The 57,671-nt window shown below is 42.2% G+C and carries 53 protein-coding genes (2 of these 53 running past the window's edge); 22 read left to right on the top strand and 31 right to left on the bottom strand.

Translation table 11 applies throughout. The features are described 5' to 3' along the window. The 3 genes in view from H5164_RS20035 to fic are tightly spaced (at most 19 nt apart) and all read right to left on the bottom strand, a layout consistent with a single transcriptional unit that may run on beyond the window. On the bottom strand, nucleotides 1-455 hold the 5' portion of the coding sequence (locus H5164_RS20035) for a restriction endonuclease subunit S (RefSeq protein ID WP_182755785.1). The gene continues 886 nt to the left of window position 1, outside the view; the window shows 455 of its 1,341 coding nt (coding positions 1-455); the start codon lies at nucleotides 453-455; its stop codon lies off the left edge, out of view. Next, nucleotides 452-2,137, bottom strand: coding sequence for an N-6 DNA methylase (locus H5164_RS09420; protein WP_182755783.1), 1,686 nt, complete (start codon nucleotides 2,135-2,137; stop codon nucleotides 452-454). The genes H5164_RS20035 and H5164_RS09420 overlap by 4 nt, the downstream gene beginning before the upstream one ends. A 19-nt stretch (nucleotides 2,138-2,156) precedes the next feature. Beyond that, the gene (fic, locus tag H5164_RS09415) at nucleotides 2,157-3,317 is read right to left on the bottom strand and encodes a protein adenylyltransferase Fic (RefSeq protein ID WP_182755781.1); all 1,161 of its coding nucleotides are present in this window, start codon (nucleotides 3,315-3,317) and stop codon (nucleotides 2,157-2,159) included. A gap of 323 nt (nucleotides 3,318-3,640) precedes the next feature. Between fic and H5164_RS09410 the strand changes: the two genes are divergently transcribed. Together H5164_RS09410 and H5164_RS09405 are read left to right on the top strand one after the other, a co-directional pair. Next, nucleotides 3,641-4,453 (top strand): class I SAM-dependent methyltransferase, encoded by an 813-nt coding sequence (locus tag H5164_RS09410; RefSeq protein ID WP_182755779.1) that lies wholly within the window; start codon nucleotides 3,641-3,643, stop codon nucleotides 4,451-4,453. Continuing rightward, nucleotides 4,450-5,202 (top strand): hypothetical protein, encoded by a 753-nt coding sequence (locus H5164_RS09405; RefSeq protein ID WP_182755777.1) that lies wholly within the window; start codon nucleotides 4,450-4,452, stop codon nucleotides 5,200-5,202. The genes H5164_RS09410 and H5164_RS09405 overlap by 4 nt, the downstream gene beginning before the upstream one ends. Here H5164_RS09405 and H5164_RS09400 read toward each other — a convergent pair. The 3 genes from H5164_RS09400 to hsdR are packed head-to-tail and all read right to left on the bottom strand — an operon-like array spanning nucleotide 5,182 to nucleotide 12,544. Beyond that, nucleotides 5,182-8,190, bottom strand: coding sequence for a glycosyltransferase family 2 protein (locus tag H5164_RS09400; RefSeq protein ID WP_182755775.1), 3,009 nt, complete (start codon nucleotides 8,188-8,190; stop codon nucleotides 5,182-5,184). The two genes, H5164_RS09405 and H5164_RS09400, sit on opposite strands and share 21 nt — an antisense overlap. Continuing rightward, a complete protein-coding gene (locus H5164_RS09395) occupies nucleotides 8,168-8,956 on the bottom strand; it encodes a glycosyltransferase family A protein (protein ID WP_182755773.1) in 789 nt (262 codons plus the stop codon). The genes H5164_RS09400 and H5164_RS09395 overlap by 23 nt, the downstream gene beginning before the upstream one ends. 54 nt (nucleotides 8,957-9,010) lie before the next feature. Beyond that, nucleotides 9,011-12,544 (bottom strand): type I restriction-modification system endonuclease, encoded by a 3,534-nt coding sequence (gene hsdR, locus H5164_RS09390; RefSeq protein WP_182755771.1) that lies wholly within the window; start codon nucleotides 12,542-12,544, stop codon nucleotides 9,011-9,013. 219 nt (nucleotides 12,545-12,763) lie between these two features. Here hsdR and H5164_RS09385 point away from each other — a divergent pair, with 219 nt between their 5' ends. From H5164_RS09385 to H5164_RS09370, 4 genes are all read left to right on the top strand, one after another. Further along, nucleotides 12,764-13,177, top strand: coding sequence for a hypothetical protein (locus H5164_RS09385; protein WP_182755769.1), 414 nt, complete (start codon nucleotides 12,764-12,766; stop codon nucleotides 13,175-13,177). Between the two features lie 259 nt (nucleotides 13,178-13,436). Then, a complete protein-coding gene (locus tag H5164_RS09380; RefSeq protein ID WP_182755767.1) occupies nucleotides 13,437-14,342 on the top strand; it encodes a hypothetical protein in 906 nt (301 codons plus the stop codon). Between the two features lie 37 nt (nucleotides 14,343-14,379). Next, nucleotides 14,380-15,756 (top strand): hypothetical protein, encoded by a 1,377-nt coding sequence (locus H5164_RS09375; protein WP_182755765.1) that lies wholly within the window; start codon nucleotides 14,380-14,382, stop codon nucleotides 15,754-15,756. 38 nt (nucleotides 15,757-15,794) lie between these two features. Next, nucleotides 15,795-16,694, top strand: coding sequence for a hypothetical protein (locus tag H5164_RS09370; RefSeq protein ID WP_182755762.1), 900 nt, complete (start codon nucleotides 15,795-15,797; stop codon nucleotides 16,692-16,694). A 156-nt stretch (nucleotides 16,695-16,850) separates the two neighbouring features. Here the strand turns inward: H5164_RS09370 and fis are convergent, their stop codons facing one another. The 4 genes from fis to H5164_RS09350 all read right to left on the bottom strand — a co-directional run bounded on the left by fis (nucleotide 16,851) and on the right by H5164_RS09350 (nucleotide 20,554). Then, complete coding sequence (gene fis, locus H5164_RS09365) at nucleotides 16,851-17,156, bottom strand: DNA-binding transcriptional regulator Fis (RefSeq protein WP_011635942.1); 306 nt, start codon at nucleotides 17,154-17,156, stop codon at nucleotides 16,851-16,853. 23 nt (nucleotides 17,157-17,179) lie between these two features. Further along, nucleotides 17,180-18,142: a tRNA dihydrouridine synthase DusB gene (gene dusB, locus H5164_RS09360; RefSeq protein WP_124017241.1), complete on the bottom strand. Its 963-nt coding sequence runs from the start codon at nucleotides 18,140-18,142 to the stop codon at nucleotides 17,180-17,182. 297 nt (nucleotides 18,143-18,439) lie between these two features. Then, nucleotides 18,440-19,321: a 50S ribosomal protein L11 methyltransferase gene (gene prmA / locus H5164_RS09355; protein WP_124017242.1), complete on the bottom strand. Its 882-nt coding sequence runs from the start codon at nucleotides 19,319-19,321 to the stop codon at nucleotides 18,440-18,442. A 210-nt stretch (nucleotides 19,322-19,531) separates the two neighbouring features. Then, nucleotides 19,532-20,554: a zinc-binding alcohol dehydrogenase family protein gene (locus H5164_RS09350; protein WP_182755760.1), complete on the bottom strand. Its 1,023-nt coding sequence runs from the start codon at nucleotides 20,552-20,554 to the stop codon at nucleotides 19,532-19,534. A 190-nt stretch (nucleotides 20,555-20,744) separates the two neighbouring features. Between H5164_RS09350 and H5164_RS09345 the strand changes: the two genes are divergently transcribed. The 4 genes from H5164_RS09345 (at nucleotide 20,745) to H5164_RS09330 (ending at nucleotide 25,348) form a co-directional block, all read left to right on the top strand. Continuing rightward, nucleotides 20,745-21,638 (top strand): LysR family transcriptional regulator, encoded by an 894-nt coding sequence (locus tag H5164_RS09345; RefSeq protein WP_182755758.1) that lies wholly within the window; start codon nucleotides 20,745-20,747, stop codon nucleotides 21,636-21,638. Between the two features lie 235 nt (nucleotides 21,639-21,873). Further along, nucleotides 21,874-22,617: a fumarate reductase cytochrome b subunit gene (locus H5164_RS09340; protein WP_182755756.1), complete on the top strand. Its 744-nt coding sequence runs from the start codon at nucleotides 21,874-21,876 to the stop codon at nucleotides 22,615-22,617. A gap of 9 nt (nucleotides 22,618-22,626) precedes the next feature. After that, nucleotides 22,627-24,621 carry a fumarate reductase flavoprotein subunit gene (locus tag H5164_RS09335; RefSeq protein ID WP_182755753.1) on the top strand — a complete coding sequence of 665 codons (1,995 nt, stop codon included), beginning with the start codon at nucleotides 22,627-22,629 and terminating at the stop codon, nucleotides 24,619-24,621. A 1-nt stretch (nucleotide 24,622) separates the two neighbouring features. Beyond that, nucleotides 24,623-25,348 (top strand): fumarate reductase iron-sulfur subunit, encoded by a 726-nt coding sequence (locus H5164_RS09330; protein WP_182698436.1) that lies wholly within the window; start codon nucleotides 24,623-24,625, stop codon nucleotides 25,346-25,348. A 199-nt stretch (nucleotides 25,349-25,547) separates the two neighbouring features. On the opposite strand, the gene rho is transcribed toward H5164_RS09330, so the two are convergent. Both rho and trxA read right to left on the bottom strand, forming a co-directional pair. After that, nucleotides 25,548-26,810, bottom strand: coding sequence for a transcription termination factor Rho (gene rho, locus H5164_RS09325; protein ID WP_124017248.1), 1,263 nt, complete (start codon nucleotides 26,808-26,810; stop codon nucleotides 25,548-25,550). Nucleotides 26,811-27,031: 221 nt separating this feature from the next. Continuing rightward, complete coding sequence (trxA, locus tag H5164_RS09320; protein WP_124017249.1) at nucleotides 27,032-27,358, bottom strand: thioredoxin TrxA; 327 nt, start codon at nucleotides 27,356-27,358, stop codon at nucleotides 27,032-27,034. A 153-nt stretch (nucleotides 27,359-27,511) separates the two neighbouring features. Between trxA and rhlB the strand changes: the two genes are divergently transcribed. Both rhlB and H5164_RS09310 read left to right on the top strand, forming a co-directional pair. Continuing rightward, nucleotides 27,512-28,816, top strand: a complete 1,305-nt coding sequence (gene rhlB / locus H5164_RS09315; RefSeq protein ID WP_124017250.1) for an ATP-dependent RNA helicase RhlB — start codon at nucleotides 27,512-27,514, stop codon at nucleotides 28,814-28,816. Nucleotides 28,817-28,819: 3 nt separating this feature from the next. Then, on the top strand, nucleotides 28,820-29,755 hold the full coding sequence (locus H5164_RS09310) for an exopolyphosphatase (protein WP_182755751.1): 936 nt from the start codon (nucleotides 28,820-28,822) through the stop codon (nucleotides 29,753-29,755). A 99-nt stretch (nucleotides 29,756-29,854) separates the two neighbouring features. Here H5164_RS09310 and H5164_RS09305 read toward each other — a convergent pair whose 3' ends face one another. The 13 genes from H5164_RS09305 to rraA all read right to left on the bottom strand — a co-directional run bounded on the left by H5164_RS09305 (nucleotide 29,855) and on the right by rraA (nucleotide 41,646). Continuing rightward, nucleotides 29,855-30,406, bottom strand: a complete 552-nt coding sequence (locus tag H5164_RS09305; RefSeq protein WP_124017382.1) for a thioredoxin family protein — start codon at nucleotides 30,404-30,406, stop codon at nucleotides 29,855-29,857. A gap of 213 nt (nucleotides 30,407-30,619) precedes the next feature. Beyond that, nucleotides 30,620-31,633: a porphobilinogen synthase gene (gene hemB, locus H5164_RS09300; RefSeq protein ID WP_124017252.1), complete on the bottom strand. Its 1,014-nt coding sequence runs from the start codon at nucleotides 31,631-31,633 to the stop codon at nucleotides 30,620-30,622. Nucleotides 31,634-31,647: 14 nt separating this feature from the next. Next, entirely contained in the window at nucleotides 31,648-33,570 is a 1,923-nt protein-coding gene (locus H5164_RS09295; protein ID WP_124017253.1) for a diguanylate cyclase, read from the bottom strand. Next, nucleotides 33,567-34,388 carry a TatD family hydrolase gene (locus tag H5164_RS09290; RefSeq protein ID WP_182755749.1) on the bottom strand — a complete coding sequence of 274 codons (822 nt, stop codon included), beginning with the start codon at nucleotides 34,386-34,388 and terminating at the stop codon, nucleotides 33,567-33,569. The genes H5164_RS09295 and H5164_RS09290 overlap by 4 nt, the downstream gene beginning before the upstream one ends. 24 nt (nucleotides 34,389-34,412) lie before the next feature. Continuing rightward, nucleotides 34,413-34,931, bottom strand: coding sequence for a hypothetical protein (locus H5164_RS09285; protein ID WP_182723348.1), 519 nt, complete (start codon nucleotides 34,929-34,931; stop codon nucleotides 34,413-34,415). A 53-nt stretch (nucleotides 34,932-34,984) separates the two neighbouring features. After that, nucleotides 34,985-35,734 (bottom strand): twin-arginine translocase subunit TatC, encoded by a 750-nt coding sequence (gene tatC, locus H5164_RS09280; protein ID WP_124017256.1) that lies wholly within the window; start codon nucleotides 35,732-35,734, stop codon nucleotides 34,985-34,987. 12 nt (nucleotides 35,735-35,746) lie between these two features. Then, nucleotides 35,747-36,151 (bottom strand): Sec-independent protein translocase protein TatB, encoded by a 405-nt coding sequence (gene tatB / locus H5164_RS09275; protein ID WP_124017257.1) that lies wholly within the window; start codon nucleotides 36,149-36,151, stop codon nucleotides 35,747-35,749. A 6-nt stretch (nucleotides 36,152-36,157) separates the two neighbouring features. Beyond that, nucleotides 36,158-36,391 (bottom strand): Sec-independent protein translocase subunit TatA, encoded by a 234-nt coding sequence (gene tatA / locus H5164_RS09270; RefSeq protein ID WP_124017258.1) that lies wholly within the window; start codon nucleotides 36,389-36,391, stop codon nucleotides 36,158-36,160. 110 nt (nucleotides 36,392-36,501) lie between these two features. Beyond that, nucleotides 36,502-38,151 (bottom strand): ubiquinone biosynthesis regulatory protein kinase UbiB, encoded by a 1,650-nt coding sequence (gene ubiB, locus H5164_RS09265; RefSeq protein WP_182755747.1) that lies wholly within the window; start codon nucleotides 38,149-38,151, stop codon nucleotides 36,502-36,504. Further along, on the bottom strand, nucleotides 38,148-38,768 hold the full coding sequence (locus tag H5164_RS09260) for an SCP2 domain-containing protein (RefSeq protein WP_182755744.1): 621 nt from the start codon (nucleotides 38,766-38,768) through the stop codon (nucleotides 38,148-38,150). The genes ubiB and H5164_RS09260 overlap by 4 nt, the downstream gene beginning before the upstream one ends. Continuing rightward, entirely contained in the window at nucleotides 38,768-39,523 is a 756-nt protein-coding gene (gene ubiE / locus H5164_RS09255; RefSeq protein ID WP_124017261.1) for a bifunctional demethylmenaquinone methyltransferase/2-methoxy-6-polyprenyl-1,4-benzoquinol methylase UbiE, read from the bottom strand. The genes H5164_RS09260 and ubiE overlap by 1 nt, the downstream gene beginning before the upstream one ends. A 256-nt stretch (nucleotides 39,524-39,779) precedes the next feature. Continuing rightward, complete coding sequence (locus H5164_RS09250; protein ID WP_404948422.1) at nucleotides 39,780-40,814, bottom strand: formimidoylglutamase; 1,035 nt, start codon at nucleotides 40,812-40,814, stop codon at nucleotides 39,780-39,782. A 346-nt stretch (nucleotides 40,815-41,160) separates the two neighbouring features. Continuing rightward, on the bottom strand, nucleotides 41,161-41,646 hold the full coding sequence (gene rraA, locus H5164_RS09245) for a ribonuclease E activity regulator RraA (RefSeq protein WP_124017263.1): 486 nt from the start codon (nucleotides 41,644-41,646) through the stop codon (nucleotides 41,161-41,163). Nucleotides 41,647-42,032: 386 nt separating this feature from the next. On the opposite strand from rraA, the gene H5164_RS09240 reads away from it, so the two are divergent. The 3 genes from H5164_RS09240 (at nucleotide 42,033) to H5164_RS09230 (ending at nucleotide 44,286) form a co-directional block, all read left to right on the top strand. Continuing rightward, entirely contained in the window at nucleotides 42,033-42,281 is a 249-nt protein-coding gene (locus H5164_RS09240) for a YgjV family protein (protein ID WP_124017264.1), read from the top strand. A gap of 339 nt (nucleotides 42,282-42,620) precedes the next feature. Continuing rightward, nucleotides 42,621-43,136: a phosphatase PAP2 family protein gene (locus tag H5164_RS09235; protein WP_182698428.1), complete on the top strand. Its 516-nt coding sequence runs from the start codon at nucleotides 42,621-42,623 to the stop codon at nucleotides 43,134-43,136. A gap of 100 nt (nucleotides 43,137-43,236) precedes the next feature. Next, nucleotides 43,237-44,286 carry an MJ1255/VC2487 family glycosyltransferase gene (locus H5164_RS09230; RefSeq protein ID WP_182723353.1) on the top strand — a complete coding sequence of 350 codons (1,050 nt, stop codon included), beginning with the start codon at nucleotides 43,237-43,239 and terminating at the stop codon, nucleotides 44,284-44,286. Nucleotides 44,287-44,373: 87 nt separating this feature from the next. Here the strand turns inward: H5164_RS09230 and rsd are convergent, their stop codons facing one another. Next, nucleotides 44,374-44,841 (bottom strand): sigma D regulator, encoded by a 468-nt coding sequence (rsd, locus tag H5164_RS09225; RefSeq protein WP_124017266.1) that lies wholly within the window; start codon nucleotides 44,839-44,841, stop codon nucleotides 44,374-44,376. Between the two features lie 454 nt (nucleotides 44,842-45,295). Here rsd and hemE point away from each other — a divergent pair, with 454 nt between their 5' ends. From hemE to H5164_RS09200, 5 genes are all read left to right on the top strand, one after another. After that, nucleotides 45,296-46,360, top strand: a complete 1,065-nt coding sequence (gene hemE / locus H5164_RS09220; protein WP_182698426.1) for a uroporphyrinogen decarboxylase — start codon at nucleotides 45,296-45,298, stop codon at nucleotides 46,358-46,360. Between the two features lie 252 nt (nucleotides 46,361-46,612). Then, on the top strand, nucleotides 46,613-46,873 hold the full coding sequence (locus H5164_RS09215; RefSeq protein ID WP_220492682.1) for a hypothetical protein: 261 nt from the start codon (nucleotides 46,613-46,615) through the stop codon (nucleotides 46,871-46,873). 6 nt (nucleotides 46,874-46,879) lie between these two features. Then, a complete protein-coding gene (locus H5164_RS09210) occupies nucleotides 46,880-47,227 on the top strand; it encodes a hypothetical protein (RefSeq protein WP_182698425.1) in 348 nt (115 codons plus the stop codon). A 646-nt stretch (nucleotides 47,228-47,873) separates the two neighbouring features. Continuing rightward, entirely contained in the window at nucleotides 47,874-48,425 is a 552-nt protein-coding gene (locus H5164_RS09205) for a GNAT family N-acetyltransferase (RefSeq protein WP_371696956.1), read from the top strand. A 40-nt stretch (nucleotides 48,426-48,465) separates the two neighbouring features. After that, on the top strand, nucleotides 48,466-49,806 hold the full coding sequence (locus tag H5164_RS09200; RefSeq protein WP_182755740.1) for an FAD-binding oxidoreductase: 1,341 nt from the start codon (nucleotides 48,466-48,468) through the stop codon (nucleotides 49,804-49,806). On the opposite strand, the gene nhaC is transcribed toward H5164_RS09200, so the two are convergent. The 4 genes from nhaC to purH all read right to left on the bottom strand — a co-directional run bounded on the left by nhaC (nucleotide 49,803) and on the right by purH (nucleotide 55,233). After that, nucleotides 49,803-51,302, bottom strand: coding sequence for a Na+/H+ antiporter NhaC (nhaC, locus tag H5164_RS09195; protein ID WP_182755739.1), 1,500 nt, complete (start codon nucleotides 51,300-51,302; stop codon nucleotides 49,803-49,805). The genes H5164_RS09200 and nhaC overlap by 4 nt on opposite strands. A 352-nt stretch (nucleotides 51,303-51,654) precedes the next feature. After that, nucleotides 51,655-51,873, bottom strand: a complete 219-nt coding sequence (locus H5164_RS09190) for a hypothetical protein (protein WP_182698421.1) — start codon at nucleotides 51,871-51,873, stop codon at nucleotides 51,655-51,657. Nucleotides 51,874-52,129: 256 nt separating this feature from the next. Continuing rightward, nucleotides 52,130-53,431, bottom strand: coding sequence for a phosphoribosylamine--glycine ligase (gene purD, locus H5164_RS09185; protein ID WP_182698420.1), 1,302 nt, complete (start codon nucleotides 53,429-53,431; stop codon nucleotides 52,130-52,132). Between the two features lie 212 nt (nucleotides 53,432-53,643). Then, complete coding sequence (gene purH, locus H5164_RS09180; protein ID WP_124017273.1) at nucleotides 53,644-55,233, bottom strand: bifunctional phosphoribosylaminoimidazolecarboxamide formyltransferase/IMP cyclohydrolase; 1,590 nt, start codon at nucleotides 55,231-55,233, stop codon at nucleotides 53,644-53,646. Between the two features lie 328 nt (nucleotides 55,234-55,561). Here purH and zntR point away from each other — a divergent pair, with 328 nt between their 5' ends. Continuing rightward, nucleotides 55,562-56,023, top strand: coding sequence for a Zn(2+)-responsive transcriptional regulator (gene zntR, locus H5164_RS09175; RefSeq protein ID WP_124017274.1), 462 nt, complete (start codon nucleotides 55,562-55,564; stop codon nucleotides 56,021-56,023). 2 nt (nucleotides 56,024-56,025) lie between these two features. Continuing rightward, entirely contained in the window at nucleotides 56,026-57,531 is a 1,506-nt protein-coding gene (locus H5164_RS09170; protein ID WP_182755737.1) for an SO_0444 family Cu/Zn efflux transporter, read from the top strand. 126 nt (nucleotides 57,532-57,657) lie between these two features. On the opposite strand, the gene H5164_RS09165 is transcribed toward H5164_RS09170, so the two are convergent. Beyond that, nucleotides 57,658-57,671, bottom strand: partial view of a S1/P1 nuclease gene (locus H5164_RS09165; protein ID WP_182755735.1) — the 3' portion only. 793 nt of this gene lie beyond the right edge of the window; 14 of the gene's 807 nt are visible here — the last part of the coding sequence; its start codon lies beyond the right edge, outside the window — the gene reads right to left on this strand; its stop codon occupies nucleotides 57,658-57,660.

Below are 57,671 nucleotides of genomic sequence, written 5' to 3'. Positions count from 1 at the left end.
GGGAGAATAGCCTTTTTGACTAAATCACCACTAATATTTTTAACCACTCCACCAACGGCCAATAGATCGAATTGGTTCTTAACATATGAAGATGAAAGTAAATAATAAAAATAATCTGTATTCATCAACGAAGGTAAGCGAAGCGCAAACCATCCGTCATGAATGTATCCAGATATTTTCATGATATAAGGTCGTCCAAATGACATAGAGTTGGAAAGAATAAAGTCACCAACATCCACAAACCTAGACTTTAATGCACCTTCAGGAGTAATTTTCTCTTTAGTGGAAGTTACATACTTTTGACCTTCTTTAGTATCACCAATTTTGATCCAGTTAACCCCATCAGAGTTATCAGTTTGAAAATTTTTAATTGGTCTAGGTGAGCTCCCTCTTTCAACTATTACAGTATTACCCAATGTTTGTTCAGCCCAACCTTCAGGAATCACTTGGCTCATCCTTTCACCCCACCAGCTAACTCTGCACCTAGGGATTTCATCAAAGCCTCAAGATCGGCTAATGCGCCTTTCAGCTCGGTCATGGCTTCGCCTGCCAATTCTTCCGGTGTGCCTAAGTCGGCGGCATCGACGCTGTTGGCATCTTTTAGCCATGAAATATCTAGCGAGTCTGATTTGGTATCACGGATAAATTCACGGCTAAACACACGCCAGCGGCTCTTTTCTAAGGGCCGCTCAAGGCTGTCGGCTATTCGCTGCGCTTTCTCGGCTCCTTGTTGCGCTTTCTCGCTTCCATCTAAGCCTTGATTAACAACTGAATCATCGACTTCCGCGTCTTCGGCGTTAAACGACCATTCACCTTCTTTTCGGTCGAAAATTGCTCCTGCATTTTCGACACTTCCGCCATCCATGGCGGTCGCGTTCTTATTCTTGCCGTAATAACATTCTTCAAAAGGTGTGAGGTGCTGCTGGCCGAATGGGGTGCGTTTGCCAAAGTTTGGCATGTTGGTACGTAGGTCATAGACCCAAGTATTAGTGGTGCAGTTTTCTTCTTGTAGCTTGTCGGCCTCTGACCCTTTAGTAAAGAACAGCACGTTAGTCTTCACACCAGCGGCGTAGAAGATGCCGGTGGGCAGACGCAATACAGTGTGCAGGTTGCACTTGTTCATCAAGTCGCGGCGCACATCGGTACCGACGCCCGCTTCAAACAACACATTATCTGGCAATACCACGGCGGCGCGGCCACCAGGCTTTAAGTTGCGGTAAATGTGCTGCAAAAATGCCAGCTGTTTGTTGCTGGTGGGATAGGTTAAGTCATCACGGGTGATAGAGGCATCGCCACCCTTGCTGGTACCAAAAGGCGGGTTAGCGAGTATGATATCGGCTTTGGGTAAACTCATGCCGACTTGACCTAATGAGTTTCCTAAATGCACTACGCCTTCATCGTCACCTTCCATGCCATGGAGTAGGCAGTTCATTAGTGCTAGGCGGCGAGTCGATGGCACCAGCTCGACACCGATAAAGGCCTTATTCTTTTGAAACTCGACCTGCTTAGCATCTAAATCAAAATGGTCATCAGTCTTGGCTTTAATAAAGCTGTCGGCGGCGATCAGGAAGCCTGCGGTACCTGCTGCGGGATCTTGAATGACTTCGCCTGCTTGTGGGTTGATGACTCGCACCATGGAATCAATCAAGGCGCGGGGAGTAAAGTATTGGCCCGCACCGGACTTAGTCTCGTTCGCGTTTTTCTCTAATAAGCCTTCATACAAGTCGCCTAAGCCGTCTTTCTGGGCGCTGAACCAGTCGATAGAGTCCAGTGATTTAATTAACTGCTTTAAATGGCGCGGCTCACGCAGGCGAGTTTGTGCATCGGCATAAATCGCTAAAATTAATGGGTCTGCATGTAGGGTGTTACCCTCGCTGTCTTTGCCTGTGGATAAGGTGAGCAACATGCGCTTATAGTCATCGAGCAGGTTTAAGCCGTCTTTGTCGCTTAAGTCGGTCCAGCGGCAACCTGTTGGCAGGGTATGTTTATTAAGTAAGCCCGCCTCGGTGTTCTCGTGCACCATTTTGATAAACAGCAGCAAGACTAGCTCAGTCACGTAGTCGGAATAGTTAATGCCGTCATCACGGAGTACGTCACACAGGTTCCACAGTTTTTGTACAATGTCGTTGTTGCTCATTGGATTTTACTCTTTACGTTTAGGCCTGCTGCGGCGCTGACTGAATAGGGGATTGCTGATTGTCTGATGAATAACGGCTGAACTGATTGCTGTCTTTGGTCATCAGGGTGACAAATTTAGGGTGAACAAATAGCTTCTCTTTGCCCGATTGCACCTCTTCGAGTACCCCAATGTCACATAGCTGCTTTAAATACACAGAGGCGGTTTGACGCTTTGCTAAGCCACTCTCGACTAAGTTGTGAATGCGGCAATAGGGCTGCTCAAAAATCACTTGTACCAGCTCATAGCTGTAGATTTTGGGTAACTGCAGGCGAACGTATTCCGTGGTGTGTTCAATGAGCTCTCGGGCGGCGGCGATTTTGTGGGTGGTCCACCTAGCCGTTTGCTCGACGGCATTAAGCATGAAGATTATCCAAGGTTGCCATTCTTGCTTGGTGGTCACGTTAAGCAAGAGACGATAATAGTCTTGCTTGTTGGCGACGATATAACGGCTTAGGTACAAGATAGGCGCACTTAGCAATTGCTGATCGATAAGATAGAGAATATTCAGCACCCGGCCAGTACGGCCATTACCGTCGATAAAAGGGTGGATGGCTTCAAACTGGTAGTGAGCCATGGCCATCTTGATGAGCGGGTCCACATCATCTTGATTGTGTAAAAAGGCTTCCCAGTTGCTTAGCAAGTCACGAATAATACTCTCGCCTGCTGGTGGAGTGTAGATAACCTCCCCCGTGGCCTGATTGGTTAAGCTGGTGCCAGGTACTTTACGCACATCCATCTGCACCGATTTTATGGTGCTGCAAATTTCTAATGCGGTAGTGACACACAGCGGCCGGTTGCTTAGCTGAGTAAAGCCTTGGTAAAGCGCGGTGCGATAGCGAAGCGCCTCTTTGGTCATAGGGTCGGCTTGACTGTCTTCTTGGGCATATTGAAACAGTTTGTCTGTGGTAGTGACTATGTTTTCAATCTCGCTACTGCCTTGGGCTTCTAGCAGCGGCAGCAAATTGATGAGCAAGCCTTGGTTAGGTAATAGCTCACCGGCTTGTTTTAACTCGGCAAGCGCGGCGCGAGCTGGAATACAAGCCTTGAGTATGGGTAAGGTTTCGGCCAACTCCCCTAGCTTGCTATCTAGGGGTAAGGGTGGCAAATGGTTGTATGCTTGTTCAGCGTGCCATTTCATGTTTAAAAAACCTTCCTTTTTCGACATATAAAGAGATTGTGCTGAGCTTATGTCGATTCAATCGACATGTAAAGATAACATGTTTATAAAATCTTACTTTATCGACATATTGTGAGTGTTTCGAGGTGTTATGTCGATTGTATCAACATTACAGCCACCTATTTAGCTCAGCACTGGGTTATATCTATAGCAATAGCAATAGCAATAGCTAAAAACTATATATGCTCAACTGATGTATAGAAAATAGGCTTATCCATCCGCATAAAGCAAGTTTACGCTAACCCGTTTGCCAAAGGTATTCGTTTACCATTATTGACTGAAAAATGAGTCTAAACATTAATTACAAAAACCGAGATATATTGGTGTATCATACTGATGCAATTGATTTTATAGGTAACTGGACTTTGCGTAAAACACTATATCGATGTTTCTTTGTGGCTATATTGCCTTATTTGCCTAATACAGGCTTTGGCCAATTTGTAAAATGGAAGTTAGCATTGCTTTTAGTTGGCGATGAATTTCATCAACAAAACTTATTAAATAATCGCGATAAATTAGCCCCCCATTTTGCTCACGATACTCCTTTGCAAGCAGATCTAGCCGAGTTACTTACGTGCGGTACAAAAACTGATGTAAAAGTGTTAGACATTGGTGCTGGGCCAGTGAGTAAAGTCGGCAAAATACATAATGGACATGAAGTCGAGTTAGTACCTATAGACCCTATGGCAGATAAATACCGTAAAATACTGACAGCACTTAATTTACAGCCTAAATATTGGACTCGTTACGGTGAGGGAGAACGACTTAGTCAGCAGTTTGAGGAAAACTCATTTGATTTAATTCATGCACGTAACAGCATAGATCACTGCCTTAATCCCATTACCGTTATTGAAGAAGCTATTACGGTATTGAAGCCTAAGTGTTATTTTTATTTGAACCATTATCGTAATGAAGGTAAAGCGGCTAAATACTATGGGTTACATCAATGGAATTTTGATGTTGTTAATGAGGACTTTATCATTAGCAATCGTTTTGGTGAACAAATCAATGTCAATAACACCCTGCGTCATAAAGCATTGATACATCAAATAAAGAAAACCGAAGAACGCTTAATTGTGATAATACAAAAACGATGAACTGGTTAGTACTCGGCAATGGTGCTAAAGATATTGATGTATGTTTATTATCTAACGACACCAATATCATTGTATTTAATCATGGCTTTAATGAGCTTGTTGGCGTTTGCCGAATTCAGAACAAAAAAATATCAGGGCTCAGTTCACCATATACTATTCAAGGGCCACTGCCTTTTGATGGGTTTGAAACACAGCTAAATAGACTGCATAGTTTGCTGCAGACTGAGCTTAATAATGTTCCATCAAGTGGCACGGTTTTACTGACAACATTATCTGCTAGCAATATACAAGCTAGAGTCGTTGGTATGAACTTACTTCCTTCTATAGCCCGCTCAGCGACATTATCGGCCAACATCCCTAATCCATGCCACTTCCATAACTGGCTAGGAGAGAGACGCTATGCGTTAATGCAGAAATTCGACCAGCACTTCGATTGGAAATCACTGGGTTTACACAAACCTAGATCAGGTAAACTCAATATATCAGATCCTTTTTCGTTATTAAAAACACTCGCTGTCACACCGAATGATATTGCCTTGGCTAAGCTCATTGGCAATATTTCGGCAGACTGTTGGCTCAATAACAGTTCCATCGAAAGCTTGAAGCAGGCAGAGAGCTATTTTTACCTACAACGCGGCCAACAGCGAACCAGTAATTGGTGGCTGTATCATAATGAAGCGTCTCAATTTCTGGCAGATACCCACATAAAATTGGCATGGTGCCAGCAATCATTGCAGCTCTGTACTTAAAGGCTCTTTTGCAAAGATAGCTTTTAATAATTGGCTTTGTTCTGCTTTTATATCTAGAGAGTATTCCGCTCGCTGGTGGAAGTATGAATAGCCAATATCAATAAACACAGGGGCTTTAGCGGCCTCAGCCATTGGTAACATAGTGGCATAATCAGTCACCGATGGTATCCAATCATGATCTTTTTTAAAATAAGCGTGTGGAACGCTATCAAATAAAGACTTTTTAAATGCACGCTGATGAGCCCATACATTCCCGCCCCCTTTTTGCCTAATATTACTGTAGCTGGGTTGATACAATTTTAATGGTTTATTAGGGCGGAACATAGGCATGTGGATTAAGTCAGCACCTTGATTAGCCGCATCCACAATATGCTTAACAACGTCATCTCGCATTAAACAGTCATCTTGATCTAGTATCACAATGATACTGTCATCATTAACACAAACATCTGAAATAGCTTGGATAAAATTACATACTCGCCCTTGGTTGTGTTGGTGACGTATCAAGGTTGTTCGATCAAGTAGCTTATCGAGCAATATTGGATAGCCCCAATTATGACTCGCACCACTGGCGTCATCTATTAAGATAATCCCAAATGATTGATTGGATTGCATACGAAGACTATCTAAGCATCTTTCAAGCTTATGTATCGTGGTGAAGCGTCCTTTTAATAGGAAAATCAAAGCTTCTTTGCGCCTTGGATATTGCCAATTAGCATGCGTAATTAAATCAAATTGTTCTTCTTGCTCAACAGGGCAACAACCTTGGGCAACCAAGTCCCTTATCTGATCGAGTGTTGTTGCTTGTTTATCTTCATTGCAAGGATGAATGTAGAAAGTGGCAGGATTTCCCCCTCGTAATGAACTAAACCCTGTTGTCTTTTGATGTGTCTGTAAAGCACGGTGCCAAGTTAATGTGTATTTATCATTAATTATGGGGTTATTGATTGGCAGTATTTGCTTAATTTTAACGAGATCTAACAAGCCCATTCTGACTTCGGGAGCGAATTCTCCATCTTGTCCAAAGTAGGGTAAGAATGCATCTGTAGACTTAGGTATATTAAATCCTACGCTAATCACTTTAGGGTCGATTAATTCTGCTTTCATGTCTGCAATATAATCATGTTGCCAGTTTTTACGCCCCACCAGCACATCACAGTCACACTGTAATACATAACGAGTAGTGACTTGATTAAATGCCCATATCTGTGAAAAAAGCGGAGCCTGTGAAGTGGTATGTGATTGTGTAACCTTTGATGCACCAAACCATTGGCTGTAAGTAGTAGATATTGCATCACTTGAAGTAGGAGCGATAAGAAGTTCATCGACTATGCCATTGTTTACTAGCTCGTTGGCTGATGTGAGCAACTGGTTAAAATCACCTTGCTGATATTGACGTAAAAATGGTCCTTGGTAGCTGTCGAGTAATAGTAATACCTGTTTAAATTTTTTAGGATAATTTAACTGTGTAACGATATGGCTCACTTGAACGAACAGCACATCGGCATCCTGGGCACAGGCTTTAATTAGTAATGTTGTATCCTGATCTACTCCTACACTGGTGCAAATTGGCATATCAGGTTTATTTAATGCCACATTAGGATGTAACGCTTCGATTAAGGCTAAATAGAAGTCTGAGAAGCCTCTTAATTGCTGTAACGCTTTATCTTGAGAGGTCGAAGATGTTCGCCTGACTAATTCTTCATCGGGTAGCTGTAATATGGCAATGGCATATAATCTTGCAGACATATCTAAGAACTTGCTCGCCGTAAGAGGTTGGATATCACTTCCAACGTCAATGTAATGAAGGCTGCCATCTTTGATTTGACGAATATTGTCCCTTTTTATATTTAAGCCACAAATTCCTGCAGCATACATTCCTTGTAAAAATTGGCCAACAACAATGGCTGACGCAGGTAACTGCATCTCAGAGGTATATAAATTAGGGGTGCTGTAACTCCATTGTCCGTTTTGCTTGTGCCAGCTCACTTGGGGGACGATGTTGTTACTAGGTAAAGCTTGTTTTAACCAGCTGACTTGTTCATCATCGATTGCCCAAGGATAAAAAGACTTCTCAATGTTGTTTCCTTTTTGAATAACCACCCCTTCTTGCCCTGAGCCTAGATATTGAAATGGTAATTCTTGTACCTGCATCCATTGTTTTGCAGCAACGGCTAAACGATGCCTCTGTTCTGTCCAAATCGATTTTTGCTTATTGTTTCTCGTATCGACGCCATCCAACGTGTAAACAGAGTAGTAAGGCAAACTTACAATTTCACCTTTATATTCTGGTAACAATAATAAACGTGCAATTAACCAATGGTCTTCTGCACTTCGAATATTTGGGTATCGTTCAATAACCCTAGTGTTAAGTAACAAGTTACATGATGGTAGTTCGTTATCAGACTGCCCATGGCAAAATGCATCAATAAATCCGGTAAGCTTGATTGGATTAAGTAATACTTCTGGTTTCGCAATATTGGTAACGCTTAAAAGCTGGTTATCTTGTTTTAATCTATTACTTCCAATAACAAAGTCAGCATTTGACGCTTCACCTCTTAACCATAAAGACTCAACACTTCTAGCATTATCCAGAACATCATCAGCATCCAGTCGTGCTACCCAGTGAGCAGTAGTTGTAGATGCATAATCTAGCAGTTGGTTACGGGCTCGGGCTGGAGAGCCGCAGAATGCAGTTAAAATTGTCACGCTAGGATGTTCTAACAGAGTTTTACAGTGTGCTTGCCAATTATCAGTCGATTGGTCATCGAGAATGACAATTTGTGCAGTGTTGTTGTCGACTAATGATTGAGATAATGCGCTATGTAAGGCTTGAGCAATAAATTCTGCTTGGTTACATAGATTAATACCGATGATGACTGGGGCATTTTTATAATGTAACCCACATTCTTTTATCATTGTCAGTTTACGTAACGCTAACCCTACTGTTAAGGGCCGCTTATCTTTATGAGAGTGATCCTGCTGCAATTCTAATGTCCTTATTAGTGTTCATCTCATTAACTATTGCTTGCTCTGAAATAGCAAATAATGAAGAAATTCGTTCAAAGTATTGTTCTTTCTGAGGTCGAGTCATTCGGTGGCCATGCAATAAGATAAACTGAGCACAACCCAATAATTTTTGTCTGGAACCTCTAGCGGATAAGGCTGTTGAGTGCATTCCTAAATTCCAACAAACCGTTACTGCTAGTGTGTACTCAATCTTGATATTAGTAATAGCTAACACTCTTATGGCCAAATCTTTATCGTTACTACTCACAAGGCCATCACTAAAGCCGCCAGCATCTATTAACAACTGACACTGTGCAAATGTGTTTGAGCCCTGCCAGCCAGGATTGCCGACTAAAAAATCACTTTGCTTGAGGTTGTTAGGAATATTACTAGCTACTGCGTGCCCTTCTTTTATGACAGATATCCCCGATAACACCAAGCTTGCAGCCCCTCGCTGCGAATGTGTTAAACACAGTTCTAAATGATTTGTAAGCCAATAATCATCATCATCAAGAATGGCCACGTAGCACTTAGAGTGACACTCATTAATATAGGCTAGGCCTGTATTCCAGGAGCCCGCCGCACCTTGGCAACGTTCATTAATTAAGAATGTAACAGGTATGGGGGAGACTGCCGTCGTGATACCAGATTGCTCTGACTCAGTTAAAGCAACTCTATCGGTGACCAATACTATTCGTTCAGGAGGGCGAGTTTGATTCGCTATTGAAGGTAACGATACATTCATAAGCGAATCAAACCGAGGCATTGAAGCCATTAATGCAACAACTTCCATCAGTGACTAACCAATCTGCCACAGGTATTCATTTAGCTCATCGAGGATAGTGTCGAGCTGATCATCAAGCACGCTGTCAAAACGCTTTGCCCCTCCTTGATCGGCAAAACGTTGATTAACAAATTCTTTATCAATCACCGCCTCATGAACTAACTGCTTAGCTAAGCGTTCCAGCCACTTACGTTGGTTAGGATTCCAATCGTGTTGACTGAAAATGCGTTGCATGGCGTGATCAACCCGCTGTGAAAAAGGGATTAATGCTTCATCGAGCGCCGCTTGGCGGATATAACCGATAATGCTGGCCGCAATATCTTGGTTGGTATTTTTACGCCATGCACTTTGCAAATGCGCTTCACTAAAGCCCGCCTCATCTAGCAAGAGTTTGACCTCTTTAAGTTCTGCACGGGTGAGATCTTTAGGACGATTCACCACCACAGACAAGGCCGCTGATTGGTTGATATTCTGCTTAATAAAATGGTTAAAGCTTTCAAGATAGTCAGCGGGCTTTTCGTGTATACCATAGTTTTGATGGCGCTCTATGAACTCATCTCGCCCTTCATAGATGATTGGCATACTTTCACTGCCAACAAGATAACGAACTTCGGCTAGCTGATTAATCAAACTTTGATGCTGCTTAAAAAATTGTGCCGCCTCTTTAGGGCCAATTTGATGTAAATGCTGGTGGAGCTTATCGGGCGCTACGCCCCATAGCTCCTGAAGTTGGTCTAGCTTAGCTTTAAGCTCAGGCTTATCTTCGGCTTTTTTGGCCGCTTTACGCATCACCCGCATCACTTTCTGCCCAAGTTGATTTAGCACATCATGGGCATGACTAGTGCCAACCTGCTCACCTGGGGTATTAAGCGCACGCTCTAAAAAGGTATCGTCACTTAACTCGTCCACCAGCTGCTCAAGTGTGATGTTAGGGTCTTTGACTATCGGCTTCATGGTATTGACGGCTTCAAGGGCACTATAGATATCAACCGGATCATAAATTTTGAATACGGTTTTACCTATATCGTCACAGCGACGGGTAGCACGGCCCATCATCTGCTCATACAAAATACGCGACTTAACTCGGCGCAAGAACACGATATGACAAATCTTAGGTACGTCTATACCCGTAGATAACAGATCCACTGTAATGGCTATATTAGGATAACGCTCATTTTTGTATTTGCGGATAAGCTGACTGACCTTGTCGCTTTGACCGGTAATTTTAGACACTGCGGCTTGGTTATAATCATCGCCGTACATGTCAATGAAGGCTTTATCTAATAAGCGTTTGACCATGTCTGCATGCACGTCTGTGGCACAAAAAATTAGGGTTTTCTCATCGCCAAAAGGGTCTAACTCTTTGGTTAACTCTTGGCAGATGACCTCATTAAACGACTCGGTAATCACTCTTCTATTAAAGGATTCAACATCGAACTGTAATTCATCTTCTAAATCAGCTGTTTCAACTTCACCGGTTTGGGTATTAATAGACGTGACGGTTTCGCCTTTTTCAAACTTGATACCGTGCTTATTTAATAGGGTTTCATAACGGATAGGTGGCTCGTGGTCGATAAGCCAATCATCAGCAACTGCCTCACGGTAACTATAGGTGTAAACCGGTTTACCAAAATTTTCGCTGGTATGCTTGGCTGGGGTTGCCGTTAAGCCGATGCGTACCGCATCAAAGTAATCCAATACCCGCCGGTAGCTAGACAAATATTGACTGGCATCGCGAGTAACAAGCTCACCTTCTGTCATTTGTTGATCTAGGGCATAACCCCGATGGGCTTCATCGACAATGATGCAGTCGAATTCATCCAGTGGCGGCGGTGTGTCGGACATAAAGATACGCTTTACCATCGCTTGCACTGTTGCCACTTGAATACGAGTTTCGGCTTCACTGCTCATATCGCCAAGCTCGGCAATATTGTAGATAGACGACAGCACTTTGTTTTGCTCAAGCTTAGCTTCATCAAAGGAGTCACACGCTTGCTCACCCAGGGCGGTTCTATCGACGAGGAACAAAATACGCCTAAAACGCTCGGCCTTTAAAAATCGATACATCAAACCAATAATAGTGCGGGTTTTGCCTGTACCTGTTGCCATTGCCAGCAGACATTCAGTTTTATCTTGCTCTAAAGCCGATTCAACCGCAGCGATGGCTTTTTGCTGGTAATCACGCAAGCCGAGGTAATCAAATCCTTCCTGTTGAAGAGATTTCTCTGCATCTTCACGGCTACGTTTTAACTTGTCGAGCAGGCCATCTGGGGAGTGAAACTGTTGCAATGCTTTCTTTGCATTGCTGGGTTTGCGCGTATCCCGAAACCAAGTGCCCGATAACTCGGCCAGTTGCTTATTAAATTCGCGGCCATTGCAGGAATAGACAAAGGGAATGTGATAGTGGCCATCGTCTTCATCCGCCCAAGCAACGGTGCGACCTTCTAACTCCCAAGCGCTTTGTTGGAAGGGAGTTACTTTGTATCCTTTTGAATAACGCTCGGCTTGAGTAATTTTACCAGCAACATTGGCGTTTTCTTTTTTCGCTTCAACAACGGCAATAGGCGTTAAGCCACAAAATAATACATAGTCGGCGCGACCTCTTTGACCTTTATGTAGTGTTGGCCATTCCGCAATGGCTAGATTTTTGCCTTTTTCTGGTCGAGTACCCTTATTAAACGTTAGCCTTTGGGTATCTGCAAGCCAGCCAAAAGCCTGGAGTTGCTGGTCAATAAGCACACGGGTTAACTCTTCATTTAATTCAACTTGAATACCGGCGTTACTAGCCCGTTTACTTAAATCAGATTTATGTTTACTTGCTGCTTTAGTATCAGTCTTAGCTTGCTCGACAAGTTCAATTTGAAGTGCTTTGATGCGAGCTTCAAATTGACATTTTTGCTCTGCTAGTGCCTTTTCATGCATTGATGCTTGTTGAGAAAACTCACGCGCTTCGGCATCCATTTGTTCAGCTAATACTGCGTACTCTTCTTTTTCACGCGTTAGTAAATCAGTTAGCTGGTGGTTATCTGCTAATTGCTGGTGGTTTTCATTAAGTTCACTGCGCAGCTGATCTATCTGGGTTTGTAAATCTTGTAGGTGTTGACTTGGATCTTGAGGCGCCACAAATGGACCAGCTTTAAATACGGTCTTTTGATCGCCAAATGTATGATGAAACCAAATCGCTAGGCTACGAGCTAACTTTAAACCTTCTAAAGCCTCTTTATGCTGGGTTTTGAATTGATGAGTCGCTTTATTACCTTCAATACGTAATGAGTGAAATAACTGGCGTACAACAGGCTCTAAATTCAGTTCTCGATGGATTTTATACAGCAGGTCTGCTTGAGTAGTTTTATCGTCGAATTCTATACCACATCTGGCAGCAATATCTTGTGCCATCGCCTCACCTAACTGACGTAGCTTAATTAAAGTGGTGTTGGGATCGCTGGTAAAAGCACGTTCAGCACTGATGGCTAAATCGATAAAAATAGGATCGTAGGATTCGAGAAAACTGAAGTTTTCCGATTTTTTACACTTTATATCCAATGCCATCATTCCTTCGTAGCGTTAAATTTTTATCGAATCTAATCATACCTTTTGCCAAGCTGAGAATCACGATTTTAGTTTGTAATCAATCAATTTTGTTACTTAATCACTTGGCTTTACTCTGAAGTATTTAGCAAAATTAATGCAGTTTAAAAACAAAAAGACACCAATTAATTACTATGTAATTATAGCTACTCTGACTTATAACCCAGCGGCTTACTCAATATGACAATATTTGCATTTAGAGTTTTCGATATATTTCCACAACCATTCTATACATTACCAAGTGCGCTAGAAGCACTTCGTAGCGATAGTTCAGGCATGGAGCACACTGCGCAAATAGTTGCATATTACACAAATGGTAAGCAGTTAATCGTGCCTAGTGAACTGTATGTTTATCAGAAATCAAGATTCAAAAGTACTGATGAAGCTAGCGCTTGGCTTAAAAATAGAAATGAAAAAGCAGTTAATGGCAGACCGCTTGGGATCCTTGTCGCAAACCCAAATGATACATTTGAAAAACAACTTGATGATGCGATGAGCGTAAAAGATGTGAGCTTAATAGACGATAAGCCAGTTGCGTCAATTGTGAGTAATATCGAAAATTGGTTAGCGGAGCATCATTACCTAGCTAATTAATGACATGCTAATAAAGAATTTTATAAATATAAAGATCCAATGCCGAATTGGATTTTAGTCTGAAATTTAGTTCTTTTATCATCGCCCATTCTACCTTGACCTGTGTTGTTTCTAGATGTAAAGTTGCATTTGGTAGACGCAGACTAGCCAGCCCACAGGCAAAGTATGTTACCGCGTATTATTAATACTATTTATCAACAAACCTTAATGTTAGCTATGTGTTTGTGGGCCTTATAGCTTTTATTTTTAAGGCAAGTTTATGAATACTTCAAACATAACACCTGAATCACATCACTATCCTCCTCTATATAAAATTAAACAACATGCTAATTTTTTGTCGAAAAACTTACCTGTGACATTATGCCAAGCTCAAGAAATGATAGCTTATTATCAACATTGTAATAGTTGGAGTGAATTAAAATATTCAGTCGAACATGGCCTTAGTCTTAGCACTTCGAATGAAGGAAGGGGGGCAGGGATGTGTCATTTCGAAGCATCGAAAATGAGGCATAAACTTGCCACTTTACTCGATTCCGATTGGGATAGTGGTATCGAAGCCTTATATCACAGCAATCTTGTTAAACAAACCATATCTCACTCAATTTATAACAATCGATTAGATTGGTTGATAGATGAAGAGGTTCGTCAATTGTATGAAAGGCTGTATGAAGATGACGACAAACTTGGGTCTAATCTATTCAATTTAATATCTAGTTTTGATAACAACTTTTTAAATCTATTTAATAATTCTAGTCCCAAGTTTATAGGACAGCATTTTTATGATTATAAATATGGATTGAAAATGTATTGTAATCAAAGAGAAATGGATGGTCACTTGATCTACATCATCAGAGAGTTTGATAGTTATTTGTATCCGCCAGGTCACAACTATGGTGATACATTTTTGTATAATCGCCCTTGGTTTGTGAATTACGTAGTGGGTTACATCAATAACCTACTAAAAATACTTAATAAAAATGGTTTAAAAGGTGAATTGATTCTGCATCGAGTAAATAACTATGACTGCATTACTGATGGTGATGTCAGCAATGTTACAGGAATCATGCAAATCGCTCAAAGGTTGATAGAGCAAGGGGCTATTATGCGCAAGTTATTTGGTAATCGCGACTCACGCATAGGGTTAGCTTTGCCGTTTGGTAAATGAAATCGATAGTGTCAGTTTCTATAGTAAGAGGTTAAAAGTGGACAATAATCAAATTAAGCTACAGCCCGAAGTTAGTCATCTCTCTTCGGAACAAATTGAGGAGCTTTATGCTAAATATATATCTGGTGTTAAAAATTCTGATTTGTTGGTTGAATTTAATATCAAGACAAATCCAAATAAGCTAATAAACTTGATTCCTCCATTTATACTTGATGATTGTCTGTGTCCTCGCTGTGAAGTTTCGATGCTTCGAAAGCGTAACAGCAAAAGTCATACTAGTAATAATCCTGCTGAATGTCCTGTATGCAGTCATAAAATATTTACGGATGATTTTGTTTATGACTATTGCCGCTGTTCACATTGTGCCCAAGAGCGGATCGAAAATGCCAGGATTAAAGCTGTAAGTGACAGAGCTATAGTTGAAGAGATATTTTCATTAAACGCTATTTCGCCAGTACCTTATTCTGATCTATCTTTTACATTCAAAATATTACTACTAACGCTTTTCAGAGTGCATACAGATAGTCAATTTGATCATATTCTTCCCCTTAGTGACTCCGCTAGATTGGAGCCTTTATGCCCTACAAGCACTTTAACACACGCATTTATCGAAATATTGAGTAAGCAAAAAGTCATTGTTGTCGATCCAAAATCGAAAATAAATGCATTTGATGAAGAGAATAATTTTAAATCATTTTATTATAATTTGGTTCAATGGATACCAAATGTAAAAATTGATAGTGAGGAGCGTGCAGCTCTTGAAGATATTCATCTAAAAATTTATAACGAGCTAATCGTTGAGCTTAAAAGTGAATGGGAACAAGACGTTTCTGAGTTAATTTACTCGTTAGCTATAGAAGAAGTCATTCAATACCTTAACCTTAAAGCAGATGAGTTAAAGGTTGATTTTAGCGCACAAAAAAAATCGAGAGAAGTAATCAGGATTCTTTTAGAAAGCTTCTCTGTATCTCAAATCTACTATTTTGTTCGAAAAGCTGTCGATAGTGCCCATCTGTATTATTCTAAAGGATATTCAAATGGTAAAAAACACGCAGGAAATACCATTCCTAACAAGATGATGATGCTAGGCGAAAGAGCCGTTCGAGATAAATGGACCATGTACTGCAGTAGTAGAATATCTTCTTGCCCTCGTTGCGCATTAAGCAAGACATTATTTGATGTTGTACTTAGGGATGATGATGCTGGTTTTACAAAATCTCCAGGGCTTTATTTGAAAAATGAATTACACAGTAAATTAAATCAAAGTGAATCTGATTCAGTGAATTCTGAACCTAAAAATGGGTTTATTTGTGTTGACTGCTCATCTACAGATATAGGGGTATGTATGAATGAGGCTGACATATCCGTACTTTGTAATGAATGTGGTTCCATAAATGAATACAAAGCGCTCTGATTTCCAGCTTATTTAAACACTATCGACAAGGATGTTAAATGAATCTTGATTGCATTCCAACAATTGAATCTCTGCTAGAACAAAATGCTATTCGTATAACGGGTAACCCAGATTTTATTGAGATGTTCAATGACCTCATAGCGCCTAGAAATGGTTTTGAACTTTATGATGCCCCTATGAGGTTTAGCACATGGGTTGAGCAAGACTTTAATATTATGAAGCCATGTGAATCATGGGTGAGTTACCCGATTATTGATTTTGAAACAGATGAGGCTGACCGATTTGTAAAATATACTGAGCCACCAGCAGTGAAAAATAGCCATTCAAAACTACCGCCATTGTATACAGTGAATCTTGAAGAAAACTTTACGATTACAGCACATATTTTTATGGCTGGTGGTCATTATGTAAATAAAGTGATTCACAGCAAACTTGATGTAAACCCTAAACGTGCGATTCATAGCTTAAAGGCTATAGCGAGAAAGCTTGATCAATCCAAGTCATTTTTTATATGCAGTAAGTGCAATAAGTTGGTCGATGCAACTTTTATGTCTAAATGCAAGTTCGTTGCTTGTGATAACAATGATTGCGCCAATACGGTAGAGCAACACTTCGATGTGTCATTAGCAATAGTGTCTAGCCACATGTTTAATGAAGAAGTTCGTATTGATCGATTTGAAGACAAAATAACTATCTCGTTTGCCTCGATGGTTTGGCCCAATCCACATGATCCTGCATTTGCATGGGTAGTTGAGAAGTCATTACCGCTAAACGCAACACCAAGACAAGTCAAAACTGCCGCAAAAGACCTTTATATAGAAAAGCACAAAGTGGTGAAATGTGTTGTATGTGAAGACGTGCTAGAAGAGTACGAGCCAATATTTAAAGACAAGGCATGCCGAACTTGTACCAAATTTCCCATTAACATCATCCATTGATTAAATGCAGCATAATTTTAGGAAATCGTGTTACATGCTTAGATAGGGGTTTATGCATGAATTATATGGTGTGTAACTGGGTGTGTAGCTAATAGCAAAAAGGCCTGATGTTAATCAAGCCTTTTCTTTTTAATACAATCACTTAGACGCTAGGTCTTAGTTCATGCCGTATTTCTTTAATTTCTTACGTAAAGTACCACGGTTGATACCTAACATATTAGCAGCGCGCGTTTGGTTGCCACGAGTGTGTTGCATGATGATGTCTAGTAAAGGTGCTTCAACTTCGCACAATACCATTTCATATACTTCAGAAGCTTCCTGACCGTCTAACTGAGAGAAGAAGTTAGTCACGGCACGTTTTACTGCGTCACGTAATAACTGCGGCTTGATAGTGCCGTTTGCTGTTTCGATTTTGCCTACGGTAAGCTGGTGAACTTCTGTGTTAGTTGTCTGATCAAACATTCTATTCTGCTCTTTATTAAATTCTAAACTAATTCATCAAAATAACATTCTACGAGGGAATGTTGCTGGGCAGCGGTTTCAAGCCGATTGAAGTCAGCACGAAATTGGCGCTGTTCCTCATGGTTTAGGTACCACCCGACATGCTTTCTAGCAAATCGGACACCTTTGTATTCGCCATATAAGTCATAAAGTTTATTAAGGTGTTCAAGCATCACAGTGCGTTGCTCTTCTGCCTTAATTGGCGCTAACTTTTTACCTGTTTCCAAGTAATATAGGATTTCTTTAAAAATCCATGGCCTTCCTTGTGCACCTCTTCCAATCATCAGGGCGTCAACGCCAGTGTAGTCAAGCACAAACTTGGCCTTCTCTGGTGTGTCGATGTCCCCGTTGGCGACAACAGGAATTGAGACAGTCTGTTTAATTGCTTTAATGGTGTCGTACTCAGCAAAGCCTTTGTACATGCATTGTCTAGTTCGGCCGTGAACGGCGAGCGAGACAATGCCACAATCTTCAGCAATTTGGGCTATTTCAACACCATTACGATGTTCAGGCTCCCAACCTGTGCGGATCTTTAACGTTACTGGCACATCTACTGCCGCAACCACGGCTTGTAAAATCTCTTTTACTAAGCTTGGGCTTTGCATTAGCGCTGAACCCGCAAACTTTTTATTCACTTTCTTTGCTGGGCAACCCATATTGATATCAATGATATGCGCACCTTGTTCAACGTTGAACTTGGCAGCGTTAGCCATTAAATCAGGGTCTGCACCTGCTATTTGTACGGAGCGTATACCTTCTTCACCAGAATGCATCATGCGCTGGCGGCTTTTATCGCTGTCCCAAACCTCAGGATTAGATGAAAGCATTTCTGATACGGCTAAAGCTGCGCCATAGCGTAAGCAGAGATTTCGGAAGGCCTGATCGGTGACACCTGCCATTGGTGCCACAATCAGCTGATTTGACAGTTGATACGGGCCAATTTGCATTGCGAACTTCACCTTGCTCTCCAAAGGGGCGCTATAGTAGCCCTTTTTTACGCTTGTGAAAAGGTCAATAAATGACCTAAATGCAACTTTTTTGCTTGACTTTTATTAGCCGTCACATCTTTGACTAATAAATGGCAAATTTCGGTTATTTTTGAGCACTGGTGCGAGTTGCAGAGAGACTTTTTCCTGTATACAAGTGTCAATAAACAATGTTAATAACCTGTAAACGAGGATGGATGCACTCAATTAGCTCAAAATATAGCCCGTAATTGAGTGCATTTTAGGCTTGCGAGTGGACTACTTACGCACCCCTGTTAAGCGGCTCCAGTCTTCTTTGTTGCTAACCGGATCCATGACGAACCATTGGCTGTAAAAGTCGGATACTTCTTGTGCTTGTTCTTGTAATAAACCCGATAGTGCCAGTTTACCGCCCACACGTACTTTTTCTGCTATCAATGGCGCGAGTTCTTTTAACGGGCCAGCAAGAATATTGGCGACTAATACGTCTGCTTGTAAGTTGGCAGGTTGATCTTCTGGTAAGTATAACGCCAGTTGATCGACGACATCGTTCCGTTCTGCATTGGCTTTTGAGGCGTCAATAGCTTGATAGTCAATATCAACACCCGTGACTTTCTTGGCTCCGAGTTTAATTGCTGCAATGGCCAAAATGCCTGAACCACAACCAAAGTCGATAACTTCTTGGTTTGATAAATCTAGGCTGTCTAACCATTCTAAACACAAGGCCGTAGTAGGGTGGGTGCCAGTACCAAAGGCTAAACCAGGATCGAGAATAACGTTAACCGCGGTCGGGTCAGGAATTTCACGCCAGCTTGGGCATATCCATAAGCGTTGACCAAATTGGATTGGGTGAAAGCTGTCCATCCACTCGCGGATCCAGTCTTTGTCTTCGACTTGTTCAATTTTATGAGTAAAACCTTTACCCAGAAATGGCATAGATTCTAAAAACTCTATGGTTGGCGCTAAGTCTGTGCCTGCATCAAATAATGCAATCATAACAGTGTCTTGCCACAGCGGTGTTTCACCAAGCTTGGGTTCAAAAATAGGTTCATCTTGGCCATCTTCGTAAGTGATGGAAAGCGAGCCTTGATCCATTAATAAGTCGCCAAGCATGTCGGCATTATCGCGATGAGTGTGAATACGTAATTGGATCCAAGCCATGGGGTTTTCCTAACTGTGGTAAAAGTAGTATCAAATTGGCGCTTATTATACCCAAGTTATTTTAAGATGCTCGTTTAGGTGAGAGTTTATTGGTTATTAGCTCGGTGAAGAGGGATACTTCACGGCCGTGTTTAGATTAAAAAACGCGCTGGATGCAAAACATGCAGCGCGATTAAGTGATGAGGTACAGCGGATTAACGAAGCAGAGCGTTAAGCTACAAATCCTTCCAGGACTATTTTCCCGACACTCGTGTTAGTTTCTATTTGCTGGTGGGCACGGGTCAAGTTAGCGGCATTGATGTGACCATAATGTTCACCCAGAGTACTTTTTATCGTGCCTGCATCAATGAGTTGGCTCACTTCATTGAGTAAGTGGTGTTGGGCAATCATATCGTCGGTAGCGAACATGCTACGGGTAAACATTAATTCCCAGTGCAGTGAAATGCTTTTTAGTTTTAGCTTCATAATGTCGATTGGTTGTAGGGGATCGTCAATTAAGGCTATTTTGCCCTGTGGCTGAAGCGATGTGACGATTTCGTCAAAGTGACTGTCGGTGTGATTTAAACTGATAACATGGGTCACGTTATCAAAACCGGCATTATTTAACTCAGTTGATAAGGGTTTACTGTGGTCGATCACAACATCGGCTCCTAAGCTCAGAACCCAATCGCGGCTTTGCTGACGAGAGGCTGTAGCAATCACTTTAGCGCCAGTAAGTTTAGCTGCCAATTGCACTAAAATAGACCCGACACCACCGGCTGCACCTATAATCATAATCCGCGCATCTGTTGCGCTGCCATCTTTAGGTAAGCCCAAGCGATCAAATAAAATTTCCCATGCGGTAATGGTGGTTAACGGTAATGCTGCCGCTTGTGCATCTGTTAATGATTGCGGTTTATGACCCACTATCCGTTCGTCAACCAACTGATATTCGGCGTTGCTTCCTTGGCGAGTAATGTCACCTGCATACCATACTTTATCGCCAACGTTGAATAAACTGACCTGATCACCAATGGCTTTGACGGTACCCACTGCATCATAACCAATGATGTTAGGCTGGCCTTCTGCAGGCTGTCTTGCTTGACGAACTTTTGCATCTACAGGGTTAACGGCTATGGCTTGTACTGCAATTAATAAGTCATGCCCAGTGGCCACTGGCGTAGCAATTTCAATGTCTTGAAGTGCATTTATCGCATCAATATTGCCTGCTTGATAGTATCCAATCGCTTTCATGGTGACTCCTTGAGTGGTGAAGAGTGTCAGTGATGCTGAGTTTATACGTGCCGAATGCTAGGTTTTAATTATTATGGCCTAATTTATTGTTAAAATTAACAGGGTAATATTTGTATCTTTACCAAATTTTTTTTGATAAAGATGAGGCTGACACAAGCAAAATAACCGAGTATTTACGCTGGGATGACAGATGTTAATTAACGATTTAAGCTTGTTTGTTAGGGTGGCTGATTGTGGCAGCATTGCAGGCGCTGCAGTTGAGTTAGATATTTCAGCTGCCGCCGCGAGTGCCGGATTAAAGCGCTTGGAGAAACAATTAGATGCAGTACTGTTTATTCGTACAACTAGAAGCTTACGGTTAACTGCGCAGGGTGAGCGTTACCTTATTCATTGTCGTGAAGCATTAGCTAGCTTGCTGTTAGGTGAGCAAGCATTGGCGAGTGAAAAAGGGACTATTTCGGGCGAGTTAACCGTTTCTGTATCATCGGATTTTGGCCGTAATGTGTTACTGCCATGGTTAGATGGCTTTTTAAATGATTATCCTAATTTGTCGATTAAGTTAGATATTGGCGACAATTTGAGTCATTTCTTACATGATAAAATTGATATTGCTTTGCGTTATGGTCAGCCGCCTGATTCTAACCAAGTGGCATTTACGATTTGTAATACTCGACGTATCTTATGTGCTTCGCCTGGTTATATTGCTCAACATGGCATGCCAGAAACCTTGGCACAGTTAAGCCAACATAACTGTTTAATTTTTAAATTAGACCAACGTGATCATGATTTATGGTCGTTTAATCGAGATCAGCAACAATATAAAGTTCGTGTTAGTGGCAATCGTAGCAGTAACGATGCAGAAATTACCCGGCGCTGGGCTGTTGCGGGCCAAGGAATTGTATTTAAAGTGGCTCTTGATGTTGCTGATGATTTGAGAACAGGCAAGTTAGTACCGATACTTACCGAATATATTGGTGAGTCAGTTGCGCTAAACTTGATCTGTCCAGGTCGCGAGCATGTCACTCCGCTCATGTTGCTATTACGCGATAAGTTACGCCAACATTGCCAGCAATTATTACCGTAATGCTACTTTTTTAGGTAAAGCATTCGATAGGTTTGAACTACCGAACACTCGTGCCGATATTTAGTTAACTATCAGTATTGTTTAGATTTTACTTTCTAGTTTGTGTGATCAGCTTCTAACTCCCGCTGATTAGTAGGTGAACATTATCACGGTTTGATGATTGTCCATTGCCGCTATTGAAAAACTCTTGCTATGGTCAATACTTGTTATTGTGCCTGACAGGATATGATGCTTTATGGCTGCGAATTTTTTGCAAGGGAAAGCCGACAGTGCGGTAAATACCGATAAAGGTTTTACTCACCCTCTTTGGGCTGCTCGTGCGGATAAACTACAAAGTCTATCTGGAGTGTTGCTGGGGATCTTTCTGGTGCTGCATTTGCATTTTGAGTCGAGTATCTTGTTTGGCAAAGAAGCTTTCTACCAAGTGGCACAGTTTCTTGAGGGCGGAGTATTTAGTGAAACTGGCCATGGCTACCCTTTGGTGACCCAAATTTTTTCCTGCTTTATGTTATTGGTTGTGCTGATCCATGCGGTATTTGCCTTACGTCGTTTTCCGACTCAATTAGGTCAATGGCGCGCCTTACGAAATCAAATGCGTTTTTTACCCCATGAAGATACCAAAATTTGGTTTTGGCAAATGATCACGGGTTTTTTATTGTTTTTCCTCGTACCAACGCATTTATTCACCATGATAACCCATCCTGAAATAGGCCCACATCTTTCGGCTGAGCGGGTGTATCACTTCAATGCTTGGGCGTTATATATCCTGCTGTTACCGGTCGTTGCAGTGCATGGCGTATTTGGTTTATATCGCGTGGTGGTGAAATGGGGCTTGGTTGAGCAACGTTTTGCCATGCTCAAATTTGCTAAGGTGTTGTTAGCGTATTTAATGGTGTTAGGAGTGGCGAGTTTGCTGACTTATCTTTTGATTGGCCACTCGTTAGCGTTACCCGTAGTGCCATATATGTCGACTTTATAAGGAATTCGCATGAAAATTATCTATACCGACACCTTAGTGGTTGGCGCAGGGCTGGCAGGATTAAGAGTCGCGATAGCATCAAAAGAGCGCGGACTTGATACCTTAGTTTTATCGCTTATTCCTGCAAAACGTTCTCACTCTGTCGCTGCCCAAGGTGGTATGCAAGCCAGTTTAGCCAATACCATTAAAGGTGCTGGTGACGATGAAGATATACATTTTCAAGATACGGTAAAAGGTTCTGACTGGGGCTGCGATCAAACCGTGGCACGAATGTTTGCTCATTGTGCGCCTAAAGCGGTAAGAGAGTTGGCTCAGTGGGGCGTCCCCTGGACTCGAGTGACTAAAGGCGACAGACAAGTGATTGTTAACGCAAAAAAGGTCACTATTACTGAGGCTGAGGCTGCTCACGGATTAATTAACGCGCGTGACTTTGGTGGCACCCAAAAATGGCGCACTTGTTACACCGCAGATGGTACCGGTCATTCTTTGTTATACGCTGTCGATAATAAGGCTATTTCGTTAGGTATTCCTGTTCACGAACGCATGGAAGCATTAACCCTTATCCACGACGGCAAGCGCTGTCATGGGGTGATTGCTCGCTGCTTAATTAGCGGTGAACTGCGTGCTTATATCGCTAAATCGACTACCATTGCCACTGGCGGCTACGGACGGATTTATGCTGTGTCGACCAATGCCATGATTTGTGAAGGTATCGGCCAAGCGTTGGCGTTAGAGACTGGCGTCGCGACGCTGGGCAATATGGAAGCGGTACAGTTTCATCCTACGGCTATCGTACCAGTGGGGATTTTAACCACAGAAGGCTGTCGAGGTGACGGTGGTGTACTGCGCGATAAAGACGGTTACCGCTTTATTCCTGATTATGAGCCCGATAAAAAAGAGCTAGCTTCTCGCGATGTGGTCTCTCGCAGAATGACCGAGCATATCCGCAAAGGTAAGGGGGTCAATAGTCCTTATGGGCCGCATTTATGGCTAGATATAACCTTATTAGGTCAAAAGCACATCGAGACGAATCTGCGTGAAGTGAAAGAAATTTGTGAGAACTTTCTGGGCATCGATCCGGTAAAAGAGTGGATCCCGGTTAGGCCGACTCAGCATTATTCTATGGGTGGCATTCGGACTAAGGCGAACGGAGAAAGCCCGCAATTATCAGGATTGTTTAGTGTTGGAGAAGCCGCTTGCTGGGATATGCATGGCTTTAATCGGCTCGGCGGTAATTCTTTGGCTGAAACTGTGGTTGGCGGGATGATTATTGGTAAATATGTTGCTGATTTTGGTGAGCAAAACAGTTTGGTGATTGATACTGAATTAATTGCGCAGTTTGCGCAGCAGTTACAAACTGAAATAGATCAGTTAATTGACGGCGAAGGTACTGAAGACCCCTTTAAGCTTAAAGCTGTGATGCAAAAAATTATGATGGATTATGTGGGTATTTTTCGAAATGGGCCGGATCTTGAGCTGGCTGTTAATCAATTGTCTGAACTACTTGAACGTTCGAAAAATTTGGGCTTAAAGTGCAAAAAACGTCATGCCAACCCAGAATTAGTTGAGGCGTTAAGGATTAAACGGATGCTAAAAGTCGCGCTTACCGTTGCATGTGGAGCCCATGCTCGCACTGAAAGTCGTGGCGCCCATTCTCGTGAAGATTTTCCACAACGTAACGATAAAGACTGGTTAAACCGGACATTAACCAGTTGGCCAGATACCGATAGTTTTCGGCCCCAACTGCGCTATGAAGCGATAGATGTCATGCAAATGGAGTTACCGCCCGGGTATCGCGGTTATGGTATTGATAATGTTATTGCTCATCCTGATACGCAAAAACGTCAGCAACAGGTTGAAGCTATTTTGGCTGATCTAGATGAAAACACCGATAGGCATGTCAAGCAAGCGGCATTAATGCCTTTTGAGTTACCCGAAGAATATCAACCTGAAAATCAGCGATTAACTGATGTCATAGCGAATGCTTCGACGGGAGTAAAGTAACATGAGTCAAGCTCGTACGTTAACCTTCTCTATTTTTCGATATGACCCACAAGAGCCTGGTGATAAAGCGAAAATGGTCAGATACAGCCTCACTGAAACACCGGGAATGACGGTGTTTATCGCCTTAAATCAATTACGTGAAACTCAAGACCCATCGCTGCAATTTGACTTTGTTTGCCGTGCAGGTATTTGTGGCAGTTGTGCCATGGTGATCAATGGTAAACCGACTTTAGCTTGTCGAACCTTAACCGCTAATTATCCTGATGGGCATATTAAGCTCATGCCATTACCAGGCTTTGAGCTGATTGGCGATTTATCGGTGAATACTGGCAAATTTATGCGCCAATTATCTGAGCGCTTAGCGCTGTGGTTGCATCCCAATACAGCTGATAATGATATTCATCGAATTGAAACACCGATGTCGCCAGAAGAAGCTACCAAACTTTATGAGTTAGAGCGATGTATAGAGTGCGGTGTGTGTGTCTCAGCTTGTGCCACTAAACAAATGCGTGAAACCTTTGTTGGCGCTGTGGGGATGATGAAAATTGCCCGTTTTGAATTAGACAGTCGTGATACTCGCAGTGCAGATGATTTTTATCATGTGATTGGTAATCAAGACGGTGTTTTTGGCTGCATGACATTATTAGGTTGCCAAGATACTTGCCCGAAAGATTTGCCGCATATGCAACAAATTGCCTATTTACGTCGAAAAATGGCATCTGTTTAAGGCGGGAAGAGCGTTAATAAACGCTAGAATGATAACCGGCGATAGCAACCCGAAAGCCTAGAGACTAATACTTTTATCGCTGTGGCTCGGGCGAGTAGGACTGAGTCTTATCAAGATCTTTAGTCATAGGTTATTGAGACATAAAAAATGCCGCTAAATTAGCGGCATTTTTGCGATTATAGTGCGTGTTGGTAATAAATTACTTAGCGCGCTTCATTGCAGTGAAGAATTCTTCGTTAGTTTTGGTCATAGCCAATTTATCGATTAAGAATTCCATTGCTGAAACTTCATCCATTGGGTGTAAGATTTTACGTAAAATCCACATCTTCTGAAGCTCTTCCGGTGTCGTTAGTTTTTCTTCACGACGAGTACCTGAGCGGTTGAAGTCAATCGCTGGGAATACGCGTTTTTCAGCGGCTTTGCGAGAAAGGTGTAACTCTTGGTTACCAGTACCTTTAAACTCTTCGTAAATCACTTCATCCATTTTTGAGCCGGTATCAACAAGCGCGGTAGCGATAATGGTCAAGCTGCCACCGTGTTCGATGTTACGTGCTGCACCAAAGAAACGCTTTGGACGATGCAGGGCATTAGCATCGACACCACCGGTAAGCACTTTACCTGATGATGGGATAACCGTGTTATATGCACGAGCTAAACGAGTGATAGAGTCTAACAAAATCACCACGTCTTTTTTATGCTCAACAAGACGTTTTGCTTTCTCGATAACCATTTCGGCTACTTGAACGTGACGGCTGGCTGGTTCATCAAAGGTAGAAGCAATCACTTCACCTTTAACCATGCGTTGCATTTCGGTCACTTCTTCAGGACGTTCGTCAATCAGTAATACCATTAACACCACATCTGGGTTGTTGTAGGTAATACTTTGAGCAATGCTTTGAAGTAATAATGTTTTACCCGCTTTAGGCGGCGCAACAATCAAACCACGCTGACCTTTACCGATCGGTGAACATAGATCAAGGATTCGCGAGGTAATGTCTTCAGTAGAACCATTACCGCGTTCCATACGAAGACGTTCTTCAGCATGAAGTGGGGTTAAGTTTTCAAATAGGATTTTATTACGAGAGCTTTCTGGTTTATCGAAGTTCACTTCACTGACTTTCAATAGTGCGAAGTATCTTTCGCCTTCTTTTGGCGGTCTGATTTTACCAAAAATGCTGTCACCGGTTCGCATATTAAAGCGACGGATCTGGCTTGGAGAAACATAAATATCGTCAGGACCCGCAAGGTATGAGCCATCTGAACTTCTTAAAAATCCAAATCCATCTTGGAGGATTTCTAATACACCGCCACCGAAAATGTCTTCTCCGCTTTTAGCGTGAGCTTTCAAAATAGAGAAGATGATATCTTGTTTACGGGTACGAGCCATGTTTTCCAGATTCATACTTTCAGCAAGCGAAACTAGATCTGAAATTGGCGTGTCTTTTAATTCTGTTAAATTCATGTATGGGAGTCTTGTATTGCGCGACGAAGCTTACCGCAATCAATCAGTAAGGTTGAAAAGATATTTTTTGATTGATAAGCGAGAAGAGGTTAATTGAAAAAATCTGATGATTAAATTAGCACTTTATGTGTTGGCCGTCCAGAAATTTAGACTAAATAAAAACTAAAAATGGCACAAATTGTTTAAAACTTGTGCCATTTAACATTTTTAGCTACTTCTGATTAGATTTTAGCGTCAATGAATTCTTTTAGTTGCGTCTTTGATAATGCACCCACTTTGGTTGCTACCAACTCGCCAGCTTTGAATATTAACAATGTTGGAATGCCGCGCACGCCGTATTTAGCTGGTGAAACGCTGTTTTGGTCAACGTTAAGTTTTGCTACGGTCAGTTTGCCTGCATATTCTTCAGCAACGTCGTTGAGAATTGGAGCAATCATTTTACAAGGACCACACCACTCAGCCCAGAAGTCTACTAATACTGGTGTTTCAGACTTTATTACATCGTTTTCAAAGCTGTCATCGCTTAGGTATACAATTTTATCGCTCATGTTGTTCTCCAGATTTGGTTCCATTGCTAGTTTATTAATGGCTTACCATGTATATTGGGTCAGTTAAATAGCTTTTCAAGAGACCGTTTTAGTAATGTAGCTATTTCAAACGATCGAATCTTTTTTTGCAACCCCTACAGGTATGCTTGTGCTATGAGCCAAACACATTTATCGACCAAGAAATTCGCCGACTTCCCTTTAAAGCCCGAAGTACTAGCGGCGTTAAACGAGAACGGCTTTGAGTTTTGCACGCCCATTCAGGCGTTATCTTTACCAATATTACTTAATGCAAAAGACATTGCCGGACAAGCCCAAACCGGTACAGGTAAAACCATGGCCTTTTTAGTGGCCACGTTTAACCATTTATTAACCGTTGCTGCACCAGAGGGTCGCAAAGTAACAGAACCTCGCGCTATTATAATGGCGCCAACCCGTGAGTTAGCAATACAAATAGCCAAAGACGCTAATTTATTAGCGGCACATACCGGACTCAAAGTCGGTATTGTTTACGGTGGCGAAAGCTATGAGACTCAACGTGCAGTATTAGACAAAGGCGTTGATATTCTGATTGGTACCACAGGGCGTATTATTGATTATGTCCGTCAAGGTGTCATCAGTTTAAGCCACATTCAAGCAGTAGTGCTTGATGAAGCTGACCGTATGTTTGACCTTGGTTTTATTAAAGACATTCGCTTTTTATTCCGCAGAATGCCTGATGCTAAGTCACGCTTAAATATGTTGTTTTCTGCCACGCTTTCAATGAAAGTGCAGGAACTAGCTTATGATCATATGAACGACCCTGAAAAAGTTGAAATTGAACCATTAGAAAAAACCTCTAAAAATATCAAAGAGGAAATTTTCTATCCGTCAATGGAAGACAAGATGCGTTTATTACTGAGCTTAATCGAAGAAGATTGGCCAGATAAAGCGATTGTGTTTTCGAACACAAAACACAGCTGTGAAAAACTGTGGTCTTATTTAGAAGGTGATGGTCATCGAGTGGGTTTGTTAACTGGTGATGTTCCACAAAAGAAGCGTATTCGTATTCTTGAGCAATTTACCTCTGGTGATTTAGATTTATTAGTTGCAACAGATGTTGCCGCTCGTGGCTTGCATATTTCTGATGTGTCACACGTGTATAACTATGATTTACCAGATGATTGTGAAGATTATGTGCACCGTATTGGCCGTACAGGCCGCGCAGGACAAAAAGGCATTTCGGTAAGTTTTGCATGTGAAGAATATGCATTAAATCTTCCCGAAATTGAAACCTATATCAATCATTCAATTCCCGTATCTAATTACGATCGAGATGCACTTTTGGATGATATTCCTGCGCCAGTTCGTATTCACCGCAAGCCTGCACCATCTCGTTCACGCGATGGTGCGAGTAAAGGTGCGCATCGTAGTGGCGGCAATACTTCGCGTCCTCCACGTCATAGGACCCGTAGACCATAGTCAATGCTAACAGTATCTCAACCCTATGCGGCGATAACATTAGGTTCTAACAGTTTTAATATGTTGGTGGCTAATTCGGTGGGGAATAAACCGATTGTTATCGCTAAATATAAACGTAAAGTTCGCCTTGCCGAAGGTATAGGTGACGATGGCATGTTGTCTGAACATGTTATGCAGCGTGGTTTAGAATGCTTGGCCATGTTTGCCCAGATGTTAAAGCAACACCATATTAATAGTGCTAACGTTGCCGTATTTGCTACCGCGACATTGCGTGTTATTGGTAATGCCGATGAATTTCATCAACGTGCGATGCCTATTTTACAGCATCCCATTGAGGTTATTTCGGGGCTACGTGAAGCTGAACTCATTTATCAAGGCATGGTGGCCACCACTAAAGGTGAGGGGCGCCGGTTAGTGATAGATATTGGCGGCGCCAGTACCGAGTTTATTATTGGTGACGGTAGTAACGTGCTGTTTAAAACCAGCCTGCCAATCGGATGTGTGCTGTTTAATCAACGATTTTTTAGTCAAACACCACTACAAATCATCGATGTTGAACAGGCAATAGATTATGTTAATCATATTTTGGCTGAATGTCGGCCTCAGTTGCTCGACTTTGGTTGGCAAAGTGTTGTCGGCGCTTCTGGAGCTGTGCAATCAGTCGTATCTGTATTACAGCACAGACAACGCCCAGAAGTGATTACCCTTAAGATTTTGTATGCTTTTCGTGATGAAATATTATCGCAAGCAGATGCCAGGCTTAGTGGCATTAAGGGCTTAAATGCCGAACAAGCTCCTACATTTGCGGCGGGAGTGGCAATATTAATCGCGCTATTTGAAAGTCTTTCTATTAGTCGTTTACATCTTGCTGGTGGTGCACTTCGTGAAGGTGTATTACAACTGTTAGCCGATCGTATCGCCGCTAAAGCATCGATGTAGTGGCTGACATAAGCGCAATAAAAAATAGGTCGCCCATGGCGACCTTTTTTGATTATTTAAGTGATGACGATATTTGAGTTAAATAAGTCATTTACATCACTACTTTAAAATCTCAACTAAATCGGCTTCTAATGTGGCTTGCGGGCGTTCAACGATACGACCTAGCTCATTGCCTTGTTGTTTAACGATAAACGTTGGAATTCGGCTGAATGCGTATTTTGCCGCTAAACCTTCGGGATCCTGCTTGTTTCGGTCGACACCAATGTATTCAACCTCAATGTTGGGATTGGCTGCCGCTTCAATAATTCGCATAAAGTGGGGTGTTTCGCGATGGCAGTCTGGACACCAAGTGCCAATAATCACCACTATTTGTATCGGTTGTTTAATGGCTTTGAGTACATCGATGGCTTGCGCATCAACTTGATAATTAGTGAACCCTTCAGCATAGCCTGGTAATTGAGTTGTTAGAGTTTGTGGTTGGATTATGCCAGTTAAAATCACTTCTTGTTTCTCCTCGCTGCATGTTGCAATAAAGCCTTGTTGATCTTTTTCAAATGCGCATCCAGGATTTGCTGATGCGGCCATAGGCAACATTTGGGTACTGAAAAAGAGTGCGGTTGTGGCCAATAATGTTCGAACGTTATTGTGCATGATAATGTCTCGCTTAAGAAGAAAATACTGTACTTGAGTGTATTCAAGCATGCTTAATCAAGTCTGTTAAGAGGCGATAGCTTATGATGCAATGCTGATCACGATAATAGGAGGATTCACTTACTCAATAGGGTTAATGCTAGTGCAGAGTCTGGAGTATAAAATAAAAAGCCAACCCTGAATGGATTGGCTTAATACCTCAATAAGCGAGTTTTATTGGTTTTGCTCTTTAAGCCACTGGGCCGCGCGTTTAGCAAAGTAGGTTAAAATACCATCGGCACCAGCGCGTTTAAAGCAAAGTAACGACTCCATGACAATGGATTTTTCTGCAAGCCAACCGTTTTGGATAGCGGCCATGTGCATGGCGTATTCACCGCTGACTTGATAAGCAAAAGTCGGTACCGCTAATTCTGTTTTAACGCGGTGTACTATGTCTAGATATGGCATACCGGGCTTAACCATTACCATGTCGGCACCTTCTTGGATATCTAATGCCACTTCATGTAATGCTTCGTCGCTATTGGCAGGATCCATTTGATAACTGTGTTTATTGCCACCTTTTAGGTTGCTAGCCGATCCGACAGCATCACGAAATGGTCCATAATAGCTGGATGAATATTTAGCGGAATAAGCCATAATTTGGGTATTCACAAAGCCATTAGCTTCTAGAGCTTGGCGAATTGCGCCAATACGACCGTCCATCATGTCTGATGGCGCGACAATATCAGCACCTGCAGCAGCATGTGATAGCGCTTGTTTGACTAAAATGTCTGTAGTGATGTCATTGAGGATATAACCCGTATCATCAATGATACCGTCTTGCCCATGAGTCGTGTAAGGATCTAAGGCGACGTCAGTCATGATGCCAAGCTGTGGGAATGCTTGCTTTAATTCACGTACTGCACGTTGTACTAAACCATCAGGATTATAAGACTCTTCTGCAAGTAAGCTCTTTTTATCTGCCGGTGTTACCGGGAATAACGCGATAAGTGGAATACCAAGTTCAACCAGTTCAGCGGCCTCTTTTAATAATAGATCAACTGAAAAACGCTCGATACCCGGCATTGAAGCAATTTTCTCTGAACGTTGAAAACCTTCCAACACGAACATTGGATAAATCAGATCGTTAACGGTTAAAGTATTCTCAGACATTAAACGACGGCTAAATTCATGTTTACGCATGCGGCGCATTCTGCGCTGTGGAAAAGCACTGGTAATAATATTCAATTTCGACTCCTGGTTTAGATCGTGTCTGTTTCACGCTGGTAATAGCAGACTTGGTTTCGACCACTGCGTTTAGCTTGATACAGGGCTTTATCTGCTTGTTCTAGTAATAACATTGGATGCTCATCACTGTCGATAATGGTCTCGCTAATACCAATGCTAACAGTAACGGGTATTATGTCTTCATTGTGTACTATGTTGAGTTCACTAACGGCTTGGCGAATTTGCTCTGCAACGAGCAGAGCACCTTCAATATCTGTGCAAGGCAAAATAATAGCAAATTCTTCACCACCAAAACGTGATACGAGATCCGTTGGACGTTTTACGTATTCAGACAGTGTGTTGGCTATTGCCCTTATGGTGTGGTCGCCACCAAGGTGTCCATATTTGTCATTAATATTTTTAAATTTATCGATATCAATCATTAGCAAAGACATTGGCGTTTGTTGACGACGGCTAATACGACCTTCAGCAATGAGACGGCGATCAAAAGCGCTGCGGTTTTTTACCCCTGTCAGGCTATCGATAGTATTTTGCTCAGTGAGCTTTTGATTAACCTCACTTAGTTCGCGCAAGGTAATTTCTAACTCAAGGGTACGCTCTTGTACCATTTTTTCCAATTTTTCACTGTTCTCTGCTTCACTTCGAAGTGCTTCTTCGCGGGTTTCTCGCAATTTTTGGGCTTGTTCTAACGTGTGTTGCTGGATCTCAAATTTGGCTTTTCGTTCATCGTTATAGCGTAACGCAAGCACTGCAGCCATAGTAATAACTTCAAAGGTCAGCCCTAGCATTATGGGTATTTGCGGCGATATATTGGTAGAGATCAGGCCAAGATAAATGAGTCCTGTAACAATACAACCCAACATAAATCCCATACGGCCAATGGCGTATAAAGGGGCATTCCGTTGGCCGCCGAAGGCTTGGATCAATGAGAATGCCATCAAGATAGTACTGATTGTTAATACCACAAATACCAATACATACAGGGCAGAGCTGTAATTAATAAATGGCATGACAATCGTTAACCCAAAACTCAGTACTGCCATGATGCGGCATATACGTAACATTTTCAGATTATGATATTTAAGTTGTAAAACTTTTTCAGTAAACATCAATGAAAATCCCAGGGTTAAGGGGATAACAATAATGAAAATATACTGCTGCATAATGGGCCATTGAGGCCACAAATAGCGAAATGATACTCCGTGTATTGACGCCGAGAGTATCGTGAGCCCTAATACATAGCCGCTGTAATAACTGTAACTAAAAGATGCAGAAGCAAGTGCAATGAATAAACTGAACAAGCAAATCGCAAGTAGTACACCTATTTGCATGCCACTGAACAAGTTCTTGGTTTCGGTCAGTTGGGTAAGATCATTCGATGACCACAATATCAATGGTAAGCTGATGGTACCTTTATTATCGATTTTGAGATAAAAAGTATGGGTATCACCAGGTTCAAAGTTAACGGGATATAAAAAAATATTACTTTGTAATGGCCGTTGCTTAAACGGTAATGTATCTCCCATGACTTCAGTGCTGACCAGTTCCCCATTAATCAGGTGGTATATTTTAACGCTGTCGAGCAAAGGATTGTCTAAGGCAATAATGCGTGCAAGATGATCATTGGGCGTAAATATACTAAAACTCACCCAATAGTTTTTAACGCCTATTTTATAGGGTTGATCTGTGTTGAGCTTTTTCCAGCTATTTTCTGGCTGTTGTAATAATTGGCTTAGGGTTTCAATGTCGTTACTTTGATTGGCATATACCCAGTCTTGCAATTCAATTTTGGTGATGGAATTAGCGGTTAGCCGCAGCGGAGTAGGGTAAAGGGTATTAGACCAACTACTTTGGCTAATGAGCAGTAAAAAAAGTCCAACAATAATCCTAACATGATATTGATTGTACAGCGTCAAACAACGATATTTTATGCTCATAATGCGTCGTTACTCGTGTGTAGAACCATAGGTAGTTGGAAAAAATCACAACTGTTTTGGTAACATTGTTGCGCTAATAATATCGGCGACTGTTGACGTAAATTAGCCATATACTCAACAATATAAGGTAAGTATTGGGGTAGGTTCTTACTCGATTTTGGTTTAGGTCGCATGCTGCGCGGTAATAAATAGGGGCTATCTGTTTCTGCCATTATGCGATTATTGGGGATCAAAGGTACTAGTTTTGCTAAATCTTGGCCTCGACGTTCATCACAAATCCACCCCGTAATACCAATATATAAATCTGTGTCTAGGCATTCAATCAACTCATCTCTGTTACCCGTAAAGCAGTGAAGTAAAGCATTTGGAAGTTGAGTTCGATATTCATTTACTATGGCAATAAAGTCGCTGTGGGCTTCACGGCAATGCATTAAAACCGGCATATTGAGTTCACAAGCCAGTTCTAATTGGGCGGAAAATGCTTTTCTTTGGGCTGTACGCGGGGAGAAGTCACGATTGTAATCAAGGCCACACTCACCAATCGCCACCACAGTATCTTGCTGCGCAAGTTGTGTTAAACGTGTTTTGCTGTGTTGATCCCAAGAGGATGCATGATGGGGATGAACACCGGTAGTACAGTAGAGCTGTTGCGGATATTGTTGGCAGGTTGATATGGCTTCAGTGCTTTCATCGAGATCGCTGCCAATAACAATTAACGGCGAAACATGGTGTTTCGCCGCATCATTAATAACAGTGTCAATATCGTGCTTGAGCCTTTCGCTAAGCAGATTGACAGCAATGTCGATGTATTGAGTCATGTCATCATAATCAAAGTAATCAGGTTACTTTAATCGTTTAACTCGAGTCGTCGCATTACGATCATCACTGCCTAATAAAAACGAGTTTAATGCACCCGTTTCAATGAATATGTGTTGACCCTTTTTGATTTTATAATACTTGGAGCTATTTTGTTTCCACACTTGGCCATTGTTCAATGTGATTATAAATGCGCCTAAAGCATCTTTTTTAACGCTAACAACCTCGGAGTAAATCTTACTGACTTCATCTTCTATTACTTTCTTTTGCAATCCAAAATCATCAACGCTTAATGCTTTTGGGCTGGCAACAACAGATGCTGCTGGAACTGTCGCGACTTCAGGTGCTATAGAATTGACAGGGCTTGCTGTAGCCATAATATGGGCACTGGGTTTAGCATTCGCCGCTAATGTGTCATAACAGGTCAATCGCGCCGTTTTGTCGGTTTTAGCGGCGCATATAGACAGCTGCTGACCAAGATTGGTATTGGCATATGCATTAGCTGACATCAATATGATCCCAGCAGCAATTAAACTTAAACGCATTGATTGTTCCTTATTATTATTTGCTTCTGAGCCTTAGAGACTTGTGCTATTGCCTAACTATCAGCTTGTTCGTTCTCTGGCTCATCATCTTCATTTTTACTGTAAAAACGTGCAGCGATTAGCCCACCTTCAAACAATAACAGCATTGGGATTGCTAGCATAGTCTGCGAGATAATATCTGGCGGTGTCAGTATCATACCAATAACAAAGGCGCCGACAACGATATAAGGACGTTTTTGACGTAACTCGTCAGGTGTAGTGACACCCGCCCAACAAAGTAAAACCACTGCTACTGGAATTTCAAAGGCTAAACCAAAAGCAAAAAACAGCTTTAAAATAAAACTCAAATAACTGCTGATATCAGTAGCGACTTGAACGCCTTCAGGAACTACGCTGGTAAAAAAGCCGAAAACAACCGGAAAAACGATGTAGTAAGCAAAGGCTATTCCAAGGTAAAACAGCAAGGTGCTACTAGCCAATAAGGGTACGACTAAGCGCTTTTCATGTTTGTATAACCCAGGGGCAACAAACGACCATACTTGATAAAGTACATAGGGAATGGCAATGAAAAATGCTAACACCAATGTTAGTTTAAATGGTGCAAAAAAGGGTGCAGCCACGTCGGTTGCAATCATGCTACCTGTTGCTGGCAGCGATCGCATTAATGGTAGGGCGATGTAGTGATAAATATCGTTGGCCCAATACACAATAGCAATAAATACCAGTAATACGCTGCCAATGGCTTTAAGCAATTTATTACGTAATTCAAGCAAATGGCTAATAAGCGGTTGCTGTTGCGACATGAATTATCCGTTTTATTTAGGGGTTGAGCTGCTTTCGCTAGTCACTTCTGATGACTTAGCTTCTGCGACAGGGGCCGAAGGTTCAGTTGGTTTTGCTGGAGTAACAGGTGATGTGTCTTCAACTTTGTAAGGTCGATTCACAGATGCAGCCGCTTTTTTTAACTGATCAATTGATTCTTGTAGCTCTGGCGATAAACCAGATAAGCCTTTGCTTTCCGCTTTTTTTAAATCAGCATGCAACTGATCAATTTTAAGCTCTTGTTCAAGTTCATCTTTGACAGAGTTAGCCATGCGCTTGAGTGCGCGGATCCAACCCGTTACTGAACGCACTGCAATCGGAAGTCTTTCGGGGCCGAGAACCACTAGCCCCAAAATACCGATCAGCAGCAGCTCCATAAAGCCGATACCGTCAAACATAATAAATTACGCCTGTTTATCTTTAGATTCAGGTTGCTTTTCGTCAGCCTGTTGCGAGGTCGCTGCTGTCTTGTCTTTATCTTCTAATGATTTACTTTCATCTTCTGGTGTCATGGCGTTTTTAAAGCCTTTTACTGCCCCGCCTAAATCACCGCCCAAAGAACGTAATTTTTTAGTTCCAAATAATAGAATGACAATTAACGCTACGATTAGAAGCTGCCAAATACTGATGCCGCCCATGAAGATTATCCTCTTTAAATAAAAAATGGTTTTTGTAAAAAAATTATTTCAAAATCCACAATACCACCCAATTCTTTAAGTATTATGAACGTCTCATAAATTAGTGCTAGCTAAAATTTACGATTCTTTGGTCTAGATCGCCATCCTACCGCCCAAATTAATATACCAACACTAATACAGGTATACGCTGGCCATAGTGTAGCTATCTGAGTAAATAAAATTGTGCCACAGATCAATAATACAGCAGAAGTGATAAGTAGATAATTACTTTTGTGAGATTTTTGCTGATATTTTAAGTACTTATCTAGCATCTGCTGTTGGGTGCCGAGTAATTTACGGCCTAATTTTAAGTTATCATAAATCAGTTCAGGAAATTCGGGGAGTTTATCTGCCCAAAACGGTGCATTGGATTTGACTTTTTTGAACATGGCTTTAGGGCCGACTTGCTCAGACATCCAGTTTTCTAGGAAGGGTTTTGCCGTTTGCCATAAATCTAATTGTGGATATAACTGGCGGCCTAAACCTTCAATATACAGTAAGGTTTTTTCCAATAATACCAGCTGTGGTTGCACCACAATATCAAAGTGGCGAGCTGTTCTAAACAGCTCCAGCAATACATGGCCAAATGAAATTTCATCAAGTGGTTTGTTAAACATGGGTTCGCATACTACTTTTACAGCTTGTTCAAAAGCAATGATATCTGTGTGTTCTGACACCCAGCCAGACTCAATATACAGCTGAGCAATCCGGTGATAGTCGCGATTAAAAAAGGCTAAAAAGTTTTCTGCAAGATAGCGCTTATCCACCTCGGTTAAGGTGCCCATAATGCCGCAGTCTAGGCCTATATAGAATGGGTCGTCTGGATGTTCACGACTAATAAAGATGTTACCCGGGTGCATATCGGCATGGAAAAAATTATCGCGAAATACTTGAGTAAAAAAGAGTTCTACGCCGCGTTCGGCAAGCAGTTTAAAGTTGGTTCCTTGTGCACGTAGCGCTTCGGTATCAGAAACTGGAATGCCATAAATACGTTCCATGACCATTAACCGTTGGTAGCTGTGTTCTTCGTAAACAAATGGCACGTACAGCGAATTGGAATCAATAAAATTATTGCGCAGCTTGATGGCGTTAAGTGCTTCGAGTTTAAGGTTTAGCTCGCCCAAAATAGTGGTTTGATAATCTTCAATCACTTCAGCAGGGCGTAAACGATTACCTTCACCTAATATTGCTTCCAGGATATTGGCTGTTTGCGTCATTAACTGGAGATCAGCTAAAATTTGCTGCTCAACATTTGGGCGTAATACTTTAAGCACCACAGCTTTACCGTTAGATTTTAAGGTTGCGGTATGCACTTGTGAAATTGAGGCTGATGCTAATGGGGTATCGTTAAAATCATCAAAGTAGGTCGTGATGGGTGCACCCAGTTCAGCTTCGATTGCTTGGCGTGCTAAAGCGGAATCAAACGGCGGTACTCTGTCTTGCAGCATAGCCAATTGATAAGCCCATTCGTCGTCAAGTAAATCTCGACGAGTCGACAGCATCTGCCCTAGCTTGATGTACACCGGTCCTAAATCTTGCATCGCCAGTTTTAAGCGTTCGGCAGGTGATTTATCTTTGTGTTTATTGCGGATCCAAAACAGACTATTGCGCAGGATTGAGAAATACCAGGGCTTTTTGTGTCGAGGAATTAGGTCATCTAAGCCAAAATGTAAAATGGTTTTAATGACATGGTAACCACGCCTGATACTTGCAGTTGTCATTGAGTTATGTTTTCTCTTAATTGGGCTATTTTGGCTTCAATACTATCGGTTTGGCTAACGAGCTCATCCAGATTATCACGAAAATGTAGCCATTCAATTTTATGCGGTGCCAGACGATATTCTTCAGTGGTTAACTGGCTGATGTGCGAGCGTGTTTTATAGATGACTTGTTTAATATCATGGCTAAATTGTTTGGCGCTAGAGACAATTTTATGTGTCGGAGCATCACCGATATAGCGTGATAATGGCTCGGCAAAATCAACATGAATGTGCTGTAAATAGTGGCTTAATGATTGTAATAATTGAATATCACCTTGCAAGCTGAGCTTATCTTGTTTGATGAGCTCAGTTAAGTTGGCACCTTCGGTAAGCTGATATAAAGTCGATATATCAGCGCGCACAGTTACCGCAACGTCACCTTCATAATGGCTAAGCACTTGAACTTGCTTAGCAAATACTAAGTAAATAGGCCAATTTAACTGGCTTAACTGGATACAAAATACTTTGCCGTGCAATGATTTTTGTCGCGCATAGTCACTTTTAGCTTGTGCTGGCAGTTGGTTAAAAGCGGTTTCTATCGCGGCACAAGTTAGCAAAGCAAAGTTATTAGGTATCATTAGAACTTATAACCTCTGTGCAATGCGACAACGCCGTCTGTCATATTGGTGTAGTCAACTTGCTCAAACCCAGCATCTATCATCATCTGCTTAAGGGTTTCTTGGTCTGGGTGCATACGAATAGATTCAGCTAGGTATTCGTAGCTGTCAGCATCTTTGGTGATTATCGCGCCCATTTTTGGCAATACTTTAAAGCTGTACATGTCGTACACTTTGCGCATTAACTCATGTTTTGGGGTAGAAAATTCCAATACTAAAAGTTTCCCACCCGGTTTTAAGACGCGCTTCATCGAGCGTAACGCGGCATCTTTATCGGTTACATTACGTAAACCAAACGCAATAGTAATGATATCAAAATGGTTATCTGGAAACGGCAGTGCTTCAGCGTTAGCTTGTACATAGCTGACGTTATTGACTATGCCTTTGTCGCGTAATTTAGTGCGACCCACTTTGAGCATAGAATCATTAATATCGGCAAGTACCACTTGGCCACGTTCGCCAACTAAATGAGAGAACTTAGCGGTTAAGTCACCTGTTCCACCGGCTAAATCCAGCACTTTCATTCCTGGGCGAGCTGCAGCGACTTCAATAGTGTGACGCTTCCAAAAGCGATGAATACCAAAAGACATTACGTCATTCATAATGTCGTATTTTGCCGCGACGGAATGAAACACATCAGCGACTAAGTCTGCTTTTTTATCGGCTTCGACAGTTTTATATCCAAAATGAGTGTTTTTTGGTTCGCCTTCAGACATCGGTATATTCCTATAATGTGCGATTATTAATAGCAAGTGTATGCCATTGCGAATGATTGCTGAAATGTTGCGGTGTGAGAGTGTGACAACAATCAATTAGTTGTCTTGCTTTACACCTAATATACATTCCACATCAACTTGAACATAGCAATGATCTTCGCGCCAATTAGCCTCAATAAATATCCACTATTAGGGCTAAAAATTTGCACTGCATTAGAGCATAAAATTAGTGTTTAATGAATAGCTGCTACTGATTCTAATTGAGACAAGTTAGTCGCCCCTGGATATATGCATAGATTAGCTCGCTTAGACTTTGGCCTGCATCGCGATATCCCGCATCTATCCCTGCGTGATGACATGCTGGAGCGGCTTCGGCAAAATGAGCATAACGACATGAACAATGCTTAGCGATATAGTGCACATAATGACAGGCATCGAGGAGTGGAATACCGGCAAAGGTAGCCGCGCTGCTAGGCATATTGGCAATCGCATCGACATCAAGCTCTAATGCTACTGGCAATTGGGTTTGATTTAATGATTTAGCGATCTGTTTTAATGCTGTTTCAAGTGACAGTTCACGCCGGATCCAAATTTGTTGAACACTGTTCCATGTAGCGCCAAACAAACTCAGTTGTTCTAGGGTTTTTTCGCTGTTTTTTAGCTCGTGCAATCCGAGGATATGATAATGGTCGAGGGCGCCATTAGCTGCCGCGTAACTGAACCCATTACCACTATGGCGGCCTTCACGCGGTCTAAAGTCACTGTGAGGATCAAGGTTTACCGCTGCAACGGGTAAGCCTGTAATAGCCTTAGTCGCCATTAATAATCCATAGGCATTGTTGTGGCCGCCGCCAATGACGATAGGTTCTAACCCAGCTTGCATTACATCACTTATCGCAGTAATAACGATGTCATCTAATTGCGCAGTTGCATCACGTAATTGTTCAATACTCGCTGTTATGGGTAGCGAATGGTCAAGACTAATTTGCCCCAAAATGGCACATTCATTGCCATTAAGAAAGCGATTGGACTGTAAGTTTAACAACTGCTGCATGCTGGCGATAAAGGCATCATCCGCTCCACCCCGGCCTAAATTAGCCCTTGGTCCAACATCTTCTGCAATGGCGATAATGGCAAACTGTGCGCCAGCAGATTTAGCCTGCTGGGCATTTTGTGCTAATGACCATTGTGTCGATGCCAGATAAACTTGCTGACCGAGTTTTTTTTCATTAGGCCGCAAGGTTAATAAGCTATCGCAGTGCTGTTGGGTAAATGCACTAAACATGATGATTCTCCAAATTACCTGAAAGACAAGATTCAGAGTCTCATCATCGGTTTCAATTCGAGTTAAAAATACAATCTAATGACGCTGTCATTGTATGCATTTCTAGACCACGAAACAGAGCCGATGATGGACTCCAAAGGGCCAGTGTTTTTTGGCCGACAGCTTGCGTTAACCATTCTAGATGGAGAATAACTAACCCATGAAAATGATTACTTTGTCTAACAACCAAGCTATTTTTGCTGAACTAAGCATATTCAGGTCGCTTAGGTATAGCCATAAAAAAACCAGCATAGCTGGTTTTTAAAGTAATCGTTTGCCAGCTTTTTACAAAGCGAAATCGGCTATGACGTCATTAATCAATATCTAATGGTTCTGGCGATAAAATAACACCGGTGTTATCGGCATAGATATGGTCACCAGGTAAGAAGGTTACACCACCAAAATTAACTGGAATTTCGATTTCGCCTACTCCGTTACTTTCAGCTCCCACAGGAATTGAAGCAAGTGCCTGAATACCAATATCAAGTTCTTCAAGAGCATCAACATCGCGCACTGAACCGTAAATGAGAATACCTTCCCAGTTATTGGCAACAGCTAGTTCAGCTATTCTGGCATCAAGCAGAGCGCGTCTTAATGAGCCACCGCCATCAACAAGTAATACTTTACCTTCACCGTCTTCTTCTAAGGCTTCTGCAATCAGACCATTATCTTCAAAACACTTAATTGTACTGATTGAGCCACCGAAGGAGCTGCAACCACCGTAGTTACTGAACATTGGTTCAACGACATCGACTACATCTATATACATGTCGCAAAGTTCTGAGGTGTTGTATTCCATATTTAACTCCTGTTGGACAGCAAAGGAAAAATGCTGGGTAAAGCAAAGTTAAATGAATTATATGAGCTTTTTATGAAAATAAAAGCCTTATCAATCACCGGATTGTTATAAATCAACTTATGGTGTTACATATGCCTAAATATGCCATTGACCTAAATACAGAACAGGGATCAGATTTGGAAGTAATTTTCTTTCAAATTGAATGTATTAGTTGATATATGTTGATTTAGGTCATCCTAATACGTTTTTTAATTACATTTTTACTCAGCAGTTTGTTAGCATATTGGTAGATTAATTAATGTTAGTTTACAAAATAATGCTAGCTTTAGGGGCATGGAATCCTCGTTACGCTTACGGAAGGCAGAGAGCCTGATACAGAGGTTCTTATGGAAAATATCAATATTATTGAAATCTTAGGGTATGTTGCATCAGTTATGGTTGCCATTTCTCTGATGATGAAAGACATCATTTTACTAAGATGGTTAAATTTTACCGGTTGTGCTTTTTTTGTTGCTTATGGATATGCAATTGAAGCGTGGCCAGTGGCTGGCATGAATGCCTTTGTTGCATGTATTAATATTTATCACTTAGTGAAGATTTATCGTAATAAAGGTCAGCAGGCGCAAACGGCATAACGTTTGTCAAAGTAGGTTGACTCCACTTACGCTAAGCTTCTAAAAAATACCCCCGCATACTTGTATGCGGGGGTATTTTTATGGGAATTAATCATCTGCTATTGATTGTATTAGTTAGCTGTATAGTCCAACACACTTTGACGACGCTCACCTTGACTAGCGATGAGCTAACATATATCAGCAGACCGTTGATTCATTTCAGCTGTCACAAAACCTTAGGCTAACTGTCACCTCGCGTTCATTCCCTCACTCTATTATTCAGACTGTTAACAAATACATAACTTTAGTCAGACTAATATTAGCGCAATAATATTGCTGACGTTTGGCATGGAGGCAAGCATGAAGATAAGTATCAGTCAGTTAGATAAATATTGTTTTTATTGGATTGTACAATTTAGCCGAGATAACGGCTTAAATGTGGCGGCTAAACGTGTGTCAGCAACAGGAGATGGACATTATTATGCGTATCTATCAGTTGCATTATTATTTCTTCATCCAAATGGGCAGCATTTTTTTAATTTGGCACTTGGCAGTTTTGTGGTTGAATTTCCGTTGTATTTATTGTTGAAAAATACTATTCGACGTCATCGTCCATGTCATGCATTAGCCGGTTTTACGTCAAGTTATGAGCCTTCAGACAAATTTAGTTTACCTTCAGGGCATACCGCAGGTGCATTTTTGTTTGCTAGTGTCATCAATGTGGTTTTTCCAGCCTTGGCCCCAGTAGCCTTTGCCTGGGCGTGCTTTGTCGGCATTTCACGTATCTCTCTTGGAGTGCACTACCCTATGGATATTATTGCTGGAGCAGGGTTAGGGATCGCAAGCGTATTATTTGTTGAACAATTCATATTATAGCGACATATATGGTAATCCTTCATAGTGCCACAGCGTATGTGGTAACCAGTGTAGCGTCTTGCAATCTTAATTAATAAGCCGTCAAGGAAAGTGAGCTAACATGAAAATTTTGTACGGAGTTCAAGGCACTGGGAATGGCCATATTAGTCGTGCTCGTGTGATGTCTAAAGCGCTTAAGCAACAGAATATTGATGTTGATTTTTTATTCTCTGGTCGCGCACCCCAACATTATTTCGATATGCAATGCTTTGGCGATTATCAGACTCGCAGTGGTATGACATTCGTGACTGAAAGTGGCCGTGTTAATACTGCAAAAACGGTCATGTCCAATATGAAAACCTCAATCTTATCTGAGATAAAACAGTTAGATTTATCAGGTTATGATTTAGTGTTGAATGATTTTGAACCCGTGAGTGCCTGGGCTGCAAAGCAACAAAATGTTCCATCAATTGCCATTAGTCATCAGGCGGCATTACAATATCCAGTGCCTAAACAGGGTAATAGCTGGTTTAATGAGTATTTACTGAAACATTTTGCTCCAGTGGATATTGCTTTAGGCTGTCACTGGCATCACTTTGGCTTTCCTATTTTACCTCCTTTTGTTGAGGTCTCACCCAATGGCGGCGATCATAGTCATCAAATTCTGGTGTATTTACCGTTTGAGGATGCCGATAGCGTCGCTGAATTTTTAGCACCCTTTGATCAATACCACTTTTTTGTTTATCACAGTACACAACCTTTGAAACCGTTGTCGGATCACATTCATTGGCATGGCTTTGATCGCGATGGTTTTAAGCAGCACATGGCGCAGTGCGGTGGCGTTATGGGTAATGCTGGTTTTGAGTTAGCCAGTGAAGCGATGACATTAGGTAAGAAATTATTAGTTAAACCTCTACAGGGACAGTATGAGCAATCAGCCAATGTTGCAGCGTTACAATTACTCGCCGCCGCAGATAGTATGCAAACGTTAGATCCTGTGGTGCTGAAACGCTGGTTGAAAAGTCCATCACCTAAGCCTATCGCGTATCCGCAAATAGGAGATGCATTGGCTAAGTGGATAAAAATGGGGGATTGGCAGCAACCGCAAGAGTTATGTCAACAATTATGGTCACAAGTTGAGATACCTGAAAACTGGCGTAAGCGTCAATAATATTGGCAGTAATATAAACTTGTTATAGTAAAATTCCCACGGCATTTAAAAGTGCGTAAACGTCGCACTTTTAAGCAACCGTTCCACTTAAGGAAGGCGTTGGTATAGTAGTTCTATTAGCTCATCTTCTAATTCGAAACGTGACTCCATTGCTTGTGCCAAATGGGATAAATCGTTGTCGAGTTGATACAATACTTGTTCGTCTACCGCATCGGTATATTTATCATTAAAGTCTAATGCGATGTCAGTGCTTTCACTTATCATTGGCAATAAGCCGTTAGCGGTTTCTATACTGGCTTCACCAAACTTTTCACAGGCTTTAACAACATTGTTGTACACCTCAAAGTGGCCTTCCGAAACATAATCAACTAATTGAGCGCAAAACTGTTTTACTTGATCCATGCTAGGAAGTGATTTTTCGCTGCGAGAATAGGGTGCTAAACCTGCAACGATAAAATATTGGATTAATAATTTACGGCGATGATTAATCCATTGGTCGATCAAATTATGAGAACCACCCCAGCGTTTCTCTGCTTTTTCTAATTTAGTTAGCATGTTTTCTCTCTAATTAGCCGTTTTTCTATAACAACTAATGTATTGGACAAAGTATATAACGATCAACTGTTTTATTTTATTTGCCTAGGAATAAGCCATTTTTGTGCAAAAGACATCAGATATTAAAACCACACTGATAAAAAAACCCGTGATGGGCATGCCATCACGGGGTAACTAAGTTTTCAAAGGCTCGATGTGTCGGGCTTCTTGATTGTTCTTGCTAGCGCACACTTTTTATACCAAACCCGATAACTCGACGCAACTTTTAATCCGATAAATTGCGATTTACACATCAGAGTTGTGCGTTTTGTGAGCATAAGGGCGGTTGTGCTAATAAAATCGCCAATAGATTTAGGATTAGCTCACATAAATTCGGCATCAGTGGTTACATTAATCGCGTAAGTGCTAAACTAACGCCCAGCAGAAATCATAACAGTCTAGGAACAAAGTCCACATGGCAGAATTAAAAAATGATCGTTATTTACGTGCGTTGCTAAAGCAGCCAGTCGATGTCACTCCAGTTTGGATGATGCGTCAAGCAGGCCGTTATTTACCTGAGTACAAAGAAGTTCGTGCCCAGGCTGGTGACTTTATGTCGTTATGTCGTAATGCGGAACTCGCTTGTGAAGTGACATTACAGCCATTACGTCGTTATGATTTAGATGCTGCGATTTTATTCTCAGATATCCTGACTGTGCCAGATGCAATGGGCCTAGGGTTGTACTTTGAAGCGGGTGAAGGCCCTCGTTTTGAGCGTCCAACTGACACAATCGATGCCATTAAAAAATTATCTATTCCTGATCCAGAAGACGAGCTAGGTTATGTAATGCGTGCTGTGAGCACCATTCGCCGCGAATTAAATGGTTCAGTGCCATTAATCGGTTTCTCTGGTTCACCTTGGACTTTAGCCACTTATATGGTTGAAGGCGGATCAAGCAAAACCTTCGAAAAAATTAAGCGTATGGCCTATGCAGAACCTGCTGCATTGCACATGTTATTAGACAAGTTAGCAGACTCAGTAGTGTTATATCTTAATGCTCAGGTGGCTAACGGCGCACAATCGTTAATGATATTCGACTCGTGGGGCGGTGCATTATCGCATCACGCTTACCGTGAGTTCTCATTACGTTACATGCAAAAAATTGTTGATGGTTTAACCCGTTTTGCTGACGGCCGTAAAGTGCCTGTTACTTTGTTCACTAAGGGCGGCGGATTATGGTTAGAGTCTATGGCTGAAACCGGTTGTGATGCATTAGGTTTAGATTGGACTGTTGATATTGGTGATGCTCGTCGCCGCGTAGGTCATAAAGTGGCTTTACAAGGCAACATGGACCCATCAATGTTGTATGCTACGCCAGAGCGTATTCATCAAGAAGTTGATCAAATTCTAGCAAGTTACGGTGAAGGTACTGGCCATGTATTTAACTTAGGCCATGGCATTCATCAACATGTTGATCCTGAACATGCAGGTGCATTTATCAATTCTGTGCATGAGTTGTCTGGTAAATACCACAAGTAATTTAGTGGTACTGACTAACAAAAAGCGAATCTTCGGATTCGCTTTTTTGTTGCCAAAATTAAAAGTTGTTTGATGTTTTTCTAACATCGTGGCCTTAACCAGGCCAAAAGTGCTAGAACGACTAAACCGATTCAAATTTCGTCTGCAAAAGAGCTAAGATCATTAAGTAAATTTGCTGGCGCAGCTAAATTTGGTGGTAATGCTCTATTACTGCTGGATGTTCACTCTCGAGCGACAGGAGTAAGGGATACCTTGGAGAGCGGCGGTAATTGGGAAAAACAGGCTTTGCAAGAAACTGTCGGTTTTTCTGCAGGTTTCGCGGCTGGAACTGTCGCAGCAGGTAGTGCTTATAGCATTGGAGTTGGTATTGCGCTAGCATTTACACCAGTTGGATGGGCTGTTGTGATTGGTGTTGGTGCAGCCGCTTCTGTTGGTTTCCTTGTTGGGTTGGGTTTCGATACAGCAGGTAAAAAAATTACGGGTAAACTTTATGATGCAAGCAGTAATTGGTAATTGATGATGGAAAATTATGAAAGTATATTTTGGTTGTGTTGCTGTATTCCGTTAGTCAATTTCTTTATAGCTTATTTGGTTTTTGCGCAAATGACCGTCCACCCTATAGAGAAGAAAATTAAGGCTTCAGGTGGAAGCATACCGGAATGGGATAATATGGGGATGAGAATTCCGAGTTATGCTGTAGCAATGCTCTTACCGGTTAAAGTAAAGGCTGCACAAGCTATAGATGAAGATTCTGTTCAGAAGTTTACTTCTAAAAGTGATAAAAAAAGAGCTATATATTTTATGTGCTCATTTGTCATTATATTAATACCAGTGATGGCTGGCTACTTTATATTTGGTCCCAATTAGAGCCCGAGAAATTCATTTATTATAAGTACCTTTATATTCAACTAAAAGTATTGAGATCCTCATGTTTTCAATTACAACAAATTCAACCTCTAACTCTGCGTTCCAAGCTCTATCTTAAATTCACTGCCTACACTCAGTTGACTGTCTATTCCAATGATATATTTCAATAAGCCTAATAACTGTCTGATGATGGCAGCCCTACGCCGAACTGTGGCAGGCTTTGATTAGCGTTAAACGACAATGTGATTATCGGCAACTGTTTAAGAGCATCAAGGGTATACCTGCGCCAGAGTCGCGCACTAACAAGTGTTTTTGACCATTGTGGAGTGCATTGATGATTTGACTTTTGCATCCGGAGGGAGTGTAACGCAGGGCATGATCGGCCAATTTGTGAGCCTATTTGGCCATTTTCAAGAGAGGTAAACTCTAAAACTTTGTCTGTAGATGTTTGCTGGCCAATGTTCAAGCTGTCATGGATTTGGATGATCTAGTATAGGATCATAATCAAAATTCTTTATTTAATTGCGACCCGTATGAATAAGGAGTTTCAACTGATTTTTGCCAATTTATTACAAAGGCTTAACATCGTAGCCGCTAATATAGGCGTGTGCTAAAGTGTGTTAACACTCATAATAATAAAATGAATATGATTAGAGAGCTTACTGCCACTGACTTTGACGCGGTGATCAACTTAGGTGAAATCGTCCACGGAAGTGGCTATATGGATTTGGCTGAACTAACAGCTATTTACCATAAAGGGATAAAAAAGGGCATTAATGCCAATTTTGTCGCACTTGAAAATGAACAACTTATTGGCTTTCGGTTAACGTATGCCGCAGGACAATGGCCGCAAGATCAATGGTGCACTGTTGATCGATGGGGCGTTGATTTTAATGATGTGTGTTATTTCAAATCAAACACCATTGCTGAATCTGGCCGCGGCCAAGGGCTTGGTGGTAAGTTGTTAGCAGCCTCTAAAGCGGCAGTCATGGCACAAGGCGCTAAGGCGGGAGTGAGTCATTTATGGCAGCAAAGCCCTAATAATGCTGCGGTGCGTTATTTTACCAAGGCAGGTGGTAAGCTGATCAAGCAACATCCTCAGCGCTGGCATCAACGTTATATGGGCGAAGATTATATTTGCGTATTATGTGGTGAAGATTGTCACTGTGTTGCCTGCGAAATGTTGCTGGTATTTTAATGTCTACTGTCTAAATCAGTAATAAAAAAAGAAGACTAATATGTACGATCCGCTGATTAATTCACACCCCAATAAGCAAAAGTTCGCCTCCAGTTATTGGGCAAGCACCCAAGCATTACCCGAGCCGACGGCACCATTATTGGGCCGCCAAAAAACTGATGTCGCTATTGTCGGGGGCGGCTATACCGGCTTATTAACGGCGTATTATTTAGCAACCGAATTCAATATTGATTGCCATGTACTTGAGGCCAACCAAGTCGGTTTTGGTGCCAGTGCCCGCAATGCCGGTTTTGTATTAAAAGGCTCGGGTCGTTTAGGTTATGCGGCAATGACTCAGCGTTGGGACTTAGCGACGACTAAGGGGATATATGATGAGTTTACTCAAGCAGTGGCTAGAGTTGATGGTCTGATAAAACAGCACAGTATTGCTTGTGAACCCCAAGAGGCGGGATACTTAAAAGTAGCGCATAATCCCAAGGCGCTAGTGTCGCTACAAAATGCCGCCAATTATATTCAACAAAACCTAGCAAGTAGCCAAGATTCAGGCGCTGAATTTATTTCAAGCCAAGACTTTCGGACGCAGTATTTAGATCATCATCAAGCTTTTGGTGCGCTTCGCCTAAAAGACGGTTTTGGGGTCAATCCGTTAAAGTTACTGCTCGGTTATAAAGCGATGGTGCAAGCTCAAGGGGTGACGATTTCTGAACAGTCGTGCGTGTTAGATTGGATTGAAGAGGGCGGCAAACATCGTCTGATCACCGACAGTGGGGAACTGGTTGCCAATAAAGTGATCATGGCTGGCAATGCTTATACACCTAAACGGTTTAATCACCGCGTAGACGATAAGTTTTTACCAATACTAAGCAATGTTATTGTGACCCAGCCGCTTACCGCTCAAGAGCTTACAGAAGCGGGTTTACATACTCATCAAGTGACCATGGATACCCGTATTTTAAAATACTATTACCGATTATTACCCGACAACCGTTTATTGTTTGGTGGCCGAGGCGCGGTGTGGGGTAAAGATGCTGCTAACCCTGTTTACGGCGAGCGTTTAAAAATGGCGTTAAATAAGTGCTTTCCAAGCTTAACTAATAAAGCCATTGCCTATAATTGGACCGGGTGGATTGCTGCCGCCATGGATGATATGCCTCATGTGTACAGCAAAGGTGGTGTGGGGTATAGCCTAGGATATTGCGGTGCTGGAGTGTCTTTTAGTAGCCAAGCTGCGTATCGCTTAGCGCAAAGTATTGCCGGTGAAGCTTTGCCCAATCTACCCTTGTATCAGCAACCACTGCCGAGATTCCCCTTTACCCAAGCAAGGCGGCTTGGGCAATGGGGTTATTATCATTATGGCTGGTTAAAAGATCGCTTTGGTTAACCGACCACTTCACCTGTGCTGATTTTAGTTTCGTCTAATGGCTCAATTTTAAAATTAAAATAAGCATAAGAAGCGCTCACCAATGGGCAAACTAGGTTAAAAAAGGCATAGGGTAGGTAAGCGATAGTTGCAACACCTAGGGTACTTGCCATAAATGCGCCACAGGTATTCCAAGGTACTAGTGGGCTGGTTACTGTTGCTGCATCTTCTAGTGTGCGGCTTAAATTAACTGCGGCTAATTTACGGCGAGTGTACTCTACTTTTAACATTCTGCCTGGCAGTACGATGGCAATGTATTGGTCTGCAGTAATGATGTTAGCACCAATACACACTCCCAGAGTGGTAATGATCAAACTGGTGGTACCGCTTACTACAGTAAGAATGCTTTCTAAAATGCGGCTTAATAATCCGGTCACTTCCATCACGCCACCAAAGGCCATCGCACACAGTATGAGCCATACTGTCGTTACCATACTGCTCATGCCGCCGCGACTTAATAAGCTGTCTAATACAGCATCACCAGTGTTAGCAACATAGCCGTCAAACATGGCTATCCAGATACCTTTCACGAGGGCGACAATGGGTAGCAAGGTGTCATCATGTACAAAGGCTATCACGTTATCAAACTGAAATAGCGCTGCACATACCGCGCCCGCCAAGGTGCCTAATATGACCGTTGGGAATGCTGGCATTTTTCGGTTCGCTAAATATAACACCACTAATAATGGTATTAATAAATGCATTCCCGGATGATAAGTTTGCTCCAGTAATGCCAGAGTATCGGTCAGTTGATTTTCAATTGGTGCGGCATCTGCGGTCAGGCCTAAAAAGGTAAAACCAATAAGTGCAATGATAATGCTGGGTACAGTGGTCCACGTCATGTGGCGAATGTGGCTAAAAATATCTGTACCCGCAACGGCTGGAGCAAGGTTGGTGGTGTCTGACATTGGCGACATTTTGTCACCAAAATAAGCGCCACTGATAATAGCGCCAGCAGTGATATTAACATCTAATCCCATCGCTGAAGAAATTCCCACCAAGGCAATACCAAGCGTACCGGCTACTGTCCAAGAGCTACCAATACTCAGCGCGACTACTGCACACAGTAAGCAGCAGGCGGTGTAAAAATAATCAGGGTTAAGGATTTGCATACCGTAATAAATCATCGTCGGTACTGTACCAGCGAGAATCCAGGTACCAATCAGTGACCCCACGCTGAATAAAATCAGCAATGCGCCTGTGGCTACGCCAATACTTTTTACAATACCGCGCTCCATTTGATTCCAGCTATAACCATTTTTATAACCGATAATCATCGCAATACACGCCGCCAGCACTAGGGCAATTTGGTTAGCGCCAGAGGAACTGTCTGATGAAAAAAGATACACTGCCGCCGCGAGCATAATAATTAGTGCAAAAACGGGGATAAGAGCATCGAATAAAGTAGGTTTTTTGTGCTCGGATGGAGATGGGTTTTGTGGCGCCGATTGAGACATAGTACTTCCCTTGTTGTTATTATTTTTGACCAATATCTCATTCGTGTGAGTTGGCTAAGTGTTATCGTAATAGGTTGGTAACTTATTCGTAACAGGTCCACATCCTGACATAAAAATACCTGTTAAGTCGAACATTGTTGGGCTTAACAGGTATTTTTATGATGGGGTTTTATTACTGTTAACTATGAGTGTGCTTGGTTAAGTACTTTGTGTGGTTATATATGTGATATATAAGGTTTAGTGTGAATAAATAGCCGCTGAGGATACCTGGTGTTACCAGACGTATCCTCATGGAAACGAAGAGCGTTAATAGAGCGATATGCGCAATACATCAGTATTGCTATGATACAGATTATTTATTTAAATGACTTATTATGGTCTTTTCAGCATCTGCTTTAGTCGCCTTTCCTTTGACTACATCAAGTTTTGCTGTCGCGCTGTGACCTGTCATGTCTTCTGCAATATGTAACCAATCAGGATGCCAATAAAAAGAGGTTCCTGACACGGTATTCCAATTGTGTACCCCTGATTTTTCACCTTGATAAATCAGGTCGCCGCTAGAAAATTTCATTTAATCCTCCAAAATCTTTATGAATAGGCTATCTAAAGTACAGAAGTTGAAAGAGCTGAAAAGCTCATCACACTCCTTTGGACTTAGTAGATTGCGCCATGGGATAAGATGTTTTTGTGATCTAAATCAAAAAAATGGCTGATGATGGATAATCTAAACAGTAATTAATTTTTCGCACTACGTTGTTAATAATGAAAAATCCCTGAGATGTTGCCATCACAGGGATTTTTATAATGGGCTAAATGATACTCGCTATTTATCCTTTAGCTTGCTCACGAGCTATTGCGCGATAAGCAATATCGGTACGGAAATAGACATCATCCCAGTGGATGGTGTTCACTAATGCGTAAGCCGCTTTTTGTGCTTCAGTGACGGTATTTCCTAATGCGGTAGCACATAACACGCGGCCACCATTCGTCACTGCATGGCCGTCTTTGATGCAGGTTCCTGCATGGAACACTTTCCCGTTAGTATCGCCAAGGGTTAAGCCGTCAATCACATCGCCTTTGTTATACGCGTCAGGATACCCGCCTGCAGCCATAACAACACCAACAGCCGCACGTGGGTCGAAGTCTGCAGTGACTTTGTCTAATTCGCCACGAGTCGCGGCTAAGCAAAGCTCCACAATATCAGACTGCAAACGCATCATGATCGGTTGGGTTTCAGGATCACCAAACCGGCAATTATACTCAAGCACTTTGGCGCTACCGTCTGGTGCAATCATTAGACCTGCGTATAAAAAGCCAGTATAGACATTACCTTCAGCCGCCATGCCATCAACCGTTGGGCGAATAACATTAGCGATAGTCCAGTCGTGTACAGCTTGTGTTACCACTGGAGCTGGTGAGTATGCACCCATGCCGCCAGTGTTAGGGCCGTAGTCGCCATTATCACGGGCTTTATGGTCTTGGCTGGTGGCCATAGCAAGAATATTTTTGCCGTCTACCATAACGATAAAGCTGGCTTCTTCACCTGTTAAAAATTCTTCAACCACCACGCGTGAACCAGCATCACCAAACTTATTGCCTGCTAGCATGTCATCAATGGCGGCATCAGCTTGGGCTTGATCTGCGGCGATAATCACCCCTTTACCCGCAGCCAAACCGTCGGCTTTAATCACAACTGGAAAGCCTGTTTTGCTCGTCAGTTCAGTCACGTACGCTTTAGCTAATGGAATGTCAGTAAAGTTTGAATACTCAGCTGTAGGAATATGATGACGGGCTAAAAAGTCTTTCGTGAAGGCTTTTGAAGATTCAAGCTGCGCAGCGCCTTTAGTTGGGCCAAAAATCGCTAAACCAGCGGCATTAAAAGCGTCAACGACACCTAACGATAATGGAACTTCTGGGCCGACAATTGTGATTGCAATAGCGTTATCTTGGGCAAAGGCGACTAAGGCGTCAATTTGCTCTACATCAATGGCAACGTTTTCTAATTTTGGTTCTAAGGCAGTACCGGCATTACCGGGTGCAACAAAAACTTTTTCAACTTGAGCAGACTGAGCGGCTTTCCAAGCTAGAGCATGTTCACGACCGCCGCCACCAATTATAAGTACCTGCATCTTTAATCCTTTTATAGCTGCGCTATGTTCTCTATTTCTGCTTCAAGCATGCTCACTTATCCTTATAAGCTGCGCGTGCTTTCATTGAACTAGAAAATAATAGCTACGCTCTAATTCGTTTAAACAAAATTTAAAAAGTATCGCTTGTTATCTACTTTTACAAAAACATTTAGCAAAGCAAGATTGATAAGCGATACCCATATTTGCGTTTATTAGTGGCGGAAGTGGCGCATGCCAGTAAATACCATGGCCATACCGTGCTCGTCAGCTGCAGCGATGATTTCTTCATCGCGAATAGAACCACCCGGTTGGATAATGCAGCTAATACCAGCCGCGGCAGCGGCGTCGATACCATCGCGGAATGGGAAGAAGGCATCTGATGCCATTACTGAATTTTCAACCACTAGACCTTCATCGGCAGCTTTAATACCCGCTATTTTAGCTGAGTAAACGCGGCTCATTTGGCCTGCTCCCACACCGATCGTCATGCCATCTTTGGCGTAAACAATAGCATTCGATTTAACAAACTTAGCCACTTTCCAGCAGAACATTAAGTCTTTTAATTCTGCAGCAGTGGGTTGACGCTTAGATACCACTTTAACGTCGGCTAAGTCGACCATGCCTTGGTCGCGATCTTGTATTAATAAACCGCCATTAACGCGTTTGTAATCGAGCGTTGTGGTTTTGGTATTCCACTGGCCACATTCGAGTAAACGCACATTAGCTTTAGCGGCAATAATATCGCGAGCAGCTTGGCTCACTTTCGGGGCGATAATCACTTCAACAAACTGACGGTCAACAATCGCTTGCGCAGTGTCAGCATCTAACTCTTGGTTAAAGGCGATGATGCCACCAAACGCTGAGGTTGGGTCGGTTTTAAATGCGCGGTCATAAGCTTCTAACAAGTTAGCGCCTAATGCAACGCCACAAGGGTTAGCATGTTTAACGATAACGCAGGCAGGGCCTTCAAATTCTTTAACACACTCAAGGGCAGAGTCTGTGTCGGCGATATTATTGTAAGACAGTGCCTTACCTTGTAACTGAATCGCACTGGCAACAGAGGCTTCATCAATTTGGGTATCAACATAAAACGCCGCTTTTTGATGGCTGTTTTCACCGTAGCGTAAATCTTGCTTTTTAATGAACTGAGAATTAAACGTCCGTGGGAATGTTGAGTCGTCATGGCATTCGTCGTTACTGTGCGCCGGAACCATAGTGCCAAAGTAATTAGCAATCATACCGTCATAGGCGGCGGTATGTTCAAATGCGGCAATCGCTAGGTCAAAACGCGTTGCTAGCGTGGTGCTGCCGTTGTTAGCTTGCATTTCTGTAATGACGCGACGGTAATCTTTTGCATTAACCACAATCGTAGTGTCTTTGTGGTTTTTCGCGGTTGAACGCACCATGGTTGGGCCGCCAATGTCGATGTTCTCAACAGCGTCCGCTAAGGTACAACCTGGTTTTGCAACGGTTTCTGCAAATGGATACAAGTTAACAGCAACTAAGTCGATAGGCTTAATGGCGTTTTGTTCCATGACGATTTCGTCGATACCACGACGCGCTAAAATGCCGCCGTGAATTTTTGGATGTAAGGTTTTAACACGACCATCCATAATTTCTGGGTGACCTGTGTAGTCAGAAACTTCAATTACCGGGATGTTGTTGTCTGCAAGTAGTTTTGCAGTACCGCCCGTAGACAGGAGTTCGACACCTTGTGCATGCAGCGCTTGTGCAAACTCAAGGATTCCAGTTTTATCTGATACGCTTAATAGCGCGCGACGAATTGGTCTGACATTATTCATGTAGGTACAGGGTCCACTAGTTTGATTTTAAGGATCTTTCGTAAAACAGAATCAGGCTAAGTCTGCTTTACCAAAGTCCCTCATAGTGTTTTTACGATTGCTTAATACCTTCTAGGCCGACTGTGTTGTGATCAGGCGGACGTATTTTATCGTAATCCGCTTCTTTAAGGTGTTTTTTCTACGTGATTTCACAATATTGAAATAAGAACAAAGATACGCAAACATAATCATTAAACAACCCTTGACCTTGGATTAAACTCTAAGGTTTATACTCGGGTAAAATCTACACTAGATTGATGGCTTCATTATCTCAAGCGGCGGTGACGATATGTATCGAATAGGCGAACTTTCTGCCTTGTACGACATTAAGGCTGACACATTACGGTTTTACGAAAAACACGGCTTATTATCACCATCAAGCCGTTCAGATGCCGGTTATCGACTCTATAACAGTAGTGATTCCGAGCGACTTAAATTTATTTTACGTGCTAAAGCGGTTGGTTTTTCGCTTAATGAAATTGCCGATTTGCTGTCTATTGAAGTGGACAAGTCAAACCGTGCATGTGCCGATGTTAAAGGCTTAGTCGATACTAAGCTTGAGCAAGTCGAAGCCAAGTTAGCTGAGCTACAACATTTTGCCACTTCACTGAAGAGTTTATCGAATACCTGCTGTGGCGGACCTGATAGTGCTGAGCATTGCTCAATACTTGAAGCGTTAGAGTCGTCAGACAAACACATTATTGCTAAAAAAGAACATCATCATTTTTCTCAACCAGGTCATAAGGATTAAGCATGTTATTGACCAATTTTCTGCACTTATTTTTAGAGTCTGCTCCGTGGTTGTTACTGGGTCTAGTGCTTGCTGGGCTATTAAAAGTATTTGTGCCTATGGTATGGATGCAAAAGCAACTCGGTGGCCATGGAATGAAAACCGTGGTGAAGGCGGCATTATTAGGCGCGCCTTTGCCTTTATGTTCCTGTGGTGTTATTCCTGCTGCAGTCGGTTTGCGTCGAGCTGGCGCCTCAAAAGCGGCGACCACCTCTTTTTTAGTATCGACCCCAGAAACGGGCGTTGACTCTATTACCGTATCCTATGTTTTGCTCGGGCCTTTTATGGCTATTGTGCGTCCGATTGCGGCGATTACCAGTGCGATAGTGGCGGGGTTGTTAGTCGGCCGTGATGACGATGACGGTATTCCAGCATCAGCATCTGCAAAAGGGCAAACGGCAACAGATGCCTCAACAAGTGCCAAAGCAGTTTCATCGTGTTGTGGCTCTAAATCAACGCCTAGTCCTGAAACAACATCAACACATAAAACCCCTGCTAGTACAATGCAAACTGCTAGCGTAAAAATGACGGCGATTAACTCAGCATCAGTTAAGCCTGAGTCTGTGTTGAGCCCGATGGCGCCAGCGCGTTCATTTTCAACCAATACTGCAGAAGCAAAGCAGAGCTGTTGTGCCTCTAAAGCCGCTGATAAACCCATTGAATCTATACCCTCAAGCTGTTGCAGCGCGACAGTAAAAGATGAAGTAAAACACGAGACAAAAGATGAAACGGTTACATCAAGCTGTTGCAGTAGCAAAATTGAGCCGCAAGCTGAAGTGACACCAACAAGCAGTTGTTGCGCCTCTAAAGCGCAAAGCCAGGCGCCAAGTGAGAGCAGTGATCAAGCCAGTTGCTGCGCTTCGACCCAAGATATGGCAACAGAATTGAAGCACAACAGCGTATTAAGCCGAGTGTTATCGGGTTTGCATTACGCCGCAACAGATTTAGTTAAAGACACAACTTTGTGGCTATTAGTCGGATTATTTTTTGCAGCCTTAGTGCAAACTTATGTTCCAGCGGACTTTTTAGTCAAATGGGGCGACGGTATTCTGGCGATGTTAGTGATGGTACTGGTGTCGATCCCTATGTACATCTGCGCCACAGCTTCAACCCCCATTGCTGCTGGTTTGCTATTAGCTGGGGTATCACCAGGTGCAGTATTGGTATTTATGATGGCGGGGCCTGCGACCAATATTGCCACTTTAGGTGTGGTGACTAAAGAGCTAGGTAAGCGCGCATTATATGGCTATCTTGGTGGCGTGATTGGTGTAGCGTTAGTCTTCGGCATATTAGTCAATTATTTAGTCGATACCTTTGGTTTTGAAGTGATGCCGCAAATTGGCCAGGAGCATGCTTTATTACCTCAAGGCATCGTGGCTGTTTCTGGCATTGTGCTTGCGGTGTTAATGGCCAAAGTATTGTGGGACATGATCCCAAAAGGCCATAAAGAGAAGGGCTGTTGCTCGTAATCTGTTACGCCAAATAGGTTAACTAAAGTGAGTTAAGTACATAACAAAGCCAGTGATAAATATCACTGGCTTTTTATTAAGCTAAACATTGCTGTCCTACAATAAAGATAATAACTAGTAATAGCGCTAGTTAAAAATAG

The organism is Shewanella sp. SG41-3 (assembly GCF_014164545.1).
In the GTDB taxonomy this organism is placed as follows: domain Bacteria; phylum Pseudomonadota; class Gammaproteobacteria; order Enterobacterales; family Shewanellaceae; genus Shewanella; species Shewanella vesiculosa.
This window is presented reverse-complemented; position numbering and strand designations above follow the sequence as displayed.

Excerpts from the sequence above, each read along its gene's own strand:
- H5164_RS09420 (WP_182755783.1), bottom strand. The coding sequence starts at position 2,137 with ATGAGCAACAACGACATTGTACAAAAACTGTGGAACCTGTGTGACGTA.
- fic (WP_182755781.1), bottom strand. The coding sequence starts at position 3,317 with ATGAAATGGCACGCTGAACAAGCATACAACCATTTGCCACCCTTACCC.
- H5164_RS09410 (WP_182755779.1), top strand. The coding sequence starts at position 3,641 with ATGAGTCTAAACATTAATTACAAAAACCGAGATATATTGGTGTATCAT.
- H5164_RS09405 (WP_182755777.1), top strand. The coding sequence starts at position 4,450 with ATGAACTGGTTAGTACTCGGCAATGGTGCTAAAGATATTGATGTATGT.
- H5164_RS09395 (WP_182755773.1), bottom strand. The coding sequence starts at position 8,956 with ATGAATGTATCGTTACCTTCAATAGCGAATCAAACTCGCCCTCCTGAA.
- hsdR (WP_182755771.1), bottom strand. The coding sequence starts at position 12,544 with ATGGCATTGGATATAAAGTGTAAAAAATCGGAAAACTTCAGTTTTCTC.
- H5164_RS09385 (WP_182755769.1), top strand. The coding sequence starts at position 12,764 with ATGACAATATTTGCATTTAGAGTTTTCGATATATTTCCACAACCATTC.
- H5164_RS09380 (WP_182755767.1), top strand. The coding sequence starts at position 13,437 with ATGAATACTTCAAACATAACACCTGAATCACATCACTATCCTCCTCTA.
- H5164_RS09370 (WP_182755762.1), top strand. The coding sequence starts at position 15,795 with ATGAATCTTGATTGCATTCCAACAATTGAATCTCTGCTAGAACAAAAT.
- fis (WP_011635942.1), bottom strand. The coding sequence starts at position 17,156 with ATGTTTGATCAGACAACTAACACAGAAGTTCACCAGCTTACCGTAGGC.
- dusB (WP_124017241.1), bottom strand. The coding sequence starts at position 18,142 with ATGCAAATTGGCCCGTATCAACTGTCAAATCAGCTGATTGTGGCACCA.
- prmA (WP_124017242.1), bottom strand. The coding sequence starts at position 19,321 with ATGGCTTGGATCCAATTACGTATTCACACTCATCGCGATAATGCCGAC.
- H5164_RS09350 (WP_182755760.1), bottom strand. The coding sequence starts at position 20,554 with ATGAAAGCGATTGGATACTATCAAGCAGGCAATATTGATGCGATAAAT.
- H5164_RS09345 (WP_182755758.1), top strand. The coding sequence starts at position 20,745 with ATGTTAATTAACGATTTAAGCTTGTTTGTTAGGGTGGCTGATTGTGGC.
- H5164_RS09340 (WP_182755756.1), top strand. The coding sequence starts at position 21,874 with ATGGCTGCGAATTTTTTGCAAGGGAAAGCCGACAGTGCGGTAAATACC.
- H5164_RS09335 (WP_182755753.1), top strand. The coding sequence starts at position 22,627 with ATGAAAATTATCTATACCGACACCTTAGTGGTTGGCGCAGGGCTGGCA.
- H5164_RS09330 (WP_182698436.1), top strand. The coding sequence starts at position 24,623 with ATGAGTCAAGCTCGTACGTTAACCTTCTCTATTTTTCGATATGACCCA.
- rho (WP_124017248.1), bottom strand. The coding sequence starts at position 26,810 with ATGAATTTAACAGAATTAAAAGACACGCCAATTTCAGATCTAGTTTCG.
- trxA (WP_124017249.1), bottom strand. The coding sequence starts at position 27,358 with ATGAGCGATAAAATTGTATACCTAAGCGATGACAGCTTTGAAAACGAT.
- rhlB (WP_124017250.1), top strand. The coding sequence starts at position 27,512 with ATGAGCCAAACACATTTATCGACCAAGAAATTCGCCGACTTCCCTTTA.
- H5164_RS09310 (WP_182755751.1), top strand. The coding sequence starts at position 28,820 with ATGCTAACAGTATCTCAACCCTATGCGGCGATAACATTAGGTTCTAAC.
- H5164_RS09305 (WP_124017382.1), bottom strand. The coding sequence starts at position 30,406 with ATGCACAATAACGTTCGAACATTATTGGCCACAACCGCACTCTTTTTC.
- H5164_RS09295 (WP_124017253.1), bottom strand. The coding sequence starts at position 33,570 with ATGAGCATAAAATATCGTTGTTTGACGCTGTACAATCAATATCATGTT.
- H5164_RS09290 (WP_182755749.1), bottom strand. The coding sequence starts at position 34,388 with ATGACTCAATACATCGACATTGCTGTCAATCTGCTTAGCGAAAGGCTC.
- H5164_RS09285 (WP_182723348.1), bottom strand. The coding sequence starts at position 34,931 with ATGCGTTTAAGTTTAATTGCTGCTGGGATCATATTGATGTCAGCTAAT.
- tatC (WP_124017256.1), bottom strand. The coding sequence starts at position 35,734 with ATGTCGCAACAGCAACCGCTTATTAGCCATTTGCTTGAATTACGTAAT.
- tatB (WP_124017257.1), bottom strand. The coding sequence starts at position 36,151 with ATGTTTGACGGTATCGGCTTTATGGAGCTGCTGCTGATCGGTATTTTG.
- tatA (WP_124017258.1), bottom strand. The coding sequence starts at position 36,391 with ATGGGCGGCATCAGTATTTGGCAGCTTCTAATCGTAGCGTTAATTGTC.
- ubiB (WP_182755747.1), bottom strand. The coding sequence starts at position 38,151 with ATGACAACTGCAAGTATCAGGCGTGGTTACCATGTCATTAAAACCATT.
- H5164_RS09260 (WP_182755744.1), bottom strand. The coding sequence starts at position 38,768 with ATGATACCTAATAACTTTGCTTTGCTAACTTGTGCCGCGATAGAAACC.
- ubiE (WP_124017261.1), bottom strand. The coding sequence starts at position 39,523 with ATGTCTGAAGGCGAACCAAAAAACACTCATTTTGGATATAAAACTGTC.
- rraA (WP_124017263.1), bottom strand. The coding sequence starts at position 41,646 with ATGGAATACAACACCTCAGAACTTTGCGACATGTATATAGATGTAGTC.
- H5164_RS09240 (WP_124017264.1), top strand. The coding sequence starts at position 42,033 with ATGGAAAATATCAATATTATTGAAATCTTAGGGTATGTTGCATCAGTT.
- H5164_RS09235 (WP_182698428.1), top strand. The coding sequence starts at position 42,621 with ATGAAGATAAGTATCAGTCAGTTAGATAAATATTGTTTTTATTGGATT.
- H5164_RS09230 (WP_182723353.1), top strand. The coding sequence starts at position 43,237 with ATGAAAATTTTGTACGGAGTTCAAGGCACTGGGAATGGCCATATTAGT.
- rsd (WP_124017266.1), bottom strand. The coding sequence starts at position 44,841 with ATGCTAACTAAATTAGAAAAAGCAGAGAAACGCTGGGGTGGTTCTCAT.
- hemE (WP_182698426.1), top strand. The coding sequence starts at position 45,296 with ATGGCAGAATTAAAAAATGATCGTTATTTACGTGCGTTGCTAAAGCAG.
- H5164_RS09210 (WP_182698425.1), top strand. The coding sequence starts at position 46,880 with ATGGAAAATTATGAAAGTATATTTTGGTTGTGTTGCTGTATTCCGTTA.
- H5164_RS09205 (WP_371696956.1), top strand. The coding sequence starts at position 47,874 with ATGATTAGAGAGCTTACTGCCACTGACTTTGACGCGGTGATCAACTTA.
- H5164_RS09200 (WP_182755740.1), top strand. The coding sequence starts at position 48,466 with ATGTACGATCCGCTGATTAATTCACACCCCAATAAGCAAAAGTTCGCC.
- nhaC (WP_182755739.1), bottom strand. The coding sequence starts at position 51,302 with ATGTCTCAATCGGCGCCACAAAACCCATCTCCATCCGAGCACAAAAAA.
- H5164_RS09190 (WP_182698421.1), bottom strand. The coding sequence starts at position 51,873 with ATGAAATTTTCTAGCGGCGACCTGATTTATCAAGGTGAAAAATCAGGG.
- purD (WP_182698420.1), bottom strand. The coding sequence starts at position 53,431 with ATGCAGGTACTTATAATTGGTGGCGGCGGTCGTGAACATGCTCTAGCT.
- purH (WP_124017273.1), bottom strand. The coding sequence starts at position 55,233 with ATGAATAATGTCAGACCAATTCGTCGCGCGCTATTAAGCGTATCAGAT.
- zntR (WP_124017274.1), top strand. The coding sequence starts at position 55,562 with ATGTATCGAATAGGCGAACTTTCTGCCTTGTACGACATTAAGGCTGAC.
- H5164_RS09170 (WP_182755737.1), top strand. The coding sequence starts at position 56,026 with ATGTTATTGACCAATTTTCTGCACTTATTTTTAGAGTCTGCTCCGTGG.